The sequence below is a fragment of the Paraburkholderia sejongensis genome (assembly GCF_020880815.1).
Lineage (GTDB): Bacteria > Pseudomonadota > Gammaproteobacteria > Burkholderiales > Burkholderiaceae > Paraburkholderia > Paraburkholderia sejongensis.
In genome coordinates this window covers 115,344-171,796 of record NZ_JAJITD010000014.1, presented here as the reverse complement: position 1 = coordinate 171,796, position 56,453 = coordinate 115,344, and the positions used below count along the sequence as shown (strand labels likewise).

General features: G+C 64.3%; 54 protein-coding genes and 1 pseudogene (2 of these 55 cut by a window edge). 26 read left to right on the top strand and 29 right to left on the bottom strand.

Features of this window, described 5'->3' with window-relative positions; all coding sequences use genetic code 11:
* The 6 genes from aroE to LJ656_RS25385 all read right to left on the bottom strand — a co-directional run.
* Positions 1-8, bottom strand: partial view of a shikimate dehydrogenase gene (gene aroE, locus LJ656_RS25410; protein WP_230512278.1) — the 5' portion only. 826 nt of this gene lie to the left of the window's left edge; the window shows 8 of its 834 coding nt (coding positions 1-8); its start codon is at positions 6-8; the stop codon falls past the left edge of the window.
* The gene (locus LJ656_RS25405) at positions 8-1,228 is read right to left on the bottom strand and encodes a CaiB/BaiF CoA transferase family protein (protein ID WP_230512277.1); all 1,221 of its coding nucleotides are present in this window, start codon (positions 1,226-1,228) and stop codon (positions 8-10) included. The genes aroE and LJ656_RS25405 overlap by 1 nt, the downstream gene beginning before the upstream one ends.
* The gene (locus LJ656_RS25400; protein WP_230512276.1) at positions 1,228-1,689 is read right to left on the bottom strand and encodes a MaoC family dehydratase; all 462 of its coding nucleotides are present in this window, start codon (positions 1,687-1,689) and stop codon (positions 1,228-1,230) included. The genes LJ656_RS25405 and LJ656_RS25400 overlap by 1 nt, the downstream gene beginning before the upstream one ends.
* Before the next feature lie 2 nt (positions 1,690-1,691).
* On the bottom strand, positions 1,692-2,084 hold the full coding sequence (locus tag LJ656_RS25395) for a VOC family protein (protein WP_230512275.1): 393 nt from the start codon (positions 2,082-2,084) through the stop codon (positions 1,692-1,694).
* Entirely contained in the window at positions 2,081-3,031 is a 951-nt protein-coding gene (locus LJ656_RS25390; RefSeq protein ID WP_230512274.1) for a ketopantoate reductase family protein, read from the bottom strand. Before LJ656_RS25390 ends, LJ656_RS25395 begins: the two co-directional genes overlap by 4 nt.
* Positions 3,032-3,173: 142 nt before the next feature.
* Positions 3,174-4,079, bottom strand: coding sequence for a LysR family transcriptional regulator (locus tag LJ656_RS25385; RefSeq protein ID WP_230512273.1), 906 nt, complete (start codon positions 4,077-4,079; stop codon positions 3,174-3,176).
* Positions 4,080-4,403: 324 nt separating this feature from the next.
* On the opposite strand from LJ656_RS25385, the gene trpS reads away from it, so the two are divergent.
* Entirely contained in the window at positions 4,404-5,420 is a 1,017-nt protein-coding gene (gene trpS / locus LJ656_RS25380) for a tryptophan--tRNA ligase (protein ID WP_230512272.1), read from the top strand.
* A gap of 78 nt (positions 5,421-5,498) precedes the next feature.
* On the opposite strand, the gene LJ656_RS25375 is transcribed toward trpS, so the two are convergent.
* The 3 genes from LJ656_RS25375 to LJ656_RS25365 form a co-directional block, all read right to left on the bottom strand.
* Positions 5,499-7,472, bottom strand: a complete 1,974-nt coding sequence (locus LJ656_RS25375; RefSeq protein ID WP_230512271.1) for a phosphatase PAP2 family protein — start codon at positions 7,470-7,472, stop codon at positions 5,499-5,501.
* A 410-nt stretch (positions 7,473-7,882) separates the two neighbouring features.
* Complete coding sequence (locus tag LJ656_RS25370) at positions 7,883-9,010, bottom strand: porin (RefSeq protein ID WP_230512292.1); 1,128 nt, start codon at positions 9,008-9,010, stop codon at positions 7,883-7,885.
* Positions 9,011-9,285: 275 nt separating this feature from the next.
* Positions 9,286-10,071 carry a COG4705 family protein gene (locus LJ656_RS25365; protein ID WP_230512270.1) on the bottom strand — a complete coding sequence of 262 codons (786 nt, stop codon included), beginning with the start codon at positions 10,069-10,071 and terminating at the stop codon, positions 9,286-9,288.
* A 271-nt stretch (positions 10,072-10,342) separates the two neighbouring features.
* Between LJ656_RS25365 and LJ656_RS25360 the strand changes: the two genes are divergently transcribed.
* Together LJ656_RS25360 and LJ656_RS25355 are read left to right on the top strand one after the other, a co-directional pair.
* Positions 10,343-10,846: a flavin reductase family protein gene (locus LJ656_RS25360; protein WP_230512269.1), complete on the top strand. Its 504-nt coding sequence runs from the start codon at positions 10,343-10,345 to the stop codon at positions 10,844-10,846.
* A 356-nt stretch (positions 10,847-11,202) separates the two neighbouring features.
* Entirely contained in the window at positions 11,203-11,571 is a 369-nt protein-coding gene (locus LJ656_RS25355; protein WP_230512268.1) for a hypothetical protein, read from the top strand.
* A gap of 111 nt (positions 11,572-11,682) precedes the next feature.
* Here the strand turns inward: LJ656_RS25355 and LJ656_RS25350 are convergent, their stop codons facing one another.
* Entirely contained in the window at positions 11,683-12,669 is a 987-nt protein-coding gene (locus LJ656_RS25350) for a zinc-dependent alcohol dehydrogenase family protein (protein WP_230512267.1), read from the bottom strand.
* 201 nt (positions 12,670-12,870) lie between these two features.
* Here LJ656_RS25350 and LJ656_RS25345 point away from each other — a divergent pair, with 201 nt between their 5' ends.
* Entirely contained in the window at positions 12,871-13,245 is a 375-nt protein-coding gene (locus LJ656_RS25345) for a DUF3564 domain-containing protein (RefSeq protein ID WP_230512266.1), read from the top strand.
* A 20-nt stretch (positions 13,246-13,265) separates the two neighbouring features.
* Here the strand turns inward: LJ656_RS25345 and LJ656_RS25340 are convergent, their stop codons facing one another.
* The 6 genes from LJ656_RS25340 to LJ656_RS25315 all read right to left on the bottom strand — a co-directional run bounded on the left by LJ656_RS25340 (position 13,266) and on the right by LJ656_RS25315 (position 21,157).
* Positions 13,266-14,684 (bottom strand): FAD-binding oxidoreductase, encoded by a 1,419-nt coding sequence (locus LJ656_RS25340; RefSeq protein ID WP_230512265.1) that lies wholly within the window; start codon positions 14,682-14,684, stop codon positions 13,266-13,268.
* A gap of 17 nt (positions 14,685-14,701) precedes the next feature.
* Positions 14,702-15,943, bottom strand: coding sequence for an alpha-hydroxy acid oxidase (locus tag LJ656_RS25335; protein ID WP_230512264.1), 1,242 nt, complete (start codon positions 15,941-15,943; stop codon positions 14,702-14,704).
* A 71-nt stretch (positions 15,944-16,014) separates the two neighbouring features.
* Positions 16,015-17,562: a UxaA family hydrolase gene (locus LJ656_RS25330; RefSeq protein ID WP_230512263.1), complete on the bottom strand. Its 1,548-nt coding sequence runs from the start codon at positions 17,560-17,562 to the stop codon at positions 16,015-16,017.
* Between the two features lie 63 nt (positions 17,563-17,625).
* Positions 17,626-18,912 carry an MFS transporter gene (locus LJ656_RS25325; protein ID WP_230512262.1) on the bottom strand — a complete coding sequence of 429 codons (1,287 nt, stop codon included), beginning with the start codon at positions 18,910-18,912 and terminating at the stop codon, positions 17,626-17,628.
* Between the two features lie 71 nt (positions 18,913-18,983).
* Entirely contained in the window at positions 18,984-20,117 is a 1,134-nt protein-coding gene (locus tag LJ656_RS25320; RefSeq protein ID WP_230512261.1) for a mannitol dehydrogenase family protein, read from the bottom strand.
* Between the two features lie 17 nt (positions 20,118-20,134).
* Positions 20,135-21,157, bottom strand: coding sequence for a zinc-binding alcohol dehydrogenase family protein (locus LJ656_RS25315; RefSeq protein ID WP_230512260.1), 1,023 nt, complete (start codon positions 21,155-21,157; stop codon positions 20,135-20,137).
* 290 nt (positions 21,158-21,447) lie between these two features.
* Here LJ656_RS25315 and LJ656_RS25310 point away from each other — a divergent pair, with 290 nt between their 5' ends.
* Positions 21,448-22,155: a FadR/GntR family transcriptional regulator gene (locus LJ656_RS25310; RefSeq protein WP_230512259.1), complete on the top strand. Its 708-nt coding sequence runs from the start codon at positions 21,448-21,450 to the stop codon at positions 22,153-22,155.
* 33 nt (positions 22,156-22,188) lie between these two features.
* On the opposite strand, the gene LJ656_RS25305 is transcribed toward LJ656_RS25310, so the two are convergent.
* Both LJ656_RS25305 and LJ656_RS25295 read right to left on the bottom strand, forming a co-directional pair.
* Positions 22,189-22,653, bottom strand: coding sequence for a hypothetical protein (locus tag LJ656_RS25305; protein ID WP_230512258.1), 465 nt, complete (start codon positions 22,651-22,653; stop codon positions 22,189-22,191).
* A 335-nt stretch (positions 22,654-22,988) separates the two neighbouring features.
* Positions 22,989-24,014 carry an AraC family transcriptional regulator gene (locus LJ656_RS25295; protein ID WP_230512257.1) on the bottom strand — a complete coding sequence of 342 codons (1,026 nt, stop codon included), beginning with the start codon at positions 24,012-24,014 and terminating at the stop codon, positions 22,989-22,991.
* 197 nt (positions 24,015-24,211) lie between these two features.
* Here LJ656_RS25295 and kce point away from each other — a divergent pair, with 197 nt between their 5' ends.
* The 6 genes and pseudogenes from kce to LJ656_RS25265 all read left to right on the top strand — a co-directional run bounded on the left by kce (position 24,212) and on the right by LJ656_RS25265 (position 30,936).
* Positions 24,212-25,144, top strand: a complete 933-nt coding sequence (kce, locus tag LJ656_RS25290) for a 3,5-dioxohexanoate:acetyl-CoA acetone transferase (RefSeq protein ID WP_268998777.1) — start codon at positions 24,212-24,214, stop codon at positions 25,142-25,144.
* 66 nt (positions 25,145-25,210) lie between these two features.
* Positions 25,211-26,557: an MFS transporter gene (locus tag LJ656_RS25285; RefSeq protein WP_230512256.1), complete on the top strand. Its 1,347-nt coding sequence runs from the start codon at positions 25,211-25,213 to the stop codon at positions 26,555-26,557.
* Between the two features lie 8 nt (positions 26,558-26,565).
* A pseudogene (locus tag LJ656_RS25280) lies at positions 26,566-27,356 on the top strand (SDR family oxidoreductase).
* A gap of 352 nt (positions 27,357-27,708) precedes the next feature.
* A complete protein-coding gene (locus tag LJ656_RS25275) occupies positions 27,709-29,331 on the top strand; it encodes a hypothetical protein (RefSeq protein WP_230512255.1) in 1,623 nt (540 codons plus the stop codon).
* A gap of 115 nt (positions 29,332-29,446) precedes the next feature.
* On the top strand, positions 29,447-30,526 hold the full coding sequence (locus LJ656_RS25270; RefSeq protein ID WP_230512290.1) for a M4 family metallopeptidase: 1,080 nt from the start codon (positions 29,447-29,449) through the stop codon (positions 30,524-30,526).
* A gap of 104 nt (positions 30,527-30,630) precedes the next feature.
* Complete coding sequence (locus tag LJ656_RS25265) at positions 30,631-30,936, top strand: protealysin inhibitor emfourin (protein ID WP_230512254.1); 306 nt, start codon at positions 30,631-30,633, stop codon at positions 30,934-30,936.
* 88 nt (positions 30,937-31,024) lie between these two features.
* On the opposite strand, the gene LJ656_RS25260 is transcribed toward LJ656_RS25265, so the two are convergent.
* Both LJ656_RS25260 and LJ656_RS25255 read right to left on the bottom strand, forming a co-directional pair.
* Positions 31,025-31,324 carry a hypothetical protein gene (locus LJ656_RS25260; protein WP_230512253.1) on the bottom strand — a complete coding sequence of 100 codons (300 nt, stop codon included), beginning with the start codon at positions 31,322-31,324 and terminating at the stop codon, positions 31,025-31,027.
* The gene (locus LJ656_RS25255) at positions 31,321-31,707 is read right to left on the bottom strand and encodes a DUF2778 domain-containing protein (protein ID WP_329958899.1); all 387 of its coding nucleotides are present in this window, start codon (positions 31,705-31,707) and stop codon (positions 31,321-31,323) included. Before LJ656_RS25255 ends, LJ656_RS25260 begins: the two co-directional genes overlap by 4 nt.
* Positions 31,708-32,170: 463 nt before the next feature.
* Here LJ656_RS25255 and LJ656_RS25250 point away from each other — a divergent pair, with 463 nt between their 5' ends.
* The 4 genes from LJ656_RS25250 to LJ656_RS25235 are packed head-to-tail and all read left to right on the top strand — an operon-like array spanning position 32,171 to position 35,938.
* Positions 32,171-32,842 (top strand): TetR/AcrR family transcriptional regulator, encoded by a 672-nt coding sequence (locus LJ656_RS25250; protein ID WP_230512289.1) that lies wholly within the window; start codon positions 32,171-32,173, stop codon positions 32,840-32,842.
* Entirely contained in the window at positions 32,839-33,804 is a 966-nt protein-coding gene (locus LJ656_RS25245) for an HlyD family secretion protein (RefSeq protein ID WP_230512252.1), read from the top strand. The genes LJ656_RS25250 and LJ656_RS25245 overlap by 4 nt, the downstream gene beginning before the upstream one ends.
* Entirely contained in the window at positions 33,801-34,790 is a 990-nt protein-coding gene (locus LJ656_RS25240; protein ID WP_230512251.1) for an ABC transporter ATP-binding protein, read from the top strand. Before LJ656_RS25245 ends, LJ656_RS25240 begins: the two co-directional genes overlap by 4 nt.
* Positions 34,787-35,938, top strand: coding sequence for an ABC transporter permease (locus LJ656_RS25235; RefSeq protein ID WP_230512250.1), 1,152 nt, complete (start codon positions 34,787-34,789; stop codon positions 35,936-35,938). Before LJ656_RS25240 ends, LJ656_RS25235 begins: the two co-directional genes overlap by 4 nt.
* Before the next feature lie 30 nt (positions 35,939-35,968).
* Here the strand turns inward: LJ656_RS25235 and LJ656_RS25230 are convergent, their stop codons facing one another.
* Positions 35,969-37,168, bottom strand: coding sequence for a benzoate/H(+) symporter BenE family transporter (locus LJ656_RS25230; RefSeq protein ID WP_230512249.1), 1,200 nt, complete (start codon positions 37,166-37,168; stop codon positions 35,969-35,971).
* A 569-nt stretch (positions 37,169-37,737) separates the two neighbouring features.
* Here LJ656_RS25230 and LJ656_RS25225 point away from each other — a divergent pair.
* The 9 genes from LJ656_RS25225 to LJ656_RS25185 all read left to right on the top strand — a co-directional run bounded on the left by LJ656_RS25225 (position 37,738) and on the right by LJ656_RS25185 (position 46,291).
* Positions 37,738-38,496, top strand: coding sequence for an ABC transporter substrate-binding protein (locus LJ656_RS25225; RefSeq protein WP_230512248.1), 759 nt, complete (start codon positions 37,738-37,740; stop codon positions 38,494-38,496).
* 61 nt (positions 38,497-38,557) lie between these two features.
* On the top strand, positions 38,558-39,247 hold the full coding sequence (locus LJ656_RS25220; protein WP_230512247.1) for an ABC transporter permease: 690 nt from the start codon (positions 38,558-38,560) through the stop codon (positions 39,245-39,247).
* Positions 39,244-39,957 carry an ABC transporter permease gene (locus LJ656_RS25215; protein ID WP_230512246.1) on the top strand — a complete coding sequence of 238 codons (714 nt, stop codon included), beginning with the start codon at positions 39,244-39,246 and terminating at the stop codon, positions 39,955-39,957. The genes LJ656_RS25220 and LJ656_RS25215 overlap by 4 nt, the downstream gene beginning before the upstream one ends.
* Before the next feature lie 33 nt (positions 39,958-39,990).
* Positions 39,991-40,758 (top strand): ABC transporter ATP-binding protein, encoded by a 768-nt coding sequence (locus LJ656_RS25210; protein WP_230512245.1) that lies wholly within the window; start codon positions 39,991-39,993, stop codon positions 40,756-40,758.
* 316 nt (positions 40,759-41,074) lie between these two features.
* Positions 41,075-42,169: an ABC transporter substrate-binding protein gene (locus LJ656_RS25205; protein ID WP_230512244.1), complete on the top strand. Its 1,095-nt coding sequence runs from the start codon at positions 41,075-41,077 to the stop codon at positions 42,167-42,169.
* 13 nt (positions 42,170-42,182) lie between these two features.
* A complete protein-coding gene (locus tag LJ656_RS25200) occupies positions 42,183-43,103 on the top strand; it encodes an ABC transporter permease (RefSeq protein WP_230512243.1) in 921 nt (306 codons plus the stop codon).
* Positions 43,104-43,128: 25 nt separating this feature from the next.
* Positions 43,129-44,028, top strand: a complete 900-nt coding sequence (locus LJ656_RS25195) for an ABC transporter permease (RefSeq protein ID WP_230512242.1) — start codon at positions 43,129-43,131, stop codon at positions 44,026-44,028.
* Positions 44,029-44,071: 43 nt separating this feature from the next.
* The gene (locus LJ656_RS25190) at positions 44,072-44,857 is read left to right on the top strand and encodes an ABC transporter ATP-binding protein (protein ID WP_230512241.1); all 786 of its coding nucleotides are present in this window, start codon (positions 44,072-44,074) and stop codon (positions 44,855-44,857) included.
* An 81-nt stretch (positions 44,858-44,938) separates the two neighbouring features.
* Positions 44,939-46,291, top strand: coding sequence for an LLM class flavin-dependent oxidoreductase (locus tag LJ656_RS25185; RefSeq protein WP_230512288.1), 1,353 nt, complete (start codon positions 44,939-44,941; stop codon positions 46,289-46,291).
* Between the two features lie 99 nt (positions 46,292-46,390).
* Here the strand turns inward: LJ656_RS25185 and LJ656_RS25180 are convergent, their stop codons facing one another.
* From LJ656_RS25180 to LJ656_RS25165, 4 genes are all read right to left on the bottom strand, one after another.
* Complete coding sequence (locus tag LJ656_RS25180; RefSeq protein ID WP_425606002.1) at positions 46,391-47,014, bottom strand: c-type cytochrome; 624 nt, start codon at positions 47,012-47,014, stop codon at positions 46,391-46,393.
* Entirely contained in the window at positions 47,007-48,227 is a 1,221-nt protein-coding gene (gene soxC, locus LJ656_RS25175) for a sulfite dehydrogenase (RefSeq protein WP_230512239.1), read from the bottom strand. Before soxC ends, LJ656_RS25180 begins: the two co-directional genes overlap by 8 nt.
* Positions 48,228-48,485: 258 nt before the next feature.
* Positions 48,486-48,704 (bottom strand): hypothetical protein, encoded by a 219-nt coding sequence (locus tag LJ656_RS25170; RefSeq protein WP_230512238.1) that lies wholly within the window; start codon positions 48,702-48,704, stop codon positions 48,486-48,488.
* A gap of 144 nt (positions 48,705-48,848) precedes the next feature.
* The gene (locus tag LJ656_RS25165) at positions 48,849-49,796 is read right to left on the bottom strand and encodes a TauD/TfdA dioxygenase family protein (protein WP_230512237.1); all 948 of its coding nucleotides are present in this window, start codon (positions 49,794-49,796) and stop codon (positions 48,849-48,851) included.
* A 243-nt stretch (positions 49,797-50,039) separates the two neighbouring features.
* On the opposite strand from LJ656_RS25165, the gene LJ656_RS25160 reads away from it, so the two are divergent.
* Both LJ656_RS25160 and groL read left to right on the top strand, forming a co-directional pair.
* Positions 50,040-50,327: a co-chaperone GroES gene (locus LJ656_RS25160; RefSeq protein WP_230512236.1), complete on the top strand. Its 288-nt coding sequence runs from the start codon at positions 50,040-50,042 to the stop codon at positions 50,325-50,327.
* A 19-nt stretch (positions 50,328-50,346) separates the two neighbouring features.
* The gene (gene groL, locus LJ656_RS25155; protein ID WP_230512235.1) at positions 50,347-51,987 is read left to right on the top strand and encodes a chaperonin GroEL; all 1,641 of its coding nucleotides are present in this window, start codon (positions 50,347-50,349) and stop codon (positions 51,985-51,987) included.
* 96 nt (positions 51,988-52,083) lie between these two features.
* Here the strand turns inward: groL and LJ656_RS25150 are convergent, their stop codons facing one another.
* The 4 genes in view from LJ656_RS25150 to LJ656_RS25135 are tightly spaced (at most 45 nt apart) and all read right to left on the bottom strand, a layout consistent with a single transcriptional unit that may run on beyond the window.
* Entirely contained in the window at positions 52,084-53,439 is a 1,356-nt protein-coding gene (locus tag LJ656_RS25150) for an LLM class flavin-dependent oxidoreductase (protein WP_230512234.1), read from the bottom strand.
* A 45-nt stretch (positions 53,440-53,484) separates the two neighbouring features.
* Positions 53,485-54,834, bottom strand: coding sequence for an LLM class flavin-dependent oxidoreductase (locus tag LJ656_RS25145; protein ID WP_230512233.1), 1,350 nt, complete (start codon positions 54,832-54,834; stop codon positions 53,485-53,487).
* Positions 54,835-54,854: 20 nt separating this feature from the next.
* Positions 54,855-55,199, bottom strand: a complete 345-nt coding sequence (locus LJ656_RS25140; protein WP_230512232.1) for a DUF3088 domain-containing protein — start codon at positions 55,197-55,199, stop codon at positions 54,855-54,857.
* Positions 55,200-55,225: 26 nt separating this feature from the next.
* Positions 55,226-56,453 carry the 3' portion of an ABC transporter substrate-binding protein gene (locus LJ656_RS25135; RefSeq protein WP_230512231.1) on the bottom strand. Its footprint extends 362 nt past the window's final position, so 1,228 of the gene's 1,590 nt are visible here — the last part of the coding sequence; its start codon lies beyond the right edge, outside the window; its stop codon occupies positions 55,226-55,228.

Sequence of the window (56,453 nt, the reverse complement as noted above, 5' to 3'; positions counted from 1 at the left end):
TCTGTCATCACTGCCCCGCTTTCGAAAACAGCACACCTTCGGCCTGCATCGCATCGATCTCGGCCGCACTGAAGCCGAGCGACCGCGCGACTTCCTCGTTGTGCTGGCCGAGATCCGGACCGACGTCGCGAATCGACGTGTCGCAATCGGAGAAGCGGAACGGCAGATTCGGCAGGCGCAGTTTCCCCAGCCGCGGATGCTCCTGTTCGATCACCATGCCGCGCGCGACGATCTGCGGATCGTTGACCACTTCGTCGATGCGCTGCACTTTCGCGCTCGGCACGTCGACGCTATCGAGCAGCGCCAGCACGTCGGCGACCGCGCGCCCGGCAACCCACGGCTTGACCACCGCGAGGATTTCTTCGCGATGGGCGTTGCGCCCGTTCAGATCGTGGAACCGGGTGTCGGTGCCGAAGCCCGCCGGGCCGCCGTGTTGCTCGACCAGCGCGGCAAAGCGTTTCCACGAATCGTCGACCTGCGCGGCGATCACCAGATCGCCGTCCGCCGCGCGAAACACCCCGTACAGCGTCGAGGTCGGCATGTCGTGGCCGGTCTGCTCGGGCAGCACGCCCTGCATCGTGTAGCACTGCACCGCGTATTCGTGCATCGACACCAGCGTGTCGTACAGCGCCATATCGATATGCTGGCCGCGCCCGCTCTTGACCCGGCCGAGCAGCGCGGCGTTGATCGCCGCGACCGCATGGATGCCGGTGTACATGTCGCCGAGCGAGATGCGCATCAGCGGCGGCGGTTCGCCGGGATTGCCGATCATCTGCATGATCCCGCTCTTCGCCTCGGCGATCAGGCCGAAGCCCGCGCGATGCGCGTCCGGTCCGGTATGACCGTAGGCGGAAATCGAGCAGTACACGAGGCCCGGATTGCGCCTGGACAGCTCCGCATAGCCGAGCCCGAGTTTCTCCAGCGCGCCGGGCCGGTAGTTCTCGATGAACACATCCGCCGAATCGCACAGGCGCTGCATGAATGCCTTGCCGCGCGGATCTTTCATGTTGACGCTGACGCCGCGCTTGCCCATGTTCAACTGCAGGAAGTACGCGCTGGTCTGGTCGTCGAGAATCGTTGCGTGCTGACGGCCGGCGTCGCCGCTGCCGGGACGCTCGACCTTGATCACTTCGGCGCCGAGCGCCGCGAGACAGCGGCCCACATACGGACCGGCCAGAAAATGGCTGTAGTCGACGACGCGAATACCTTCGAGGGGACGGGCTTGCATCAATTCGCTCCCGGACGGCGCGGAATCATCAGCCGGTGTTCGCCGCGCTGGACTACCTGGCCATCCTGATTGATCAGTTCGGACGGCAATACGACGATGCCCCAGCCGGGACGGCTATTGCTCGGGCGCATGCTGCCGACGCGAAACTTTACATGCAGCACGTCGTTGACCTTGATCGGCAGCAGAAAGTCCCACGTCCAGCCGAGCGACATCCCCGGCAGAAAACGATAGTCGCTCTGCGTTTTCAGGCCATCGGCAATCGACAATCCGAACAACCCATGCGCGACGATCGAACCGAAGTGGCTCGCGTTCGCGTACGCCTCGTCGACGTGCACCGGCGTGTGATCGCCGGTCAGATCGGCGTACGCGAGGATGCGCTCTTTGGTGACGGTGTAGGTCGGGCTCACGCACTCGTCGCCTTCCTTTGCGTCGTCCCAGTACTTTTCGATGATGGTGCTCATGCTCACGCCTCCGCGCGTGGGTTGATCGACAGCGCCTGTGCGACACACGCGGCGGGTTTGGCCTGAATCAGTTCGACCGCGAGTCCGTCCGGCAGACGCAGCCAGTTGCGGCCCTGCGGCATCTCGCTGACGCCGAACGCCTGCGCGGCGGCGAGCGCCGCTTCGAGGTCCTCGCACATCACGCCGAGATGACCGAGACGCCCTTCCGGCCCTTCGAAACGCGGCTCGCTGATGAACTGCAGGCCGCCGAGCGTCCAGTACTGGCGCGGCTCGTCGGGAGTGCCGTCGACCTCGCGCATCGTCATGCCGAGCACTTGTTCGAAGAAGCGGATATGCCAGTGAATGTCCTTCACCCAGATCGCCACGTGCTCCAGGTACGCTTTCGTGCCGCTCATGCCGCCACTCCCTGTTTCTGACGGTCGCTCATCGCCCGTTCGACTCCCTTGATGCAGGCGACCAGCGTTGCATTGACGGGCGTCGGCACGCCGAGCCGCTCGCCCCAGCGGACCACCGCGCCGTTGATGAAATCAATTTCGGTAACCGAACCTTTTTCGAGGCTTTGCAGCATCGAGGTTTTGAACGCGGGCGACAGCCCTTCGGCCGCCATCGTCCACGCGTCCTCGGCCTTCTTGATGGAGAGCGTGACGCCCGCGGCCGTGGCGGCGGCCATCGCTTCTTCGATCGCCGCCAGCGAGGTGGCCTTCAGGACCGGTTCTTCGTAGAGTTGGCCGTACGTCAGACCGGTAATGCCGGTGATCGCGCCGGTGGCGACGTTGATGAGCAGCTTGTCCCACATCGTGCCGAGGATGTTGTCGCTGACCGACGTGAGCAGGCCCGCGCTGTTGAACGCTTCGGCGATCGCGCGCACCCGCTCGGTCACCTGACCGTCGAGTTCGCCGATGATCGTCAGTTTGCCGCTCACGCCCGACTGGATATTCCCCGGCGCCTTCAGCACGCCGCCGACGTAGGTCTTGCCCGCCAGCACGCGCTCGCGGCCTACCACGTCGCTCAGTACGTCTTCGTGCCCGAGGCCGTTTTGCAGCGACATCACGACGGTTTTCGGACCGACCAGCGCGAGCGCGCCGCGCATCGCCGCTTCGGTGTGGAAGGATTTGACCAGCACGATCACGAGATCGACTACGCCGACGTCGGCGGGATTAGTCGTCGCGCGAACCTTGACCTGGCGCGAGCCGTTCGTGTCGTCGACTTTCAGGCCGTCGCGGCGCATCGCATCGACGTGCGCTTCGAAGCGGTCGACCAGCCAGGTTTCGTGGCCGCCTTCGGTGAGAGCGGAACCGATCGCGCAGCCGAGCGCGCCAGCCCCTAGAAAAGCGATTTTCATGGTGTCTCCGTGAATATGACGACCACGATACGAGCCACCGCTCATTTCGGCAATGCAATGGATTTAATAGCGTCATTGCACAGTGCAATGAGCAAAACGAAGTTTGTGCGATGCAGCGGCGCTGCCAGCTCAGTCGAACCGCTTACCGGCCGCTACAGAACAGATCCGCGACGACGCCGCGCAGCCAGCGATTGCCCGCTTCGTGATGATATTTCGCGTGCCAGTGCTGCCGCACCGCAAAACCGTCGACTGCCACCGGGCACGCGTGAACCGCGACATCGTGCGCTTGCGCGAGGGTTTCGCCGATATTGCGCGGCAGCGTGGCGATCAGATCGGTCGTCTTGATGATTGCGCCGAGCCCGAGAAACGCGGGCAGTTCGAGCACGACGTCACGCTCGATGTTCGCGCGCAGCAACGCCTGATCCAGTAATTGCGCGCCGGTGCCCGCGGTAATCACGACATGCCCCTCCGCGCAGTACTGCTTCAGACTCAGTTTCGCACGGATGCGCGGGTGATGGCGATTGGCCAGACAGACCCAATCCTGCAGGTACAACTGCTGCTGATACATGCCGCCGCCGAGCCACGGCACATGCCCGATCGCCAGATCTGCCTCGCCCGACTCCAGCGCGCGCTCGGTGTTGCCGTCGATCCGCACCGCCTCCAGACGAATGCCCGGCGCCTGCGCCCGCACATGCGCGAGCAGCCGCGGCAGCAACGTGACGTGGCTCGCGTCGGTCATGCAGATGCGAAAACGCCGTTTCGCGGTGGTCGGATCGAACGCGATCTCCCACGCCGCGAAGCGTCGCAGCGATTCGAGAATCTCGCGGCATGGGCCGATTAGCGCGTCGGCCTGCGGCGTCGGCGTCATCCCGCCGGGCGTGCGCACGAACAGCGGATCCTGCAGATGCTCGCGCAGGCGCCCCAACCAGATGCTGACCGTGGGTTGGCTCTGCCCCAACTGTTCGGCGACGCGCGTGACGCTGCGCACGTCGTACAGGAGGTCGAAAAGCTGCAGCAGTTTCAGATCGGGGAGTTCGGCGGGGTTCATGGTGGGATCGCGGGTTATTGCTTTGTATTGCAGCACGCAATGCCTCCAGTATAACCATTGCGATTTTCGCCAGGCCGCCGGCGTCGTTGTTCGTGATGTCTTTATCGATCGCCCACCGCTTGCGCCGCCCCCGGTGCACTGCGCTATACTCCCCGCCATGAACACGAAACCGGCCCTGCTGAACACCCATCGTTGGTGGCGCGCCTAACCCAGGCGGCCCGTTTCTTTACGCATTTTCAACAAACGTGATGCCGCCAGTCAGGGCGGCATTTTCGTTTCTGCGCGCTCGCGGCTGGTGGTGTCGAACCTGCGGAACCTCGACCCATGACGCTCGCGAATCGACCGACCATCCTCACCGGCGACCGGACCACCGGCCCGCTGCATCTGGGCCACTACATCGGCTCGTTGCGCACCCGCGTGCAAATGCAGCACGAAGCCACGCAGTTTCTGCTGCTCGCGGATACCCAGGCGCTGACCGACAACGTCGGCCGCCACCAGAAAGTCACCGAAAACGTGCTCGAAGTCGCGCTCGACTACCTCGCGGTCGGCATCGATCCGGCGCTGACGACGATCCTGATCCAGTCGCAGGTGCCGGAGCTGGCCGAGCTGTCGCAATACCTGCTGAACCTCGTGACCGTCGCGCGTCTCGAACGCAATCCGACCATCAAGGAAGAGATCCGCCTGCGCGGTTTCGAGCGCGACATCCCAGCCGGCTTTCTGACCTATCCGGTCAGCCAGGCGGCCGACATCACCGCGTTCAAGGCCACGCACGTGCCGGTCGGCGACGACCAGTTGCCGATGATCGAGCAAACCAACGAACTGGTGCGCAAGTTCAACAACACCGTCGAACGCGAGGTGCTGGTCGAATGCGAAGCGGTGCTGTCGTCGGTTACGCGGCTGCCGGGCATCGACGGCAAGGCAAAGATGAGCAAGTCGCTCGGCAACGCGATCACGCTCGGCGCGACGCCCGACGAGATCACCCGCGCGGTCAACAACATGTACACCGATCCGCAGCATCTGCGCGTCAGCGATCCGGGCCGCGTCGAGGGCAATGTGGTGTTCGCGTTTCTCGATGCATTCGAGCCGGATGTCGCGAAGGTCGACGAGCTGAAAGCTCACTATCGGCGCGGCGGACTCGGCGACAGCGTCGTCAAACGCGTGCTGAACGAGCGGCTGCAAACGCTGATCGAGCCGATCCGCGCGCGCCGAAGCGAGTACGAGGCGGACCGCGCCGAGGTCCTCGCGATCCTCAAGCGCGGCACCGAGCATGCGCGCGAAGTGGCGGCCGCCACGTTGGCCGACGTGAAGGGCGCGCTGGGTCTGAGTTACTTCGCGCAGTAACGACGAACATGCGACGAACACGCGCACGCCCGGCCGCAACGCCGGGCGCCGCGCACGTCAACCCCGCACGTCAACCCATCACGAAGCCGACAGCTTCACCGACACGCCGGTGGCCGAATACACCGGCGTCGCCTTGAAGCCATCGACAAGCACCGTCGAGAACTTCGCCGCCCCCGCCGCGCCGTCAATCAGCGCGATGACGTCGCCGGCCTTCGGCGCGTAGCCGTTGACGAACTTCACATGCAGCGTGCCGCCGACCACGGTGAACTGGCCGCCGACGCGCAGACGTCCGCCGCCGTTGCCGTCGATGTCCAGTTCGAGCGTGGTGTCGGCGAGTTCGGTGTACTTGCCGTTGATCGTCACCGGCGCGGGGGCGGCGATCTTCACGCCGCCGCCGGCGCCGACATACACGTCGCCGCCGCCGAACGCCGCGGCCGAACCGGCCGCGAGCACGCCGCCGCTCACCTGGGTGCCGCCGCTGTAGCTGTTGTTGCCCGCCAGCGTCAGCGTGCCGCTGCCTTGCAGCGTCAGCTTGCCGGTGCCGGAGATGTCGTTGCGCCACGTGTCGGCCGCATTGAAGCCGCCGCGCGATGCATCCATCGATACGGTCACGCCGCCGTTGAACGCGCCGTAGCCGTCGGCGGCGGCGAACATATTCAGGCGTCCCCAGCCTTCCGCATCGTCCATCACCGGATAGCCGGACACGATTTCGGTCGTTTTCAGCACGACCCGGCGCTGGTCGGCGCTCAGATACGGGAAGCGGGTTTGCAGCAGGATTTCGGCGCCCTTGGGCACGACCGGCGGCGCGTCGGTCGATTCGATCTGGCTGAAACCGAACGTCATGCGGCGCGTGAACTCGGCCTTGTTGGTCGCATGGTCCGCGAAGCGATCGGTGCTCGCGGTGCCCGAATGGGCGAGCGCGGCGAAGCTCGCGTCGGTGGTGCCCGTGAGTTGTTGCAACGTCTGATGCGCCTGCGTATAGGCGGTTTGCGCATCGGCGCTGTAGGCGGTGAGATTGGCCGCGCTGACCGCGAGCGCGAACATGCGCCCGCCGATCACGTCGAGCGGTGCGTGCATGCCGGCCAGAATCCGGTTCTCGCCGAGTTCGAGCCCCCGGCTGAGCATCTCCTGGTAGCGTTCCGGCACGAGCCACGCCATCGTCATCGCGTCGCGCACCGCTTCGGCCGTGTGGCCGCTGATGAAGCCGCCGTCGGTCGCCGGCGTCGCGCTTTCCGCGGGCACCAGCGTCGGGTCGACGACCACGCTCGAGCTCCAGCGATACGGACGCGCGTATTTGTAGAAGCGCTTGGCCGGCTCGGTCGATGCGTTGTTGCCCATCTCCGACAGCAGATCGACGACCGCGCCGAAACCCGAGTTGCCGGCCGCGCTGCCGACCCCGACGTTGTTGCCGCCGTCGTTATAGACGACCGTGGTCGCGTCGGCCGGGATGCTGGTGATCGTGGTGGTCTGCTGGGCCGCGCTGCGCCAGGCGTCGGTGAGCGGGCCCATGCCGTCGGTCACGCTATAGCCTTTGTTGCGGCGGTCGTCGTAGTAAGCGGCGTCGGCTTGCGCCTGGGTGCGGCCAGTGGTGGCGTTGATCACGTACTGCACGTTGGCCGACAGCACGGTGCTGTTCAGGATCGTGCCGCAGGCCACGCCGCTCGCCGGCAAGCCCGAGCAGGTCGACGCGGTGACCGCCGGAAACGCGCCGTTCGCGGTCGCGCTCGCGCCCGCGTCGACCAGCAGCGTGGCCGGCTGCCACAGATCGAGAAAGCGCTGGACCACGCGGACCCCGGCGTTGGTGTCGAGCGTCGCGTAGCGGGCGTCGCCGCGCTGGTTGGTGGCGATCGTATCGACGAAGGCCGGGACGGCCGGCACCGGCGCGCTGTCGACATAACCCGGATCTGCCGGCGCGGCCGGGATCGCAACGTTGGCCGCACTGCTGGCGGTGGTGGCGGAATCGGTCTTGTTGCCGCCCCCGCATGCGGTCAGAACGGCGATGCTCGACAGCAGCGCGATGTGCAACGGCAAGCGGCGATGTGATGCGGACATCCGGAACTCCCCTCAGGTGGTTTTGTGGCCCCAGATTCTGCGCGACGAAGATGACCTTTCAATTGCAAGCTAGCGATTAGTGAGTTCGCAGCGTGCCGAGCGCGCCGCCGCCGGTTGGGCCGCGGCGCTTCGGGTGAACGTCGGGCGAAGGTCGGGTGAACCGCGCGCCCAAAAAAAATGCCGCCCCTTGGAGAAAGGGCGGCGAAGTTCCCGAGAGTAATACCTGAACGACAATTGAGGAAATCGAACTCCTCAGAGACCGATATTACCGGCGCACCACTGAGATTGATTTAATCTAAATCAATGAACTGCGATTTATTTCTTATTGAGACAAAATTAAAAACGACGCGCCATCTCGAATAGCGCGTCATGAGCCCTGTTGCCGATTAATTCAGTAATTACGCATCGACTCAGAAGCGGTGGCGCAATCCAATCGTCGCGGCCACCTGGTTTTGCGTCGACGATTCGCCCAGCAGACCGGCGATATTCGGCGCATTGCCCACCACGAACGAACCGTTGTTGTAGATGTCGCCCGACGCATGCTGGTACGCGCCGGCGAGGTACACATCGGTGCGCTTGCTGAACGAGTAGTCCACCGCCAGCGTGGCCGAGTGCCACTTCGGCGACGAACCGTCGGTGCCGCCGCCGGTGGTCTTGCCGTACGTGTACGTGTAGTTGCCGACCAGCGCGAGCGACGGCGTCAGGCTATACGTGCCGTTCACTTCGATATTGTCGAAGCGCGCATTCAGCCCTTCGAAACCGAACGTCGAACCCTGCACCCGCGTCCGCGTCCACAGCAGGCCGGCGGTCGCCGGGCCGAACCCATAGTTCGCGCCGACACCGAACGTGCGCTTCAGGTCGCCGCCGAACGGCACAGTCGCCGCAGCATTGCCGTTGAACGAGTTCCTGTCGGTGTTGGTCTGGTCATAGGCGGCGGCGACCTTCAGCGGACCGTTCGCATAGCCGGCGCCGACGCTCCACGCGCGGCCGTTCGCGAACTGACCGGCCGCGTTACTGAAGCCGTACAGGCCGCCGAAATGGAAGCCCGCGTAATCGGCGCTCTCGTACTTGACCGCGTTGTTGATCGCGTACTGCGCGCCGATGTTGTCGTTATTCAGCGGGTGCGCGGCCAGATTGACCGTGCCCGCCTGGCCTGCCAGCGACAGCGGCGACAGGTAGTCGACCACCGAGTCGAACTGCCGGCCGAGCGTCAACGTGCCGAAGTCGCGGCTCGCGAGACCGACGTAAGCCTGACGGTTGAACATGCCGTTGTCGCTGAAGCCGCCGTTCGACAGATTGAAGCCCGACTCGATCTTGAAGATCGCCTTCAGGCCGCCGCCGAGGTCTTCCGCGCCGCGCAGGCCGAAGGTGCTGTAAGACAGCAGATTGCTCGACTGCAGCCACGCGCTGTTGCCGCCGATGTTGTTCACATATGCGAGCCCCGCGTCGAGCGAACCGTACAGGGTCACGCTGCTTTGCGCGTGCGCGGCAACGCTGAATGCGCCGAGCGCGGCGAAGGCGATCAAAGTCTTGCTGATGCTTTTTCTTTTCACGATAACTCCTTTTCCGGGATACGTATTCAATCGCTAAAACGAATGAATAAGGCACGGCTGCCTCTTTCCGGGACTGGAAATATAGCGCCGCTCCCGAGGATATACCGTTGCAAAGCCGCAACTCTTCCGGTTTATCGTAAGTTGGATTGAGAAAGCGCAAATAATCTGCAATCTATTCGCTTATCTCATTATTAAGAATTGCAAAACAGCGTTATATCAATAATGCGGAATCGACCCGGAGCGATCGATTCCGCCGCGCGTCACTGCGCGGGCTCACCGGCCGCGCGCTGCGGCACCACCGCGACCCACACGACGATAAACGCAAGCAGGATCAGCGACGCATACAGGCGGCTCATCTCGAGGCCGCCGTCTGCGACCGGCTTGTCGAAAAAGTCGCCGAGCGTCGCGCCGAGCGGCCGCGTCAGCACGAACGCGGCCCAGAACACGAGCGTGCGCGACACGCGCGGCCAGAAATACAGGCCGCCGACGATCACGAGTCCGGCGCCGAACAGCATCGCGCCATCGCCGTAGCCGAGCCCGAGGCCCCCGCGGTCCTCGCCGGCGACCCAATCGCCCAGCGCGGTACCGAGCGTTTGCGAAAACAGCACGGTAATCCAGTAGAACCATTCGGCGCGCGCGGTCGTGATGCTCTGCACCGACACCGTGCCCTCGCTCCTGTACCAGATCAGCAGACTGAGCAGCAGCAGCGCGAGGATGATCGCGACGCCGCCGGGGTAACCAACGCCGACCGAGCGATCGAAAAAATCCGCCAGCGTCGTGCCGAGCGTCGTCGTCGCGACGATCGTGGCCCAGAACAGCGCCGGCTGAAAGCGCCGCGCGTTGATCTGACCAGCGACGAGCGCAATGAAGAACACCGCGAAGATCGCCGAGCCGATCAGATAGCCGAGCTTCAACGACATCGTGACCCAGTCGCCGCCGGTTTCGCCGAGCGTGGTCGCGACGATCTTGACGATCCAGAAACCCAAGGTGATCTGCGGGACCTTGCTGAGCGAAGGTTCAATCGTCCTACTTATGGTGGTATCCATATTCTTCCTTTGTCGAATGCGATTGTGCGAGGGCGACAGGATCGGCGATCGGGCATTAAGAGGCCCTTAAGCGTTCACCGGAAATTCGTAGCGCGCGCCACGCAACGATGCGCGGCGGCGCCGCGCGATGTGCCGGGCGCAACTTTTGCGAGCCCTGTTTTCGGCGCGGCGGTTCCGGCACCGTGCCCGAAATCCGCGCCATATGCCACACGGCAGCGCGCGCCAATCTGCGCCAGCTCGCGCCAAGCCGCGTTAACCGATAGGAGCCGCCATGAGTGACGACATCGCGATGCTGTTCAGACGCCTGACTTCCGGGGTGTACGTGATCGGCGTCGCGGACGGCGAGCGGCGCAACGCATTTACCGCCAGTTCGGTGATGCAGGTGTCGTTTGCGCCGTTGCTGGTCGCGCTCACCATCGGTCCCGAGCACAAATCGTACGAGCTGCTGCGGCGCGGCGCGGTGTTCGGGATCAGCGTGTTGCGCGCGGAGCAGCAGCCGCTTGCCGCGCATTTCGGCACGCAGTCCGGCCGCAGCGTCGACAAGCTCGCGTCGATCCGCTGGCGCGCGGGCATCACCGGCGCGCCGCTGTTGGTCGACGCGCTCGCCCATTTCGACTGCCGGGTGGTCGACGACGTGGCGGCAGGCGATCATCGGCTGGTGATCGGCCGGGTCGTCGATGGCGCGCTGGTGGCCCCCGACGGGCCACCGCTGATTTATGCGCAGACCGGCAATCTCGACAACAGCGCGGAGCTCTTTCCCGATTCGTTCGATTGAACGCACAGTGCGCGGCGAGGATTGGCGATCACGGCACGGAGCACCCCGGAATGGAGGAATTTTCAGGTCAGAGTTGCCGCCATGTCGATACGTTGACAGCAGACCTGGTAGAAATGCCCTGCTTCGAGCGCGTTTTCACAGCGCAGGCGCTCGGGCACGGCACTTGCACAAACCGGTTGTCCGATCGACCTCCCGGAGGCTCATCATGGAAACGCATAATCTCAGCGCCGCAGTGCATTCGTTGTTTCAACGCCCAATGTCCTCAGCAACGCGCGCAGTCGTCCCAAGCGAGCGCGCAACCCACGTCGATCCCGCGCAACAGATCTGAACCGCGCCCACGGAACGGCTTTTCGCGCATGCCACGCGACACGACCATAATCCGACGCGCACTCTTCAGACGAAAGAACCTATCGTTCGTCGCCTGGGTGGCCATCGGCACCGGCTCGGTGTTTCTCGCGGTGTCGCTGCCGTTGCCGGCGTTCGGCGCATTTGCCGTCGGCGCATGCTGCGCCTATGCGGGACGCTACGCACGACGGCGCGACATGCAGCCGCCGCTGCTCGGCCATGATCCGCAAGTCGCGTCGGCGGTCGACGCGACCAATGAGGAGCTGCCTTCGGTCGATACGGCCGCGCCAAGTGCTGCGGCCACGGCTCCCGCTCCGGCTGAAACACCGCAGCAGCCAGAAAACACCGAGCAAACGAAGAACGGGACGCCGGTGCGCTGACACGGGGCATGCAGCACGTGCGCGAATCGCGCCGTACATCGGCGGCCCGCATGATCAGCGCGATGGTGAATCAACAGCGGCGCGACACCAAGCCCACAACCCGGCCGAATCTCACCCCATCGTCAACACCGCAGCGCCCGTCAACCTGCCGCTTCGCAAATCGTCGAGCGCGCGATTCGCATCGCTTAACGCGTAGCTTGTCGTCTCGATCGACAACCGTGTCGCGTCGGCGATCCGCATAAACGCAACGCCATCGTCGCGCGTCAGATTCGCGACCGACACGACGCGCCGTTCGCCCCACAAAAATGCGTACGGGAACGCCGGAATATCGCTCATATGAATTCCGCCGCAGACCACCACCCCGCCCTTCGCGACCGCTCGCAATGCCCGCGGCACCAACGCACCGACCGGCGCGAACAGCAGCGCCGCGTCGAGTTCGACGGGCGGCGGCTCGTCGCTGCCGCCGGCCCATGCCGCGCCCAGCCGCAGCGCGAGCTGTTGCGCCGCGTGATCGCCGGCACGCGTGAACGCATAGACCTCGCGCTGCTGATGGCGCGCGACCTGAGCGACGATATGCGCGGCCGCGCCGAAGCCATAGAGGCCGATGCGCTTCGCGTCGCCCGCCATCGCGAGCGTGCGATAGCCGATCAGCCCCGCGCACAGCAGCGGCGCGGCCTCGATATCGGTGTAGTGAAACGGCAGATGGAAACAGTAGCGGCTATCGGCGACGGTGCGCTCCGCATAGCCGCCGTCGATCGTGTAGCCGGTAAAGCCCGCGTCGTCGCAGAGGTTTTCGCGCGCGGACCGGCAGTAGCGGCACTGCCCGCAAGTGCGCCCGAGCCACGGCACGCCGACCCGTTCGCCCAGCGCGAAGCCCGTCACCCCCGCGCCGAGTTCGGCCACCACGCCGACGATTTCGTGCCCCGGAATCACCGGCCGCTTCGGCTCCGTCAATTCGCGATCGACCAGATGAAGATCGGTGCGGCACACGCCGCACGCATGAACGTCGAGCAGAATCTGCCCGGGACCGGGCCGCGGGTCGGGCAAATCGCGCTCGTAGAGCGTCGCCGAACTGCCGTCGAATAGCATCGCTCGCATCGCGTCCTCCTTGCCGGGCGTGGACGGCTACCGTGCGTCGCGACGACGGCCGCGGCGGCCGCTTTTTTTGAGATAGAGCGACATCCAACCGCACCCGCGGCCGCACGCCGGCTCCTACACTGATCTTATGCCGGCCGCGACAAGCGCGCGCCGCGCCGGACACCCCGCCCCACCCGCCTTCTCAAATCCCGGAGACCCAGCATGCGCCTCACCGTTCATCTCGACACGTTCGACCGTGTCAATCCGATGGCTTTCGCCATTCTCTGGCTCGACAAAGACACGCTGCGCTGGTCGCGCGAAGGCCATTTCGGGCTCGATCTGCCTAGTTGGGGCGTGTTGAATCAGGACGGCGCGAATGTGCTCGTGTGCGGCCACGATGGCGCGGCGCCGGTCTGCGTGCTGGACGGATTCGATCTGAACAATCCGTGCGGACCATTCGAAGGCGAGACCGGCTGCGTGCACTGGTGCGCGGAACGCGGCCGCGAGTTGCTGAGCGGCCACTGGCGCGTCCAATGCGTGGATACCGAAACGAGCGAGCCGGAACACGGGGTGTTCGCCGTCGGCGCCGCCGCGTAAAGCGATTCGTGATCGCGCCGCTACATCGCGATCACCTTGCCCGGATTCAGAATATTGCGCGGATCGAGCGCCAGCTTGATCGCCTTCATCGCCGCAAGCTCGGCCGGCGAGCGCGACAGCCCGAGCACCTTCAACTTCTCCTCGCCGATCCCATGCTCGGCCGACACCGACCCGCCCAGCTCGCCGGTCACTTCATAAACCACCTCCTTGACCGCGTCGATCGCGTCGTCGCGCCAGCCGGGTTCCTGCACCACCACATGCAGATTGCCGTCGCCCAGATGGCCGTATACGAGGATCGTCGCGCGCGGCCAGCGCGCGCGCAGCCGTTCGTCGCAACGCCGCGCCGCCTCGCCCGCCTGCGCGACCGCAAAACTGATGTCGAACGACACGCGTCCCGGAATCAGGCGCGGATACTCGGCCGGCGCGTCGCGAATCGCCCAGAACGCGGCGGCGTCCGCTTCCGACTGCGCAAGCGCCGCGTCGGCGATCACGCCGTCGTCGAGCATGTCGGCGAGAAAATCCTCGAACGCCGCCGACTGCCGTTCCGGGTCCGCGCCGCACGTCTCCAGTAGTACGTAGTAAGCATGCTCGCTGCCGAGCGGCACGCGCAGCTCGGGCAGCCGCTCGCGGATGAAGTCGCAATAGCTCGGCCACATCACCTCGAACGCGGACACGCCGGCCGGCAGGCACGCCTGCGCGCGGCCGAGCAGCGCGGTGACCGCGTCGTAATTCGGCATGGCGCACCATGCGGTCGAGACCGCCGTCGGCTTCGCGCGCAAACGCAGCACCGCGCTGGTGATGACCGCCAACGTGCCTTCGCTGCCCGCCAGCAGATTGCGCAGATCGTAGCCGGTGTTGTTCTTGATCATCTTGCGCCGGCCGCCGATTACGCTGCCGTCCGCGAGCACTGCTTCGACGTCGAGCAACTGGTCGCGCATCATCCCGTAGCGGATCACGCGATTGCCGCCCGCATTGGTTGCGATGTTGCCGCCGATTGTGCAACTGCCGCGCGCGCCGAGATCGAGCGCGAACATGAAGCCGGCCTGCTCGGCCGCTTCCTGGACGACCTGCAGCGGCGTGCCGGCCAGCACGGTCAGCGTCGCGCTGACCGGGTCGATTTCGAGCACGCCGCTCATCCGCTCGACGCTCAGCGCGACCTCGCCGCCAAGCACGCAGGCGCCGCCCGCGTGGCCGGTCATGCCGCCTTGCGTGACGACCGGCTGGTTGTGCCGATGGCAAATCCGCAACGCGGTCGCGACTTCCTCGGTCGTGCGCGGGCGGATCAAGGCAAGCGGCGTGGTGCTCGGCGTGCCGCTCCAGTCCGCGAACTGCCTGCCGTCGAACTCGGCCGGCAGGCTCACAACGTCGGCGCCGAGCGTCGCGCGCAATTCGGCTAGCGCGTCGCTGCTGTTAGCCGCCGTGGTCTTTGGGTCCTGCATCGGATGTCTCCTGTTCGTCACGCGAGCAGCGCCTCATCGTGGGCGTGCCGCGCCTGGGTTCTTGTCTGTGGGAGCGGGGACGCGTGGCGCAGATAGCGCAGATAACCGGAATCGAGCCCCGCGATATTGGGGCAACCCAACAAGCCCAGCGTTCGATCGATCTCCGTCTGCAAGATTTCGATTGCGCGTTCGGCGCCCGCCTGGCCGCCCGCGCTCAGACCGTAGGTGGTCGCGCGACCGAGCAGCACCGCGTCCGCGCCCAGCGCGATCGCCTTGAGAATCTCCGAGCCGCGCCGGAAACCGCCGTCGAGCATCACGCTGAGTTTGCCGCCGACCTGCTCGACGACCTCCGGCAAGACGTCCATCGGCGACACCGCGCTGTCGAGCTGGCGGCCGCCGTGATTCGACAGCACGATCCCATCCACACCGGCTTGCACCGCTCGCAACGCATCCGGCGCGCCGAGCACGCCTTTTATGATCAGCCGGTTCGGCCACAGATCGCGCAGCCAGCGGATCTCGTCCCACGATAGCGACGGGTCCAGTTGCTGACCGAGCGTGATCGTCGCGCCCTTCACGCTGTTCTGTCCCGGCGGCAACAGGTCACCGAGATTCGCGAAGCGCGGCATTCCGTGCGGCCACAGCACGTTGGCGGCCCAGCGCGGATGGCGCAGCACGTCGAACTTGTTGCGCCAGTCGAGCTTGAGCGGCGCGATGTAATTGCGCAGATCCCATTCGCGTTTGCCGAATACCGCGCTGTCGGTCGTCACGACCAGCGCCTCGATGCCGGCCGCCTGCGCGCGCCGCGCGAGCTTCGCGAGAAATTCGCGCGTCCGGTACATATAGACCTGCATCCACACGCGTCCGCCCGCGCGCCGCACGACCTCTTCGAGCGCGACGGTCGACACGTTGCTCAACACGAACGGAATTCCGGCCGCCGCCGCGGCGCTCGCGAGCTTGACGTCGCCCTCGCGAAACATCAGGCCGCTATAGCCGGTCGGTCCGATCATGAACGGCGATGCGCTGCGCGCGCCGAACAGCGTCACGCTCTGGTTGCGTTTCTCGACGTTCACGAGCGTGCGCGGCAGAAACGCGATTTCGCCGAATACGTCGCGATTGCGGCGCAGCGTTGCCTCGTCTTCGGCGCCGCCCTCCACATACTCGAAACAGAAATTCGGCAAGCGCCGGCGCGCCATCGCGCGCAGATCGTCGATGCTGTGCGCCCGCTTCACGTCGCGGCCCGAATAAAGGCGGCGTTCCAATTCGCTCCTCCTGTGTGCGCAGTCTTTTATGCGGTTTTATTGGTCTTGCAGGTCTTGTGAATAGCGGTGACTCACGTCACCACGCCGACCTGCCACGGCACAAATTCGCTCTGCCCGTAGCCGTGCAATTCGCTTTTCGTGCGGACTCCGGACGCGCAATCGAGCATCATCCGGAAGATCGCTTCGCCGAGTTCGTCGATGCTCGCGCTGCCGTCGATCACGCCGCCGCAATTGAGGTCGATGTCGTCTTCCTGGCGCTCCCACAGCGCGCTGTTGGTCGCGAGCTTCAGCGACGGCGACGGCGCGCAGCCATACGCCGAGCCGCGTCCGGTCGTAAAGCAGATCAGGTTCGCGCCCGCCGCGACCTGGCCGGTCGCCGACACCGGGTCGTAGCCCGGCGAATCCATGAACACGAAGCCCTTCGCGGCGATCGGCTGCGCGTATTCGTAGACGTCGACCAGATTGGTCGTGCCGCCCTTCGCCACCGCGCCCAGCGATTTTTCGAGGATCGTCGTCAGCCCGCCGGCCTTGTTGCCTGCCGACGGATTGTTGTCCATCGCGCCGCCGTTGCGCGCGCAATAGTCCTGCCACCAGGCGATCCGCGCGAGCAGCTTGGCGCCGACCTCGGCGCTGACCGCGCGGCGCGTCAGCAGATGCTCGGCGCCGTAAATCTCCGGCGTCTCCGACAGGATCGCGGTGCCGCCATGCCGCACCAGCCGGTCGACCGCCGCGCCAAGCGCGGGGTTCGCGGAGATCCCGGAATAGCCGTCCGAGCCGCCGCACTGCAAGCCGACGCACAAGTGCGCGGCCGACACCGGCACGCGCTCCACGCGGTTCGCGTCGGCGAGCATCTCGCGCACCATCGCGACGCCGCGTTCGATCGTCTTGCGCGTGCCGCCGCTGTCCTGGATCGTGAAGCTGCGCAGCTTCAGATCACTGTTCGCGAGGCCGCCCGCTTCGAGCACGCCGTCGATCTGATTGGTCTCGCAGCCGAGCCCGACGAACAGCACCGACGCGAAGTTCGGATGCACTGCGTAGCCGGCGAGCGTGCGGCGCAAAATGCCGATTCCCTCGCCCTGCATGTCGATCCCGCAGCCCAGGCCATGTGTCAACGCGATCACGCCGTCGACATTCGGATAGTCGGCGAGCGCTTCGGGACGCACGTCGGGCCGGAAATAATCGGCGATCGCGCGCGCGACCGTCGCCGAGCAGTTCACACTGGTCAGGATGCCGATGTAATTGCGCGTCGCGATGCGGCCGTCCGCGCGGCGAATCCCCATGAATTGCGCGGGTTCGTCGACATAGGCGGTCGGCTGCGCATCGATGCCGAAGCGATGCTCGCGCTCGAACTCGGACATTCCAAGGTTGTGGACATGCACGTGCTGGCCGCGCGCAATCGCTTCACGCGCGACGCCGATGACCTGGTTGTAGCGCTTGACCGGCTCGCCCTTCGCGATATCACGCGTGGCGATCTTGTGGCCGGGCGGAATCAGTCCGGTCACCACCAGTTGTTCCGCGTCGATGCGGGTGCCGGGCAATAGCTGGCGGGTGGCGATGATGACGTCGTCGGCCGGATGCAGGCGGATGACCGCGGACGCGACGCTGGCTTGAGTCGACATGAAAAGCCTCGAAAGCGAAATGAGTCGGATACGTAATGGGCCGATACGTGAAAGTGCAACGCGTCAGATCGCCGAGCGCGCGCCTTCGGGTTCGGCGCGCCGGGCCGGCTCGAGCGACAGCGGTTCGATGCGGCCTACGATCACAAGATAGCTGAACGCGCCGAGAAAACAAAAACCGCCCGCGACGACCAGCGGAATCGTGAACGAGCCCTTGGTCATCGCGACCATCACGCCGGTAAAGGTCGTGATCACGATCCCGGCCAGGTTCGACGCGAAGTTCTGGATTCCGCCGATCGATGCGACGTGACGCGGTGTCGGCGCGACATCGCACGGCAGCGACCAGATGCTCGCGGCGGCGAACGCGAGGCTGCCGTACGCGATGCCGAAGAACGCGAGCATCAGATAGGTGTTCTCGGTAAATGCCGACAGCGTGATCACCGACGACAACAGCATCCCGCCGACCATGCAGGTCTTGCGCGCGGCGGTCAGGCTCCAGCCGCGCCGGAACAGCGTGTCCGACACATAGCCGCCGAGCCAACCGCCGGGAATGGCGATCAGCGCCGGAATCATCCCGAGCGTGCCGAGCGATTTCAGCGAAAAGCCGCGGGTCTGCACGAGGTAGCTCGGAAACCACGTGATGAAGAAATAGATCACGAAGTTCAGGCAGAAGAAGCCGAGCATCATCCCCCACAGCGTGCGGTGACGAAACAGCGACGCCCACGTGACCTGTTCCTGATCGACGCCGGCGGACTGCGCGGGTGTGGCGTCCGGCGCGGCGCCGAGCGCGTCATGTGTAGGATTGCGATAGATCACGAACCAGCCGACGATCCACACCGCGCCCAGCGCGCCGGTCAGAATGAAGGCCGCTTTCCAGCCGAGCGTGCCGATGATCAGCGCGACGACCGGGATCGACAGCGCGGAGCCGACCCGCGAGCCGCTATCGAAGATACTGGTCGCGATCGCACGCTCGCGCGGCTGGAACCACTGGCTGACGAGCTTGGTGCACGACGGATACGCGCCCGCCTCGCCGACGCCGAGCAGCAGCCGGCAGCCGAACATCCCGGCCACACTGGTGGTCACCGCGGTGGCCGCCGTGAACACCGACCACCAGCCGACCGCGAGCGGCAGCGCGATGCGCGCGCCGACCCGATCGACGAACCAGCCGAACGGCATCTGCATCAACGCATAGGTCCAGAAAAAGCCGCTCAAAATAAAGCCCATTTCGGCGGGACCGATGCCGAGCGCTTTTTCGATCTCGGGCGCGGCAACCGCGAGATTCGCACGGTCGATGTAGTTCACCGCGATGGCCAGAAAGCACAGAAAAATCACGACCCAACGCATTTTTTTCATCAAACTGTCTCCTCCTGGCTCGGGGCCGGGTTGGGGTTTTCAGGTATGTCGGAATGCGGCGCGGTGCGGCGTCAGCTGCTGGCGGGCGACGCCCCCAGCGCCGCGCGCAGGCGCGGCTGCTCGACTCGCACGCCGAGCTCGCGCGCAAGTTCGATCACCGGTCCGAAGCGGCGCAGTTTCTTCTGTTCGTGATTACGCGCGATGTCGGCGAGACGGTGGTCGAGGAACGGGTTTTCGAAGCGCTCGCGCACCTCGTCGAGATAGGCACGCGCGTCGCTGCCTTGGCCGAGCGCGTCGAATATCGGCAATACCTCATCGCGCCACAGAGATTCAAGATCGGCTCGCAACGCCGGATCGCGCATCGCATGCAGCGTGTTTTCGTGCGGATCGCGCGCGTCGACCTGCCAGCGCTCGGCGAGCCACGTGTGGCCGAGATTGAGCAACAGCAGCTTCAGGCGTTCGTAATGCGGCAGGTCGTCGGTGACGATGATCGCCGCGTGCTCGCACGGCAGCACCATCTCCGCGCGTCGCTCGATCGCCCACAGTGCGTACGGTTCAGCCACCGCGCCGACCGGCACGATCGGCTCCGACACGATCCGGTCGACCAGCGAATTGACCCACACGCAACCGTGCTCGATATAGCGGATCAATTCGGGCTCCGCGCCCCACGCGCGTGCGAGGTCCGCGACGAGGCCGCGCAACGTATCGCCGTTATGCGACACCAGTTCGCACGGCAGCAGCGTCAGCGGCGCGGCGCCCGCATGGAAGCGCGCGTGCAGCAGCACCACCAGCTTCGCGACGAACCCGCGCGGCACGCTCGACGCGTTGCGCAGCAGTTCGGCGGTGTCTTCAGCGAAACCTTCGTAGCCGCGATCGCCGGTGTTCGAGATCACCACACGTGCATCGTTGGCGAAGCGCTCGACTACCGCCGGCCAGTCCGTGTTCGCGTTCAATGCTTCATTGATCGCGTGGCAACGGGTCGTCGTGTCGATCACAGCCCCATGACGCACGCCACGAATCCGCACGTCGTACTCGCGCCGCGCGCGCAACGCGTCGATCCGCGCGAGACTGTCCGGATTCGCGGTGGTTTGCACGACTGTGACGTGGCCGAGGGCGCGGCCCTCATCGAGCGCCTCCGACACGAACAGATCCGCGTGCGCCTGCAAAAAACGGCTCGTGCCGAATTGAAGGATCGGATTACTCATCGTTTTGGGCCTTGGGCTCAACACGCGACCAGCGCCTTGATCACGCCGGCCTCCGGTTTCAACAGGCGCGGGAATTGGTCCGGCAGATCGGCGAGTTCGACGACATGCGTATTGAGCGCGGCGGTCGGAATCTGCTTCGCGCGCATCGCGGCGAGCACCGTTTCGAAGTCGGCGACGGTCGCGTTGCGGCTCGCGAGCAGCGTCGTCTCGCGCTTGTGAAACTCGGGATCGGCAAACGAAATCCGCTCGCTGACGATCGACACCAGCACATACTTGCCGCCGTGCGCGACGAACTGCAAGCCACGCTCCATCGCCTTGATGTTGCCGGTCGCGTCGAACACCGCGTCGAAGAATTCGTTGTCGGTCAGCGCGGCGAGCGCGGCGACATCGGTCGCGGCCTCGCTGGTGTCGAGCTGCACCGTGTGATCGGCGCGCAACGCGTCCGCGCACACCGCCAGACGGTCCGCGCGGCCATCGAGCACGCTGACCTCGGCGCCCCGCAGCTTCGCGAAGATCGTCACCGCCATCCCGATCGGCCCGGCGCCGACCACCAGCACACGCTGCCCCGCCTGCACGTCCGCGCGCGCAACCGCATGGGCGCCGATCGCGAGAAATTCGAGCATCGCGGCTTCGTCGAGCGTGACGCCGTCGGCTTTGAACACGAAGGCCTGCGGCACCGCGAGGTACTCGGTCATGCCGCCGTCGGCATGCACGCCGAGCACGCGGATGTTCACGCAGCAATTGCCCTTGCCCGCGCGGCACGCGACGCAGTGCCCGCACGACAGATATGGCATCACGTACACCTGATCGCCGCGTTCGACGCGCGCGCCGGCCGGCGCCGCTTCGACGATGCCGGCCAGTTCGTGACCCATCACGCGCGGGTACGACAGATACGGCTGCTTGCCGGTGAAGATATGAAAGTCGGTGCCGCAGATGCCGACCCGGCGGATCCGTATCAGAACGTCGTCGGGGCCGGCTTGCGGCACCGGTTGTTCGGTCAGCGCAAGCTGGCCTGGCTGTTCGCAAATGACTGTCTTCATCGGGATGATCGTATTGGCCTTACCAGTTTGCAAAAATAACGTTGCATGCGATACTGGTCAAGCCAATTTATCCGAACCCGGGGAAACCCCGAGACGCGCGCACGGCGCCGGTTTGCGCGGCGGGCGCTTCGATCTACAATCGGCGCTCGCCTTCGGGCTCGTCTGACTAAGCTCGTCAATCGGGCTCGTGTGATGAGGCCGTCTGATCGGCCTGTTGGCCGCCTGTTGACGGCCGGTCGAATTGGCCCGCTCAACGGGCTTGCTCAAGCCCCTGCGCCAGGAAACATTTCGTGACCGTCAAACCTGCCGACACTCGTCGTCTTTACCTTCAGATCGCCGACAAACTGCGCGAGCTGATCGCGCAGCCGGAGTTCGCGCCGCACGGCCGCCTACCGCCCGAGCGCGCGCTCGCGGAAACGCTCGGCGTATCGCGGCCGTCGGTGCGCGAGGCCTTGGTCGCGCTCGAACTGGAAGGGCTGGTCGAAATCCGCATGGGTTCCGGCGTCTATCTGTGCGCGACGCCGCCCGCGCAAAACGGCGCGACGGCGCGAGCCGAACTCGGCGACAGCCTGCTCGACATCATGGGCGCGCGCTGCGTGATCGAAGGCGCGATCGTTGCGAACGTCGCGCCGCTGTGCAAACCGAAGGACCTGAAAACGCTGCGCGCGATCTTTCAGGAGATGGAGCGCGAAGTGGCGGCCGGCAGAATTCCGGTTTCGGCCGACCGCGCGTTCCATCTCGCGATCGCGCAGATGTCGGGCAACGAAGTACTGGTGAGAACCGTCAGCTCGTTATTCGATGCGCGCCATAGCCCGCTGTCGGAAAAGCTGCGCGGCCACTTCGAGAACGAAACGACGTGGGGGGCGGTGCCCGACGAGCATCGCGTGATTCTGGAAGCGCTCGAAGCGCACGATCCGATTCAGGCGCAGGCGGCGATGCTGCGTCATCTGAAGCTGTCGCTGGAACGGGTGATTGCCGGTAGTCAGCGGACTGCTTAGGGATTCGTATCGAGCGGTATTTCGAGCCGGTTGTTAGGGGATTTGACGGTCGCCGCCGGAGACCGGAATAGTCGCGCCGCTCGGCTTGCGTGATGCAAAGCGCCGGATTGCGGAAACGGCGATGAAGGTGTAAATAGCCAGAAAAATACCGAAATGCAGGTTATTGGCATGGTCGAGGCCGAGCCAACTCGCCACCACCGACCAGACGAACACCCCGACGAGGGTCTGGAAGATCAATACAACGATGAAATACCAGTCGTCCGGGTCACGCAACCGCAATCGACGCGTTAGATAGGACCAGACAAGAAGCGAAATAACCAGATCGAGCGTAGCGAAAACCAATGCATACAACTCCTCTGGGTCAGAGTCGAGCCGGAGCGCAAGCTCCCACAATATTTCAGGCATCTCCAACGGGTAGGCATGCACATACCGTCCGGCAAGATAAAACAGGCCGAGAAACAGGAATGCCTTGAATTGCTTACGGGCACGTGTTGCCATGCGCTATCACCTCTATCGTTCCGTATGCGTTCATTCCCGTACAACGAATTGGAATAGTGCTGGTATGCAGAAGTGAATGCCGGAGTTTGATGAAGTCGCGCGGAACTGGCCGCGCTTTACATGATTGACCCAGGTGTAATCAAACGTCAGCGGCGCTAATGGCTCGTTGTTGACTATGAACTTTCCGTGCAAAGACATCTGTCATCCTCCGGTTATGGTCAGGGCATCGACCATAACCGGCAGGGATCGCTCTGTCTTTCAGCCAGGTCCCAAATTCACCGAATCGAATTCGGACTTGCGCGCCACCGAAGGGACTTTGCGCGTCAAACGCTTCGTCACCCCCGCAACTCGTTCGGCCCCTTCCCGGTCCACCGCTTCAACGCGCGCCGGAAATTCGCGCCATCGCTAAAGCCGAGCAGCATCGCGATGTCGTCGGTACTCATGCGGGTCGTCTTCAGGTACTCGGTTGCGAGCGAACAGCGCACGTCGTCGACGATCGCGACGAACGACGTGCCCTCCGCTTCGAGCCGCCGCCGCAGCGTGCGGCTCGTCATCTTCAGCATCGCCGCGGCGGACTCCATATCGGGAAACTCGCCCGGCGTGCGCATCATCAGCTGATACACCTCGCCTGACACGCCGACCGATGTCTTCGCCTGACCGATCAGCCGGTCGCACGTCTCCTGCAACAGCGTCGCAGTGAGCCGGTGCGCGAGTTGCGGCCGCTGTTCGAGTATGCCGCTGTCGTAGTGCAGCTCGCACTGCGGCTGCTCGAAATAGCACGGGCAACCGAGGTATTGCGGATAAAGCTCCGCATGCTCGGGCGCCGGATACGAAAAACACGCCTTGGTCGGCGGACAGCTTCTGCCGGCGACGTCCTGAAGATGAGTGACGTGCTGCGTGAATTGCTGTTCGATCAGAAACTCATTCAATTCTTTCGAAGTACTCGACGTGAACGCATCGGGAAACGTCCAGATCCCTTCGTCCGCATATTCGGTCCATTCGATCGTCAGCGTCGGCGTGGCGAGCCGGTGGTATTTGACGCCGAGCCGGAAATAGTCGCGCAGCGACAGGCACGACATCAGCGCATAACCGTACATCCCATACGCGGACAGATGCAGCCGCGAGCCGACGATAAACGGCGTTGCCGGACTGCACGACAGCGAAATCGCATTACGACACACAGCCGCGTACTGCCGGACCGACGTCAGCGCGGATGCATCGTAAATACTGTCGACCTCCACACCGCTGCCCTTCAGGATGTCCTCCGGCGCGATGCCTTGCTCGCCGAGCACTTCGACCAGCGCGGCGATCTTGTACGGCGCGTAAATGCGCTCGTTCTGCAACGGCAATTTCGACGACACCGCCTCCTCCCAGAATGTCCCGCAACAACATCGCGCTGTCCGGAAATGACCTTTCCGGCGCAATCGTATCTGACTAGTATCGCTAGCACAACAGACGAGTCCGTTGGCCAAACCGTCATCGCCAATCACCTCGCCATCAACTTGCACGAGCCCGGAACGAGTACCTCGGTACTCGCTTCGATTGACAGGAGACAAGCTTGCTCAACCGTAAAGTCATCATTTCGTGCGCCGTCACCGGCGCGACGCACACGCCGTCGATGTCCGAACATCTGCCGCTCACGCCCGCGCAGATCGCCGCGCAATCGATCGAAGCGGCCGAAGCCGGCGCCGCGATCCTGCATCTGCACGCGCGCGACCCGGCCGACGGCCGGCCCACGCCGTCGCCGGGAGTGTTCCGGCAATTCGTCCCGCAGATCGTCGCCGCCACCGACGCGGTGATCAACATCACGACCGGCGGCAGCACCCGGATGACGCTCGCCGAGCGCCTCGCGTATCCGCGCATTGCGAAGCCGGAAATGTGTTCGCTCAATATGGGCTCGATGAACTTCTCGATCCATCCGATCGCGCAGCGCATTTCGTCGTGGCGCTACGACTGGGAGAAGGACTATCTGGAAGGAATGGAAGACACGATCTTTCGCAATACCTTCCGCGACATCAAACACATCCTGCTGGAACTCGGCGAATACGGCACGCGTTTCGAATTCGAATGCTACGACGTCGGCCACCTTTACAATCTCGCGCATTTCGTCGACGCAGGATTGATCAAGCCGCCGTTCTTCATTCAGTCGGTATTCGGCATTCTCGGCGGACTCGGCGCGGAGCCCGAGAACATGTCCGTGATGCGCGCGACCGCCGACCGCCTGTTCGGCCGCGAGAACTATCACTTCTCGATTCTCGGCGCCGGCCGTCATCAAATGGCGTTCGTGACGATGGGCGCGATCATGGGCGGCAACGTGCGCGTCGGTCTCGAAGACAGCGTGTATCTCGCGAAAGGCGTGAAAGCCGAAACCAATGCGCAGCAGGTGCGCAAGATCCGCCGCATTCTCGAAGAGCTTTCGTTCGAGATCGCGACGCCGGCCGAAGCGCGGCAAATGCTCGGCCTGAAAGGGGCGGCCAAGGTCAACTTCTAGGCGCAACACAACGTCACGCAAGCGCGATTCGACAACAAAAAACGCGCAAACTTTGGTGGAGACAACATGGCAAACCAGCTGACCGGCGACAGCAATCTGCTGCATCGCCTCGCGACGCACAAGGCAATGTGGCGGATCATCCCGCTGATGTGCGCAATCTATTTCATGTCGTATCTCGATCGCACCAACGTGTCGCTCGCGAAGGCGCGGCTCGCGACCGACCTCGGCATCAGCGCGGCGGCTTACGGGCTCGGCGCGGGCATTTTCTTTATCGGCTACGCGCTTCTCGAAGTGCCGAGCAACCTGATTGCGCACCGCGTCGGGCCGCGGCGCTGGATCGCGCGTATCGCGCTTACGTGGGGCGCGCTGTCGGCGGCGATGATGTTCGTGCAGGGCGAAGCGTCGTTCTACACGATTCGCGTACTGCTCGGCATCGCCGAAGCGGGCCTGTTTCCGGCGCTGATGTATATGGTCACGCTGTGGTTCGCGCCGAAGGACCGTTCGCTGGTGATCGGCTGGATCTATACCGCGCCCGCGCTGGCCTTGATCATCGGCAATCCGATCGGCGGCCTGCTGATGCAGATGGACGGCATCGGCGGTTTGCACGGTTGGCAGTGGCTGTTCCTGCTCGAAGGATTGCCAACCATCGTGGTCGGCGCGGTTTTGTGGTTCAAGTTGCCGGAAAAGCCGTCCGACGCGCGCTGGCTCTCGCGAGAAGAAGCGCAACTGCTCGAAGCGCGCGCGGTGCCCGAAGCCGCGCATAAGGGACTCTTCTCGCCGGACTGGGTCGCCGCGTTGAAGCGCCCCGCAACCGTGCTGATCGGCCTGATTTATTTCCTCAACCAGGTCGCGCTGGTCGGACTCGTGTTCTTCACGCCCGCGATGATCCAGCAGATGCACGTCGATTCGCCGCTGATGATCGGGCTGCTGTCGACCAGCGTCGGCATCGGCTTTCTGCTCGGCGTGCTGGTGGTGCCGCGGATTCATCGACACCTGACCAACGATTGCCGCTATCTCGGCGTGCTGACCGCCGGCCTCGTGGTCAGCGCAATGCTGTTCACATGGTCGAACTGGCTGCCGGCACAGTTGCTGCTGTTCGTCGCGACCGCGTTCTTCGCGGGCGGCGTGTTGCCGCTGTACTGGGCGATCTCGATGAAGTGGCTGCACGGCATTCAGGCTGCTGCCGGGCTCGCGTTCATCAATACGATCGGGCTGATCGGCGGCTTCGTCGGCCCTTATCTGTTCGGTCTCGCCGAGAGCGCGACGGGCAAGAGCTCGGCGGGTTTCTCGGTGGTGATCGGCGCATCGATTCTCGGCCTGCTGCTGGTGCCCCTTCTCGCCAAAGCGATTCAAGCGCAGAACGTCGGCGCTGACGCAACGAGCGACGCCATTTACCCGTCACAAGCTTCCTGAACACCGATATGAAAACCATCGAACTTCTGAAACCCACCCCGGTTTGCGCGTGCTGATCTCAGGCGCCGCGGCCGGCATCGGCGCGGCGATCGCGCAAGCATTTCTCGACGTCGACGCGAATGTGTATGTGTGCGACGTCGATCCGGCCGCTATCGACAAAGCGAAAAGCGCGAATCCACGGTTGCATGTCGGCGTTGCCGACGTGTCGGATCGCGAGCAGGTCGACCGCGTGATCGACGACGCGCGCAACAAGCTCGGCGGACTCGATGTCCTGATCAACAACGCGGGCATTGCCGGGCCGACCGGCGGCGTCGACGAAATCGATCCGCAGCAGTGGGAACGCACGATTGCGACCAACCTGAACAGCCAGTACTACTTCCTGCATCGCGCGGTGCCGCTGCTGAAAGAGACCTCGACGCAGCCGTGCATCATCTCGATGGCGTCGGTTGCGGGACGCCTGGGCTACGCGTTTCGCACGCCGTATGCGGCGAGCAAGTGGGCGATCGTCGGCATGGTCAAGTCGCTCGCGGTCGAACTCGGGCCGAGCAATATCCGCGTCAATGCGATTTTGCCGGGGGTTGTCGAAGGCGAGCGGATGGATCGCGTGATTTCCGCGCGCGCCGACACGCTCGGGATCAGTTTCGAGCAGATGAAGAGCGAGTACCTCGAGAAGATCTCGCTGCGCCGCATGGTTACTGTCGACGATGTCGCGGCGATGGCGCTGTTTCTCGCCTCGCCGGCCGGGCGCAATGTATCGGGGCAGGCGATCAGCGTGGATGGTAACGTCGAATATCTGTAACGCGTCGTAGGCAAATTGGCCGCCGGCGAAATAGCATCCGGCCGCCGGCACGATTTCAACGCTTCTTCGTATCCCGCGCGCACTGTGCCGACAAAGCCTAGCGAGAAAGCGACAAGACAGCGCATAAGCGGTTATATTTCACACCTTTGCCGATTACTCGGTGGACAGTTCGAAAAATCGAACTACTCTTCCGAGTGAATCATCATTGACCCGCTGATAAAACCCGGATTCCATAATAACGACGACGAGTAGAAATCCGCCATTTTCAGCGCGGCGTTAATCCCAACACAAGCCGTATTATCTCGAAGGGCGCTCAGGGAGGTTCGAGTCACGAATCCTCGTGGAGTTTTCTATGAGTGTTGCGTCTTCAGCAAATGGAATTGGCGACGAATCGCTGCAGGACAAACTCAGACAGGACATCGGGTATTGCGAAATGTGCATTTCGCAGGCCGCGCGGGCAGGCGTGGCTATTCCCGAACTGAGGATCCGCGCGGTCAAACTGGCACGTGCGCAACTGCATGCAGGCGCCGTCGATCCGGAAACGGAAGCCGCGTTCTACACCGCGATGGCGCACATCGTCGCGCACGCGCCTTATCCGAATGCGAAAGTCGCGGCGGACCTGAGATGTTGCGCAGAGGTTGTGTCGCATGCGGGGATCACCGGCAAAGCACTCGCAACTTCCGATCTCAGCGCGCTCGCCGCGGCACGCAATGCGCAAAAGGAATTCGACTGGTCGCCCGCGGTCGAGGTGCCGTTCTACGATGCGATGACCCGCATGACCGAATCGATCGCGCCGGTTTCCGGCGATACGGTCGGTGCGGAAGCACGCAAGGGTGCGCGCAAGGCTATTCGAAAGTACTCGATCCTGGCTGCGCTCCTCACACTTCTGGTGCTGGTGTTGTCGTGCCTGCTCTTTGCCATCAAGCAGATATCCGAAGACGTTGAGCAGCGCATCAAGGAGAGCGATCCGATGGCGCTGACAATGCACAACGAGTTGCAGGCCTACTCCTCCGCTTTGTCGAAGGCGAACGACGAGGTGAATCAGCGTCGCTCCGAGGAAGTGCTCGAACAGGTGCAGAACTCGCCCGAAGCGGTGGTGATCAAGGAAACACTGCAAAAGTTCGCGGCCAACAATCGCCAGCTGTATTCGGACATCGAGCGCACGAGAACGATAAGCAGGCTATTTTTCTGGTTGCCGAATGAGGTTGGCCAACACCTGTATGCGTTGTTCGGTAAGCCGTGGGGCGAATACTGGGGCATCGTGAGCAGCCGGTATACGCAAAACTGCAAGTTGGTGGAAATCACGAGCGTGCCAGAGCCGAACTTCGCGTTCTCCAACGGCATGACTTACGGATTCCGCCTAGTCTGGCCAACACAGCCACTAGGCGCGGATTGGGAATGCTCGAGCAACTCCCTGCGCCATGCACTGGAAATAGATCTGCCGCTCTTCGATATCGGCACGGCGTCGGATCAGAAAATCCACCAGATTCCGAAAGACACGGTGAATCAGGGCTTCCAGAAAATCGCCCTCTATCAGCAGATTCGCGCAACGGCGAACTACGCCCGTGACAATATCCTCACGTTCGTCGGGATGACAACCGGCTTCGTCCTGCCGATTCTTTACGCATGGTTGGGCGCGACGGCCGCGATCCTTCGCAAGCTACGCGACGACACCGCCGCGTGTCTTTTTCACCCCGAATATTCGAAGGTCGCCAATCGTGCGCACGTGACAACAGCGGTGATCGTAGGCATTTCGATCGGGCTTTTCAGCGATCTGCTCCAGGAGGGCAAGAGCATATCGCCGCTGGCAGTCGCGTTCGTCGCAGGTTATGCGTCCGATCGATTCTTCCAGTTCATCGACCGGCTCGTGCACGCCTTGTTCCCATCGAACCGCGAGCTGCCCGAGCCGCCGCCCGAGCCGAAGCGCGAGCGTCCGGCCTCGGCCGGCGAGACCCCGTTGCCCGCGCAGACCTGAGCACGCGTTACGTGACGGATGTTCTTCGCGCCACGGTATCGCGTCGAGCTTGCGCCGGACCTGTTGTTCTCACCAGCCGTCATTCCCGTCGCCTGGTGCTTTCATGGGGGAAATCATGTGCAATCACGTCGGACATCGGCGAGCTCCTTCGATCTATTGCATTCTGCCGCCGCACATGCTCAAGGAAATAGCAAAGAACGGCACGCCTGCGCAGCGCTCGGTCGCCATCGACACGTTGGCGACCGATCACTCGTTCCGCCAGATCAGGTCGGTTCAGTCGGTGCTGCTCGCACCGAAACGCGGGAGCGCCGTGGCGCCGGTTCCAGCCGTGCCGTCCGCGCACCGAACCATTTACACGGCGAATCAGACCGAGACGCTGCCCGGTACGTTGGTGAGATCAGAAGGCAATCCGAAGTCGAGCGATATAAGCGTAGACGAAGCGTACGACGGCCTCGGTTCGACATTCGAGTTCTATCTGGAGATCTTCCACCGCAATTCGATCGACGATGCGGGCATGCCGCTGATTGGCTCTGTGCACTACGGGCAACAGTACGACAATGCGTTCTGGAATTCACAGCAGATGGTATTCGGCGATGGCGACGGCACGTTGTTCAACCGTTTCACGATCGCACTCGAGGTGATCGGCCATGAATTGACGCACGGGGTCACCGAGCATGCGGCAGGCCTGCTCTACTCCGGTCAGCCCGGAGCGCTCAACGAATCCGTGTCGGATGTGTTCGGCTCGCTGATCAAACAGTACACGCTGAAGCAGACAGCGGATAAGGCCGACTGGCTGATCGGAGCGGGACTGCTCGCGAGCGGCGTCAAAGGCGTCGCGCTGCGCTCGATGAAGGAGCCTGGAACCGCTTACGACGATCCGGTGCTCGGCAAAGACCCGCAGCCGGCCGAGATGAGTCAGTATGTGAACACCGCGCAGGACAACCACGGCGTCCACATCAACTCGGGTATTCCGAACCGTGCGTTCTGCCTGGCTGCGCTCGATATCGGCGGGCATGCGTGGGACAAGGCCGGACGCGTGTGGTATGAAACTCTCAACGACTCGCATCTGAAGCCAAACACCAACTTTAAGAGCTTCGCTACACTCACTGTGTCCAACGCCAATCGGCTATATGGCTCAGGCAGCGCCGAAGCAAAAGCAGTCGGCACAGCGTGGAAGACGGTTGGTGTACTGTGAGTCGACCGACGAGCAGGCGGGGCCGCCTGCCGGTCGGGCCCGTCTGCCTCTGTCTGATATTGGCAGGCTGTATGGCCAATGGCGCCGCTCAAAAGGAGTTGCCGATGCAAGCGGAATTGTTCATCGACGGAGGCGTTGGCTTCTTTCCCGGCCTCGCGCGGCCGATCGTGCTCGATGAAAACACGCTTTCGGCCCCGGAGCGCGAAGAGCTTGCGCAGCTCGTATCGGCCGCGCGCGGGGCGCCTGCCGGCACGACGGCGGCGGCGCGCAAAGCCGTGCCGGACGGGCGGGCCTATCGCATCCGCCTTACCGCTGGAGACGCAACGACGGAGTTCAGTTGCGCCGACCCGTCCGTTCCCCCTTCCTTTGCGGCGTTAATGTCGTTCATCAAAGCGCACGGAAGCCGTTGAACGCGGCGCTGCGGACTAGTTAATGAGGAGCAGGTATTGAGTCGCGCGCGATCAGCCGGTCCTCAGGAAGAAATCGCTACTTGTGACATCAACGCGCGAGGCGCTTGCCCAGATAACCTCTTACCAGACGAAGAGCACTTGCCAGAACAACCGCGACAACGATGCAATAAGTGACGAATAGCAGAACAAGACCAATCGTCTCGATGTCCTCCGGATCGAGCGGGTCAGGTTCGCCTGCCATGTGCATAGCCGCCCGAATCGCGACATCCAGCCAATAGGGCATGGCAAATGAAAACGACGACAAAATCTCGCCAAGCCACCAGCCCCCAACTAGCGACGCGACAACGAACGCTAGTCCACATGCACCACGTTGAATGATTCGTTTCATCGCACTTCTACCGTACCGTAAGCTAGCAACGGGCTGCACGGGACCGGCAATTCAGGCTTCTTCGAGCGGATGAATTTGCGTAGTCGTTCAAACTGAGCCTGATTAACAACGGTAATGCAGCCTTCACTAATACGCATTTGCCCCTCGGGATGAAGGCGGAAATTCCCACGCCTGATGCCGTCAATCATCGTGGTGTCGCACGTTCTCGGATTCCATAGCGCAAACCATTTCGTGTGATCGGTTGAGCCGAATCCGTATTCGCCCCACAGATCACGCAACCAACCGGGCCTCCCGCCCGATTGCCGGTCTACGATATAGTAGACGCCCTTTGGTATCGGCCGACATCCGCCACGGCTGTCGCGTCCGGGTTGTCGCGGCCCCACTTTTGCCCCGAATAGGCTGTAAGCAAACCGAAACTCGGGCAATTCAATGTGGATGTCGCTCTGTTGTTCAATGTAAATGTGCAGCGTAGCGGCATAGTCTCTCCCAGTGGTTCAAGTTCTTCAGACATCGTCTCGACTACCACGGCGCAATGACCCGGCGTGAGTATCCGACGAATGGACCTTATAACAGCGCGGACCACCCTACCATTTACGAATCATCAAACTATCTCGTCTATTGGCCAACGCATTGCGCACACGAACCGAATCTCAAAAAGAGACCTGCTATCGAGATGCGCTCATCGTGAAAAGCAGATCCAAATACCCGAACCGCCCTAACCAACTCGCCCCCCGCCAGGGTTTCCCCTCCTGCAACCCGCCAGAAAACCTCCTAGTCTCAATAACGAGAAACTAACTAACTCATCAATTAGTTGACCGGAACATGGCTCTGCCTGCCCGCTCCCGCATGGGTCGCCGTCCGCATGCGCAGGACTTCGACGCGCGCGAACATCTGCTCGATGTCGCGGTGGGGCTGTTCGCCGAGCGCGGCATCGCCAACACGACGGTTGCGCAGATCGCGGCCGCCAGCGGCGTGACGTCGGCAATGGTCCACTACTGGTTCCAGACCCGCGAAAAACTGCTCGACGCGCTGTTCGAAGAAAAGCTGCTGGTCGCGTTCGATTCGGTCTGGCAGCCGGCCGATCCCGCGCACGACGATCCGCTCGCGCTCACTCAGGGAATCGTCGCCCGCCTGTTCGACGTCACCACGCGGATGCCTTGGTTGCCTTCGCTATGGCTGCGCGAAGTGATCAACGAAGGCGGCCTGCTGCGCGAGCGCGCGCTCGCGCATCTGCCCGCGCACAAGCTCGCCGGCTTCGCGCAGAACATCGCGCGCGGCTGCGCGTCGGGCCAACTGAACGCGCAGCTCGAACCGCTGCTGCTGTTCAATTCGGTACTCGGTCTGGTGATGCTGCCGCAGGCCACCGCGAAAATCTGGCAACGACTCGATCCGCACGCGTCGTTCGAACGCGCGACACTCGAACGTCATGTGGTCGCGCTGCTCACGCATGGAATCAGCGGCGGCCCGGCGCCGACGCCGCCGGCCGCATCTCGCCGCGCTAAAAGGCCCGCGCGATGAAGCGCATCGCGCTCCGCTCCCCACTCGCGGCCGTGCTCGCGCTTTGCATCGTCTGCGCGGGTTGCTCGCGCGAACCGACCAATAGCTGGCAAGGCTACGTGGAAGGCGAGTTCCTGTACCTCGCGTCGTCGCAGGCAGGACAACTGACGGAACTGTCGGTATCGCGCGGCCAGACGGTCGCGAACGACACCCCGCTGTTCGCGCTCGAAGCGCGCAACGAGACCGAGGCCGTCGCCCAGGCGAACCAGCAATTGCAGGCGGCGCGCGCGCAACTGGCCGATCTGACGACCGGCAAACGTCCGCCCGAAGTCGACGTGACCCGTGCGCAGCTGGTCCAGGCCGAGGCAGACGCGGCCCGCGCCGCCACCCAGTACCGGCGCGACGAACAACAGTTGCGGGTCGGCGGCATCGCGCAAAGCCAGCTCGACGAGTCGCGCGCGAACGCGTTGTCGAGCGCCGCGCGGGTGCGCGAGCTGCAAAGCCAGGTTGTGGTCGCGCATCTGCCGGGCCGCAGCGAACAGATCCGCGCGCAACGCGCCCAGGTCGACGCGGCGCTGGCCCAGCTCGGCCAGGCCCAATGGAAACTCGACCAGAAAAGCGTGCGCGCGCCGCACGGCGGCCTCGTGTTCGACACGATGTATCGCAGCGGCGAATGGGTGCCGGCCGGCAGTCCGGTGATCCGGCTGCTGCCGCCGGAAAACGTCAAGGTGCGCTTCTTCGTGCCCGAAGCGGTGGTCGGTTCGCTCGCGCCGGGCCGCCGCGTGACGATCCGTTGCGACGGCTGCGCGGCCGACGTGCCGGCCGTGCTCAGCTTCATTTCGAACGAGGCGGAGTACACGCCGCCGGTGATCTTCAGCAACGAAAGCCGCTCGAAGCTCGTGTTCATGGTCGAAGCGAAACCGCAAACCGCCGACGCGCCGAAGCTGCGCCCCGGCCAACCCGTCACGGTGACACTGCAATGAGCCCATCCGCCACCGCCGACAACACAGCCGAGGCCGCCCCCGCCTACGCGATCGACGTACACGGGCTGAACAAACATTTCGGCAGCAAGCACGTCGTCAACGACGTATCGCTGCGCGTGCAACGCGGCGAAATCTTCGGCTTTCTCGGTCCGAACGGCAGCGGCAAGACCACCTGCATCCGCATGATGTGCGGGCTGCTCACGCCGGACTCCGGCAGCGGCACCTGTCTCGGCTACGACATCGTGCAGGACAGCGCGCAGATCAAGCGGCGCACCGGCTATATGACGCAACGCTTCTCCTATTGGGAGGACCTGACGATTCGCGAGAATCTCGACTTCGTCGCGCGCATCTACGAGATGAACAATCGCCGCGATGCCGTGGATCGCGCGCTCGAACAGCTCGGACTCGCAAGCCGTGCGAAACAACTGGCGGGTGCATTATCGGGCGGTTGGAAACAGCGTCTCGCGCTGGCCGCGTGCATGCTGCACGAGCCGGAACTGCTGCTGCTCGACGAACCGACCGCCGGGGTCGACCCAAGCGCGCGACGCGACTTCTGGGAAGAGCTGCACCGGCTCGCCGCGCGCGGCATCTCGGTGCTGGTCAGCACGCACTACATGGACGAAGCGGAGCGTTGCCACAAGCTCGCGTATATCGCGTACGGCAAGCTGCTCGCGCAAGGCACCTCAAACCAGGTGATCGCTTCGCAAGGACTCGTCACGTGGGCCGTGTATGGCGAGAATCTGGTCGAACTCGGCGACCGGCTGCGGCGCTCGCCCGGCGTCGAACAGACCGTCGCGTTCGGTTCGTCGCTGCACGTGAGCGGTCCGGACACGCCCGAGCTGCACGCGACGATCGAACAGCTCGCGCACACCAATCCCGCGCTACGCATTGAACCTCAGGAAACGGGCCTCGAAGACGTGTTCATCTTCATGATGAACCGCTCGACCGACAATTACGCGCCGCCTGCCGCGGAGCACGCAGCGTGAGCACCGGCCGCCGCCTGCCGCGCTTTTCGCTGACACGCTGGTGGAGCATCGTGTGCAAGGAGTTCCTGCAACTGAAGCGCGACCGCATCACGTTCGCGATGATGATCGGACTGCCGATCATGCAGATGGCGCTGTTCGGCTTCGCGATCAACACCGACCCGAAGCATCTGCCGACCGCGATCATCGCCGCCGATCATAGCGAGTTCACTCGCAGTTTCGTGGTCGCGATGCGCAACTCCGACTACTTCGACATCGTCGCAACATTGCCCGACGAAGAATCGGGCCGTCGCGCGCTCGCGCAAGGCAAGGTGCTGTTCGTGCTGAACATCCCCGTCGGTTTCACGCGCGACCTCGCCAAAGGCGCGCGTCCGTCGCTGCTGATGGAGGCCGACGCGACCGATCCGACCGCGGTCGGCACCGCGCTCGGCGCGCTGCCGTCGATCACGCAATCGGTATTGCGCAAGGATTTGACCGGTCCGCTCGCGGCGCTCGCGGTCGGCCCCACCGCGTTCGACGTGCAATTGCACCGCCTCTACAACCCCGAAAGCGTGACCCAGTACAACGTGGTGCCGGGCCTGATGGGCGTCATCCTGACGATGACGATGGTGATGATGACCGGCCTTGCGATCACCCGCGAACGCGAGCGCGGCACGATGGAAAACCTGCTCGCGACGCCGGTACTGCCGCTCGAAGTCATGACTGGCAAGATCGTCCCGTACGTGGCGATCGGGCTGATTCAGGTGAGCATCATTCTGGCGGCCGCGCGCTTCGTGTTCGACGTGCCGTTCGAAGGCAGCCTGATCGCGCTGTATCTGTCGGCGCTGCTGTTCGTCGCGGCTAATCTGACGATCGGCATCACGCTGTCCTCGCTCGCGCAGAACCAGTTGCAGGCGATGCAGCTGACGATGTTTTATTTCCTGCCCAACATCCTGCTGTCGGGCTTCATGTTTCCGTTCGCCGGCATGCCGAAGTGGGCGCAGGTGATCGGCAATCTGCTGCCGCTCACCTATTTCAACCGGCTGGTGCGCGGCATTCTGCTCAAGGGTGTCGGCTGGGCCGATATGTGGCCGCACGTGTGGCCGCTGCTGATCTTTCTGTGCGTCGTGATGGGCATCGCGGTGAAGTTCTACCGGCGCACGCTCGATTGAGAATCGAGCCCGCGCCGTTGCACGCACCGCTTAACGCCGCACCTTGTTCAACACGAGATACGCGAACGAGCCGATCACGATCCCCCAGAACGCGGAGCCGAGGCCGAGGAAGGTCATCCCCGACGCGGTCGCAAGAAACGTAATGACCGATGCCTCGCGATGGTCCTCGTCCTGGATCGCGCCCATCACGTTGGCGGTGATCGCGCCGATCAGCGCGAGGCCCGCGAGAATCGCGACGAACTCTTTCGGCAGCATCGTGAACAACGCGACGATCGCGCCGGCGAAAGTACCGCCGATCAGATAGAACACCCCGTTCGCAATCCCGGCGATATAGCGCTTGTCCGGATCGTCGTGCGCGTCCTTGCCGGTGCACAGCGCCGCGGTGATCGCGGCGATCACGATCGTGATGCCGCCGAAAAACGCGACGCCGATCGACGCGACGCTGGTCGCGGTAATGATCGGCCGCGCCGGCGTCTGATAACCGGACACGCGCAGAATCGCCATCCCCGGCAGAAACTGTCCGGTCAGACTGACGACGACGAGCGGCAACGCCAGACTCAGCGTCGAACTCACCGTCCACTCGGGCTGGATGAATATCGGCCGCGTGACGTGCAGCGGCAATGCGGTCAGATGCGCATCGCCGAGCACGATCGCGAGCAGCGTGCCGGTCAGCAGCACCAGCACGATGCAGTAGCGCGGCAGGCAGCGTTTGAACACGATATACGCGGCGATCATCCCGAACGCGAGCGCCGGCATCGATGCGGCGGCGCCGAATGCATGCGTGCCGAACTGCAGCAAAATGCCGGCCATCATCCCGCACGCGATGCCTTTCGGAATACTGCGCACCATCCGGTCGAAATAGCCGGACACGCCGATCAACAGAATGATCACCGCCGCGGTGAGGTATGCGCCGACCGCCTGGTTCAGCGTCAACGCCGGAAACAGCGTGACCAGCAGCGCGGTGCCCGGCGCGGACCACGCGGTCACGACCGGCACTTTCAGCTTCCAGCTCGCATAGATGCCGGACACCGCCGCGCCGATCGAAATCCCCCATACCCACGACGCGACCATTTCGTTGGGCATATGCGCGGCTTGCGCCGCCTGAAAGAAGATCACGAGCGGGCCGGCGTACGAAATCAGCACGGCCAGAAAGCCCGCGACAATCGCGGAAACGGACCAGTCGGCGGCAAGTGCGCGCGGCGCCGGCGCCTGAGTATTGGAGGGATTCATTGTCGATGTGGGTCGAGGCGGTGCGCGCTGCCTGCCGCGCGGCGCGAGGAATGGCGAAGAGGAGCGAAGCGCGAACGCGGGAAAGCGGTCACGGAATCGATTTCAGCATGTCTCATTGCTGCTTGTATGGTTCTGATCGGTACGGCTTCTCGGGGACAGTCGCCGGACCCTGAAGAATAGTGGTACGCCGTTCGCATGGTCCAACACCTATTTAGTATCGCGTCGATACTCAAAAGGTATTTCGGTCGAATCGCTGCGGTCGCGGCGGGTCTGAACTCCTTCTTTTTTTGATCTGTGTCGTATCTAAGTTGTATGGACAAGCTAGCATACAGAAATCCATCGTCGCCCCAGCGGAACAACTGCGCCTTCGCCCCACCTTACAATTTCGTATAAACCCCCGCAAATACAGGCCTTTTGCGAAACGGACCGTTCCTTTCAGATAGCCCATCAGCACTAACCCCGATTGTTAGCATCAGCTTATGGGCGCTAAATTGTCTAGACAACATCGGATGGCCGCGCAGGCCACCGTTGCCCGGCATCCACGTCAGAAGACTCATCCCGGAGACTGTATGAAGAAACTCGTCCTGTCCGTCGCCGTCGCGCTTGCCGCCAGCGGCGCATGCGCCAAAGAGTGGTCGACGATCCGTTTCGGTGTCGATGCGAGCTATGCGCCGTTCGAATCGAAGGCGGCCGACGGCAAGCTGGTCGGCTTCGACGTCGATCTCGGCAATGAAATCTGCCGCCGCCTGAACGCGAAGTGCGTGTGGGTCGAGCAGGACTTCGACGGGATGATCCCGGGCCTGAAGGCAAGAAAATTCGACGGCGTGCTGTCGGCGATGACGGTCACTCCGCAGCGTGAAGCGCAGATCATGTTCTCGTCGCGGCTCTTCAAAACGCCGACGCGCCTGATCGCGAAGAGCGGCTCGCCGCTGCAGCCGACGGCCGAATCGCTGAAGGGCAAGACGATCGGCGTCGAACAGGGCACGACCCAGGAGAGCTATGCGAAGGAGAACTGGGCGTCGAAGGGCGTGAACGTGGTGCCCTATCAGAATCAGGATCAGGTCTACGCCGATCTGCAGTCCGGCCGCCTCGACGCCGCGTTGCAGGACGCGGTGCAGGCCGACCTCGGCTTTCTGAAAACGCCGCGCGGCAAGGGCTTCGGCTTCGCCGGCCCGGAAATCCCGAGCAGCGGCGCGGCGATCGGCATGCGCAAGGACGACGTCGAACTGAAGGGCAAGATCGACAAGGCGATCGCCGACATGATCCAGGACGGCACCTATAAGAAGATCGAGTCGAAGTATTTCTCGTTCGACGTGTACGGCGGATAAACCCACGGCCGCGCTCGCGCGCGGCTCGCTCCTTTTACCAGCACACCCGACGGACACTCCCATGCTCTTCCAAGGTTTCGGCCCGATCCTTCTCGCCGGCACGTGGGTCACCATCAAGCTCGCGGTGCTGTCGCTCGCGGCGTCGTTCGCGCTGGGTCTGCTCGGCGCGGCGGCGAAGCTGTCGAGCAATCGCGTGCTCTCGCGCATCGGCACCGCGTACACGACTCTGATCCGCGCGGTGCCCGATCTCGTGCTGATGCTGCTGCTGTTCTACAGCATCCAGATCTGGCTCAACGATCTGACCGACGTATTCAACGTCGAGCAGATCGACATCGATCCGTTTCTCGCCGGCGTGATCACGCTCGGCTTCATTTACGGCGCGTACTTCACCGAGACTTTCCGCGGCGCGTTCCTCGCGGTGCCGCGCGGCCAGATCGAAGCGGGCTTCGCATACGGAATGAGCGCGCGGCGCGTATTCACCCGCATCCTGTTTCCGCAGATGATGCGGTTCGCGCTGCCCGGCATCGGCAATAACTGGCAGGTGCTGGTGAAGGCGACCGCGCTGGTGTCGATCATCGGACTTGCGGACGTGGTCAAGGCCTCGCAGGACGCCGGCAAAAGCACTCAGTCGTTTTTCTTCTTCACGCTGATGACCGGCGCGATCTATCTGGCCATCACCACCATTTCGAATCTGATTCTGAATCGCCTCGAGAAGCGCTATTCGACGGGCGTGCGGAGGGCCGTGCTGTGATCGATCTGATTCGCCAATACTGGCAGAACTACCTGTTCACGGACGGCTTCAATACCACCGGGCTCGCGATCACGCTGTGGCTGCTGGTCGCGTCGATCGGCTTCGGCTTCGTGATGGCGGTGCCGCTCGCGATCGCGCGCGCGTCGCGCAATCGATATATTTCCGGGCCGGTCTGGCTGTACACCTATATCTTTCGCGGCACGCCGCTATACGTGCAATTGCTGCTGATCTACACCGGGCTCTACAGTCTGCATTTCGTGCATTCGCACGAGTTGCTCGACAGCTTCTTTCGCAACGCGATGAATTGCACACTGCTCGCGTTCGCGTTGAACGAATGCGCGTACGCCACCGAAATCTTCGCCGGCGCGATTCGCGAGACCTCGCACGGCGAAATCGAGGCGGCGCAGGCGTATGGGATGTCGAAGTACAAGCTGTACATGCGCATCATCCTGCCGTCGGCGCTGCGCCGCTCGCTGCCGTCGTACAGCAATGAAGTGATCCTGATGCTGCACGCGACCACGCTCGCATTCACCGCGACCGTCCCCGACATTCTGAAGATCGCGCGCGACGTGAACTCCGCGACCTACGCGACGTTCCAGGCTTACACGGTCGCGGCCGTGCTGTATGCGGCAATCGTATTCGCGCTGATCTGGGGCTTCCGCAAAATGGAACTGCGTTTGCTGGCTTATCTGAAACCTCAAGGGCATTAAACGCGCACTCGCGCGACGATGGAGCATACGAGCATGTACAAGCTGACGGTCGACGACCTGCACAAGAATTTCGGCGATAACGAAGTACTGAAAGGCGTCTCGCTCAACGCGAAGGCGGGCGACGTGATCAGCCTGATCGGCTCGAGCGGTTCCGGCAAAAGCACCTTCCTGCGGTGCATCAATTTTCTCGAATCGCCGTGCTCCGGACGCATCACGCTGAACGGCGAGGCGATCAATACGAGCGTCGATCGCAACGGCTCGCTGCGCGTCAGCAATCCGAAGCAATTGCAGACGATGCGCACCCGGCTCGCGATGGTATTCCAGCATTTCAATCTATGGGCGCATATGACGGTGCTCGAGAACATCGTCGAGGCGCCGATCAGCGTATTGGGCCTGAGCCGCGCGCAAGCCGAGGAACGCGCGCGCAAGTATCTGACCAAGGTCGGCTTGCCGGCCAATACCGAGCAGAAGTACCCGTCGCATCTGTCGGGCGGCCAGCAGCAGCGCGTCGCGATTGCCCGCGCGCTGGCAATGGAGCCCGAAGTGATGCTGTTCGACGAACCGACCTCCGCGCTCGATCCGGAACTCGTCGGCGAAGTACTGCGCGTGATGCAGGCGCTCGCCGAGGAAGGCCGCACGATGATCGTCGTCACGCACGAGATGGGTTTCGCGCGCAACGTGTCGAATCACGTGGTGTTTCTGCACAAGGGGAAGATCGAGGAACAGGGGCATCCGCGTGACGTGCTGACCAATCCGCGCAGCGAGCGCTTGCAGCAGTTTCTGGCGGGCCGGTTGAAGTAGTTGGCGCACGCCAGCGCGTGGCGGCCGCGCGGCAAGCGAGGCGCCGCCGCTGCGCACACTCACTATAGAGAGCAGCACCGAAGCACTCCCTTCACACCGTCCGCGGCAACGAAGATCCATACAATCGAGCGTCGAGCAGCCCCGCTGCCGCCTCGATCCGTCCACCGCGTCGAACCGGGCCGCCGCAACGGTCGATTTGCGCGCGCCCGAAAGCACCCCCACGCATATCCATAGCTGCAATGCTTTCTTGTCCTGACGAAAACCGTCGACAAGAATGGCCATTCGTCCACCACGCCGCGCTGCCGCGTCCCGATCCATGGCCAATCGATCTGCCGGAAACTTTTTTCGCTCGTTGCGCGCGCTGAAATCCGCGTTGCTCGCCACCACGCTGGCGTTCACGGTGCTCCACGCGCATGCCGACAAACCCGCGGTGATCCGCATCGGCGTCGCGCAGCAAGGCGCAGGCGATCCGCCCACGTTCGGCGGCTCCCCGGCCGCGACCGTGCAACAGCAACAACTGGTCGAAAAGGAATTCGCCGCCGACGGCATCAAGGTCGAATGGCTGTTTTTCAAGGGCGCCGGCCCCGCGGTCAATGAAGCGATCGCCGACAAGTCGCTCGACTTCGCGTTTCAGGGCGATCTGCCTTCGGTACTCGGTCGGGCCAACGGCCTGAAGACCCGCATCCTGCTCGAATCGGGCGTGCGTGTCGGCGTCAAATTCGCGGTGCCGCCCGACTCGCCGATTCAGAGCGTGAAAGATCTGAAAGGCAAACGGGTGTCAATTTTCCGCGGCACCAATCTGCAACTGGTCGCCGACAACGTGCTCGCGGCCAATCAGCTCGACGAGCGCGATCTGCGCGTGATCAATCTCGATGCGGCAAGCTCGCTGGCGGCGCTCTCGTCCAAAGGAATCGACGCATCGGTCAACGACTATCACGTGTACAAGCTGCGCGATCAGGGGCTCGCGAAGATCGTGTTCGAATCGCAGACGGCCGGCCCGCAGTTCACGCGCCAATCGCATCTGCTGGTGCTCGACGATTTCGATCGCGCGCATCCGGACATCGTGCAACGGGTCGTCAATGCTTTCGTCAAGGGCGCGCAATGGTCGTCCGATGAAGCGAACCGCGATGCGCTGTTCAAGCTGTGGGCAAACAGCGGCGTCGGCTACGCGTCATGGCAAGCGGAGTTCGCGAACCAGCCGCTGAAGTCGCGCAACTCGCCGCTGATCGATCCGTTCATCGTCGCGCGCTACAAGGCGGTGGCCGACGACGCGCTCAGACTCAAGCTGATCCGGCAACCCGTGCAGGTCGACGGCTGGTTCGAGCCGCGCTATCTCGACAACGCGTTGCACAGTCAGTCGCTCGAACATTACTGGACCCGCTACGACCCGCAGGGCAAACCGCTCGGCTAACCGGAGATCGACGATGAGCAAGGCGATTGGCGAATGGTCGCCCGGCGCGGCGCACGCCGCCGCGCGTGGCACAAGCACGGCCACTCTGCGCGGCGCGCCGGCCGCGGCGCATGGCGCGAACCCGGCCGACACGCCCCCGCCTCGCACCGCGCAGCTACGCCGCCGCGCCCGCACCGTCGGCTGGCATCTCGCGCCGTGGCTGCTGCCGGCCGCGCTGTTTGCGCTGTGGAGCATCGGCTGCGAACGCGGCTGGATCGCGCAGCAAATCCTGCCGCCGCCGCGGCTGGTGTTCGACACGTTGTACGAACTCGCGCGCAGCGGCGACCTCGCGCACCACACGCTGATCAGCCTGCAGCGGGTGCTGCTCGGTTTTGCGGCCGGCACGCTGGCCGGTGTGCTGATCGGCGCGGCGCTCGGTCTGTCGCGAAGTTTCGAAGCGTACGTGCTGCCCGGTTTCAACGCGCTCGTGCAGATCCCGGTGCTCGGCTGGCTGCCGTTCCTGTTGCTGCTGGTCGGCGTCGGCGAACCGCTGAAGTACCTGCTGATCGCTCACGCGGCGCTGGTGCCGGTCACGCTCGGCACGATGCAAGGCTTTCGTCAGACGCCCGCCGCGCTCGATGAAGTCGCGCGCGGCTTCGGCTATAGCCGCTGGCAACGCATCGCGTACGTGGTGCTGCCGGCCGCGGTGCCGACGCTCGCGACCGGCGTGCGGCTCGCGTTCACCAAGTCGTGGCTCGCGCTGGTGGTGGTCGAACTGGTCGCGTCGTCGGAAGGGCTCGGCTATCTGATCGTCTACGGACGCCAGCTGTTTCAGCTCGATCTGGTGATGGCGGCCGTCGTGATCGTCGGTGCGATCGGCTTTGCGATCAACCGTCTGCTCGATGCGCTCGAAGCGCGCCTGCGGCGCGGGCAACCTTCGGCGTTTCGCGCGTAGGCGCTCACAAGAAGAGGAATCCGCGATGCCCCTGCTCTCATCGACCTCGACGCCGCGCCGCCTGTTTCAGACGCGTCGCGGCGAGCCGCCGCGCTGCTCCTGCGAAGCCCCCGTCACACCGGCGCGAACCTCGGCGTTGGCGCAACGCGTGCGCGCGCTCAACTGGCGCGGCCTCGTGCTGCCGCTTGCGCTGTTCGCGCTGTGGTGGCTCGTGGCGGCGCTGCATCTGGTCAAGAGCGGCCTGCTGGTGAGCCCCGCCGACGTCGCCCATACCGCGTGGCAGCAACTCACCAGCGGCGCGTTGCTGCGCGCGCTGTCGGCTTCGCTCGCGCGCGAAGCGAGCGGCTTCATCATCGGCGCCGCGGGCGGACTGCTGCTCGGCTGCGCGCTCGGCCTCTCGCCGCTCGCGACCCGGCTGATCGGGCCGTCGTTCGACACCTTCAAACAGATCTCGCTGTTCGCATGGATCCCGCTGATCTCCGTGTGGTTCGGCCTCGGCGATGTCGCGAAAGTGGTGTTCCTGTCGCTGGCCGCGCTGCTGCCGGTCGCCGCGCACACCGGCGACGGCATCCACGCGGTGCCGCGCCGCTATATCGAGGTCGCGCGCGCGTTGCGCTATTCGCGCGTTCAGCTGATCCGCTACGTGATCCTGCCCGCCGCATTGCCGACGATTTTCACCGGCCTCTATCTCGGGCTGATCTATTCGTGGCTCGCGACGCTCGGCGCCGAGTACCTGCTGGTGGCCGGCAGCGGCATCGGCAACACGCTGATCGACGGCAGCGAGCAGTTCAGGATGGACCTCGTGCTGTTCGGCATCATCGTCGTCGGACTGACGGGCTGGGCGCTCAATGCGCTGGCCCGCGCGGTCGAGCGGCGCGTGATCGCGCGGCGCAGCGGCGCGCCGCGCGAACGCGCGCTCACCTGAAATCCTTCATTCGTACCGCCAGCCATCGACAGGAAGCACACCCATGACCCATCCGGTTTCCGAAGGCATCCGCATTCGCCGCGTCACCAAGCGCTATCCGAAGCAAGCCGGCAACGACGACGGCCTGCTCGTGCTCGACGACGTCTCGCTCGACATCGCCCCCGGCGAATTCGTCAGCGTGCTCGGCGCGAGCGGCTGCGGCAAGTCCACGCTGCTGCGGCTGGTGGCCGGGCTCGACACCGACTACCGCGGCGAAATCAGCGTGAACGGCGAGCGCGTGCGCGATACGTCGCTGGAACGCGGGATCGTGTTTCAGGATCACCGGCTGTTCCCGTGGCTGACCGCGGCCCAGAACATCGAGGCGGCGCTGCGCAACGCGCCGCTTTCGCTCCAGCAGAAGCGCGCGGCTGTTGCGCAGCACGTCGCGCTGGTCGGCCTGCAAGGCTTCGAGCGCGCGTACCCGCATGAGCTGTCGGGCGGGATGGCGCAGCGCGTGGCGATTGCACGCGGACTCGTGAACCGGCCGCGCGTGCTGTTGCTCGACGAACCGTTCGGCGCACTCGACGCGCTCACCCGCGCGCGCCTGCAAACCGAGCTGCAACGGATCTGGGAACAGGAGCGGATCACGATGATTCTGGTCACGCACGATGTCGACGAAGCGATCCAGCTCGGCGACCGGGTCGTGACGATGGCGCCGCGCCCCGGCCGCATCAAGCGGATTACCGAGGTCGGCTTGCCGCGGCCGCGCGAGCGCGGCGATCCGCGCTTCGTGCAATTGCGCGAGCAGATCCTCGCCGATTTCGCCGAACCCGCGCATCACGCCGCCTAGCGCGTTCGCGCAAGTGCGTCTTTCGTCAACGTCAATCGCAAGGAGCCAGCAGTGAGTGCAGCAGCACACAAGCAACGGCAGATGAGTCTCGGTGCGTTCCTGATGGAAACCGGCCACCACATCGCCGCATGGCGTCACCCGGACACGCACGCGGCCGGCGGTCTGGACTTCGCGCACTACGCGGAACTCGCGCGCATCGCCGAGCGCGCCAAGTTCGACACGATTTTCTTCGCGGACAGCGTCAGCGTGCGCGACACCAACCTGCCGTCGCTGTCGCGTACCGCGCGGGCCGATCACTTCGAGCCGTTGACGCTGCTGTCCGCGCTGTCGGTCGTGACCGAGCGCATCGGCCTGATCGCGACCGTATCGACCAGCTTCAACGAGCCGTACAACGTCGCGCGCAAGTTCGCGTCGCTCGATCATCTGAGCGGCGGCCGTTCCGGCTGGAATCTGGTGACCTCGAGCACCGAGACCGAAGCGCACAACTTCAGCCGCGACAGGCACCTCGATCACGCGGTGCGCTACGAGCGCGCCAAAGAGTTTTACGACGTGGTCGCGGGCCTGTGGGATAGTTGGGAGGACGATGCATTCGTGCGCGACAAGGCGAGCGGCATCTATTTCGACGCCGACAAGCTGCACGTGCTCGGCTATCGCGGCAAGCACTTCAGCGTGCGCGGACCGCTGAACGTCGCGCGCTCGCCGCAGGGCTGGCCGGTCGTCGTGCAGGCCGGCGCATCGGAAGCCGGCCGGGAGCTGGCCGCGCAAACGGCCGAGGTGATTTTCGTCGCGCATCAGACGCTGGGCGAAGCGCAGCAGTTCTATCGCGACGTCAAAGGCCGGCTCGCGCGCTACGGCCGCAAGCCTGAGCATCTGAAGATCATGCCCGGCATCTTTCCGGTGATCGGCAGGACCCAGCAGGAAGCGCAGGACAAGTTCGACGCGTTGCAGCAGCTGATCGATCCGGTGGTCGGCCTCGCGTTGCTGTCGAACATGTCGGGCGGTGTCGATCTGTCGTCCTACCCGCTCGACGGCCCGGTGCCCGAGCTGCCCGAAACCAACGGCGGCAAGAGCCGGCAACGGCTGCTGCTCGATCTCGCGCGGCGCGACAACCTGACGATCCGCGAGCTGTATCTGCGCATCGCGGGCGCGCGCGGACATCAGCAGGTGATCGGTACGCCGCAGAGCATCGCGGACCAGTTGCAGCAATGGTTCGAAGAGGAAGGCGCGGACGGCTTCAACATCATGTCGCCGTGGCTGCCGGGCGGTCTCAGTGAATTCGCCGAGACCGTCGTGCCGGAATTGCAGCGCCGCAGGCTGTTTCGCACCGAGTATGCGGGGCGCACGTTGCGCGAGCATCTCGGCTTGCCGCGTCCGGTCAATCGCTACACGCAAAACGCGCGCGAGCGCGGCGAACTGGCTGCGGCCGCTTCGTGAAGTCCGGCGAGCTGGTGCCGTGAACTGCCTGCGCAGGCCGGCCGGCATCGCGCAACGCGGGTCGGCGCCGGCCACGGCCGGCCCGCCGCAACACGCGGATCACAACCGCCCGGGCCGCGGATCCGGCACGAAGCCGGCATGGTTCGGCATCCTGATCGCGGCCAGCGCGGCCGCGTCGATGCGCGCATCGTCGGGCACGATGCCGTTACGGTTCAGAATCCACGCGCTCACCGCATACACTTCGTCCGCGCTCAGCGACTGCGGCGCGTTATACGGCATCGCGCGGCGAATATAGTCGAACAGCGTGGTCGCGTACGGCCAGTAGCTGCCGACCGTGCGCTTCGGATTCGCGCTCGCGAGCGTGCCCGCGCCGCCGATCAACTGATCGCCGATCAATCCCTCTCCTTTCGCGCCGTGGCAAGCAGCGCATTTGGCCGCGAAAATGCGGCCGCCCGTCGCGACATCGCCGGTGCCGGCCGGCAAACCGCGGCCGTCCGGCGCGACATCGATATTCCACGCACTGAGCGCGGCCTCGCCGACCGGTGTGCCAATCGCATCGACGGACTGGCGCCACTGCGCATTCGTGGCGGCGGACTGCGCCCCGTGGGTCGAATCCAACGAAGAGGCGCAACCGGCAAGCAGGCCGCCAACCACCAGCGCCGCTAACAGCCCCGGCATGCTTCGCGACGGCGTCGGCACAAGGAACCGCACACGCTCACGCATTTTTCACGCTCCCATCGGCTTCGATGCGCCACTGCTGAATGCCGTTGTAGTGATAGTTCGAATTCAGTCCGCGCGCGGCGACGAGCGCCTCGCGGGTCGGTTGCACGTAGCCGGTCGAGTCCGTTGCGCGCGACAGGATCGCGGTCGGCGCGCCGTTCCACACGAAGCCCGCCTCGAAGCGCGTCAACGCGCGATCGCGCGCCGGCTCGTCGAGCCGCGCCGCCTGCCACGTCGCGCCGCCGTCGCTCGACACTTCGACCTTGCGAATCGCGCCGCGTCCGGACCACGCGATGCCGACGACCGGATAAAAGCCGTGCACGCTAAGGCGCTGCCCCGCCGACGGCCGCGTGATCACCGACTTCGCGTCCATTTCGAACACGAACTGACGAGCCCGGCCATCGGGCAACAAGCTCGTGTATTTCGACGTCTCTTCGCGCGTCTGCAACGGCGCGGCGACGATCTTCAGCCGACGCAGCCACTTCACGTTGGTATTGCCCTCGAAGCCCGGCACCAGCAAACGCAGCGGGTAGCCGTTCTCCGGCCGCAGCCGTTCGCCGTTCTGCGCATAGACGACGAGCGCGCTTTCGAGAATCCGCTGGAGCGGCAAACTGCGCGTCATCGCCGCGGCGTCCGCGCCTTCGGCGAGCAGCCATTGCGGCGCGGCGCCGTTACCGTTCGCGGTGACACCGCCGACCGCTTCGAGCAGCGTCGATAACCGGACACCGGTCCATTCGCAGCACGACAGCAGTCCGTGCGTGATTTGCACCGGCAAACCGCTGGGCCCTTTCCATTCGCTCGCGGTATTGCCCGAGCATTCGAGAAAATGAATCCGCGACTCCGACGGCAGCCGCAGCAAATCGTCCATCGTGAAGAGTTTCGGTTCGCGCACCAGACCGTGGATTGCGAGCCGGTGCGCTTGCGGATCGATGCCGGGCACGCCGGCGTGATGGCGCTCGTAGACGAGGCCATTCGGCGTGATCGAACCGTGCAGATCCGCAAGCGGCGTCAGCGACGACGCGGCGCCCGGCATCGGCCACGCGCGGGCCGCGCGCCGCACCACCTGCGCTTCGTGCGCGGACGGCAAGCCATACGGATGTTCGAGAATCGGCGCGCCGGGCGTTTGCGTCCACGGATCGACGGCGATGGGCTGCAACAGCGTCGCGGCCTTCACATTGGGGGCAGCCAGCGCGCTCAATGCAAGCGCGCCGAGCATGCGCCGGCGCGGCGAAGCGGGTTCATTCGATTGGTTACTTGAGGACGCGCCACTCGGCGCGCGTTGTGGGTCCTGACTGACAGGCGATTGCGGTGATTGTCGCGACATGCTGGGGCCGCCGGGCGGCGGATCGATGACCAGCGTCCGAGTATAGGCAGTGTCCGCGCGCGCTTCAAAGCCGATTCGGACTAACGATATGACGGCCGGCGATATCCGGCGAACCGCTCAGCGCTTTTCGCCCCGCTCAATTGCACCCCGTTATTCCGGCGCGATTTCGCCGCTCAGACAGAATGAATCGAGCGTGTAGCCCATGTTGAAATAGCCGGCGCGCGCGTAGACCGCGATTCGTTCGAGGCGCTCGGGTTCGGTCGCGAGAGCCCCGGCGTGATCTTCGAACCGTTGATGAAACCGCTGCCGCGCCGCTGCGAACGGAGCGAACACGGTGCGCCGATAGATCGCTGCAAGATTGACTGACATCATGCACTCCTGCTGGTGGCATTAAACGAATCTAGTCACCGGCGCGCGCGGGCGCAAACAAGCATTTGTGCAATGCTTTGCGACTTCGCTGCAATGTCCCGCGCGGCCCGCGCCTTTGCGCTTTTGCGCTTTTCCTCTCGCAATCTAATTGAGCGCAACCGCGGCCGCCGCGCCGACCGGCGAACCCTGCAGCGACACCGACGCACGCCCGTCGGGCCCGACCGGCACGTCGCCGACCAGAGTCGTGCGATACAGCTGCCGGTCGAAATCCAGATCGAAAATATCGGTCGGCGCGAGATGCGCGGTCGTGCGGTTGTCCCAGAACGCGATGCTGCCCGGCTCCCATTTGAAGCGCACCGTGAACTCCGGCCGCGTCACGTGCTCCCACAGCAATTCGAGCAGTAGCTGGCTTTCGCGCGGCGTCACGCCGGAAATCTGCTTCAGGAATCCCGGGCTCACATACAGCGCGCGCTCGCCGGTTTCCGGATGCACGCGCACCAGCGGATGCTCGCTGACGAGCGTGTGCTGGTCGACCGCCGAGACAAACGAAGCGGTACCCTGCGCTCCCTGCGGCGGCGCAAAGCGATGCACGCCGCGCAGTTGGTCGACGAATCCGCGCAGCGGCTCCGACAACTTTTCGTAGGCGACCACGAGATTGGTCCATTGGGTGTCGCCGCCATACGGCGGAATCGTCACGCCGCGCAGGATCGATGCGAACGGTGGATTGACGGCAGCCGTCACGTCGGTATGCCAGCCGGTCCACGGCCGTAACAGCGGTTGGCCCTCGAAGCGGGTCGCCTGGCGAAACTTCGCAATCGAATAGACCTGCGGGTGCCCGTCGACATGACCGAACACCGGATGCCCGACCGTCAGTTCACCGAACTGCGCGGAAAAGGCCACGTGCTGTTCGTGGCTCAAAAACTGTTCGCGGAAAAACACCACCCGCCACTTGAGCAACGCGGCGCGGATCGCCGCGATCTGCTTCGGGTCCAGCGGCCGGGTCAGATCCACGCCGCTGATCTGCGCGCCGATATGCGCGGACAGCGGGCTGATCTGAAGCTCTGCTTCGTCGTATACGGGGATTGCACTCATCGTTGATCTCCTTGGTCGCGGCTGCCGGCTAGTCAGTATAGGAACGCGCCGCGACGACGCTAACCACCGATTTGCGCTTTGATTATTCGCGCGAATGCTATCGGCACGTGATATCCGTGACAGCCGCGCGCTGCTTTCGATATGCACAGAGATTGGTTGGCTTTGCGCGAGCGTCGAATTAACGTGCTGACTCCGGAGCTCGTTAGCGCGCCGCCGATCCACCTATCGACAAGGAAAAAATCAATGAGCCTGCGCCCTTTACATGACCGTGTGATCGTCAAGCGTCTCGATCAGGAAACCCGCACCGCGTCGGGCATCGTGATCCCCGACAGCGCCGCGGAAAAGCCGGACCAGGGCGAAATCCTCGCGGTCGGCCCGGGCCGCCGTGGCGACGACGGCAAGCGCGTCGAACCGGATCTGCAGATCGGCGATCGCGTGCTGTTCGGCAAATACGCGGGCCAGGCGGTGAAGGTCGACGGCAACGAACTGCTGGTCCTGCGTGAAGAAGATATCGTCGCGGTCGTTCAATAACTTTGAGGAGCATAAAAACATGGCAGCCAAAGAAGTCGCATTCAGCGACAACGCACGGTCGAAACTGGTTGAAGGCGTCAACCTGCTCGCCAACGCGGTCAAGGTGACGCTCGGGCCGAAGGGCCGCAACGTCGTGCTCGAACGCAGTTTCGGCAGCCCGGTCGTGACCAAGGACGGGGTATCCGTCGCGAAGGAAATCGAACTGGCCGACAAGGTGCAGAACATTGGCGCGCAACTGGTCAAGGAAGTCGCGTCGAAGACCAGCGACGCGGCCGGCGACGGCACCACGACCGCCACCGTGCTCGCCCAGGCGATCGTGCGGGAAGGCCAGAAATACGTCGCCGCCGGGCTGAACCCCGCCGATCTGAAACGCGGGATCGACAAGGCCGTGATCGCGGCCGTCGAGGAACTGAAAAAGATCAGCAAGCCGACCACCACCAGCAAGGAAATCGCGCAGGTCGCGACGATCTCGGCCAACGGCGAGGAATCGATCGGCCAACGGATCGCCGAGGCGATCGACCGGGTCGGCAAGGAAGGGGTGATCACCGTCGAAGACGGCAAGTCGCTCGCGGACGAACTCGACGTGGTCGAAGGCCTGCAGTTCGACCGCGGCTACCTGTCGCCGTACTTCATCAATAATCAGGATCGCCAACTGGCGGTGCTCGAACAACCGTTCGTGCTGCTGCACGACAAGAAGATTTCTAACATCCGCGATCTGCTGCCGGTGCTCGAACAGGTCGCGAAAGCCGGCCGGCCGCTGCTCATCATCGCGGAGGACGTCGAAGGCGAAGCGCTCGCAACGCTCGTCGTGAACAATATTCGCGGCATTCTCAAAACGGTCGCGGTGAAGGCGCCCGGCTTCGGCGATCGTCGCAAGGCGCTGCTCGAAGATATCGCGATTCTGACCGGTGGCCAGGTGATTGCCGAGGAAACCGGGCTGACGCTGGAGAAAGCGACGCTCGCCGAGCTGGGCCAGGCCACGCGGATCGAGGTCGGCAAGGAAAACACCACGGTCATCGACGGCGCCGGCGAAAAAGCCAACATCGAAGCGCGCGTGAAGCAGATCCGCGCGCAGATCGCCGAAGCCACGTCCGACTACGACCGCGAAAAACTGCAGGAACGCGTCGCGAAACTCGCGGGCGGCGTGGCCGTGATCAAGGTCGGCGGTGCGACGGAAATCGAGGTCAAGGAGAAGAAGGACCGCGTCGACGACGCGCTGCACGCGACCCGCGCGGCGGTCGAGGAAGGCATCGTGCCGGGCGGCGGCGTCGCGCTGATTCGCGTGAAGCAGGCGATCGCCGCACTGCAGGGCGCCAATGCGGATCAGAACGCCGGCATCAACATCGTGCGCCGCGCGCTCGAAGAACCACTGCGCCAGATCGTCGCCAACGCGGGCGAAGAAGCGAGCGTGATCGTCGCGAAGGTGGCCGAAGGCAGCGGCAACTACGGGTACAACGCGGCCACCGGCGAATACGGCGACCTGGTCGAGACCGGCGTCGTCGATCCGACCAAGGTCACGCGCACCGCGCTGCAGAATGCGGCTTCCGTCGCGAGCCTGCTGCTGACCACCGACGCCACCGTGTACGAAGCGCCGAAAGACGCGGCAGCGGCCGCTGCGCCGGCGGGTCCGGGCGCCGGCGGTCCGGGCTTCGACTTCTGATTAACGGTGGATGAATTGCTGACGCCTTCGGGCGTCAGCGGGCGTCAGTGCTACGCAGCGCCGCGCATCGCTATTCACGATACGCGGCGCTTGCGCTCACGCGCTCAACGCGTCGCGCTGATAACGCGACACCGGCTGCCGCAAGCCGAGATTTTCCCGCAACGTGCTGCCTTCGTACTCGTCGCGAAACAGGCCCCTGCGCCGCAATTCCGGCAGCACCAGTTCGATGAAGTCGTCGAGACTATTGGGCAGCAATGCCGGCATCACGTTGTAGCCGTCGGCGCCGTAGTTGACGAAGCGCTCCTCGAGCGCATCGGCGATCTGCTTCGGGGTCCCGACCAGTTGCCAATGTCCGCGCGCGCCGGCCACCCGCAGATACAGTTCGCGGATCGTCAGGTTCTCGCGCCGCGCGAGCTCCAGCGTCAACGACTGGCGGCTCTTGCTCGCATTGGTTTCCGGCAGTTCCGGAATCGGTCCGTCGAGCGGATAGCCGGACAGATCGAAGCCGCCGGTCAGCCCGGACACCAGCGACAGCCCCACTGCCGGGTCGATCAGCGCCTGTAGCGCGGCGAATTTCTCGCGCGCTTCGCTCTCGCTCGTGCCGACGATCGGCATCACGCCCGGCATGATCTTCAGATCGTCCGCGTCGCGGCCGTACTGCGCGAGCCGGCCCTTCACGTCCGCGTAAAACGCGACCGCGTCTTCGAGCGTCTGCTGCGCGGTGAAGATCACCTCCGCGGTGCGCGCGGCCAGCGCCTTACCGGCTTCCGACGAACCCGCCTGCACCAGCACCGGCCGGCCCTGCGGCGAGCGTTCGACGTTCAACGGTCCGCGCACGTTGAAGAATTCGCCGCGATGGTCGAGCACGTGGCGGTTGGCCGGATCGAAATAGCGGCCGGCCGCCTTGTCGCGCACGAACGCGTGTTCGTCCCAGCTGTCCCACAGCCCCTCGACCACCTCCGCGAATTCGGTCGCGCGCTCGTAGCGGCGCGCGTGCGCGAGATGTTCGTCGAAGCCGAAGTTCTTCGCCTCGTGCGCGCTCGACGACGTGACCAGATTCCAGCCCGCGCGTCCGCCGCTGATGTGATCGAGCGACGCGAACTTGCGCGCGATGTGATACGGCTCGTTGAACGTCGTGGAGGCGGTGCCGACGAGACCGATCCGTTCGGTCACCGCGGCCAGCGCCGACAGCAGCGTGAGCGGTTCGAACTGCGCGACGTAGCTATGCGCGGTGCGGCTCAGAAAGTCGACGTTGTCGCCGCGCGTGCCCGAGCCGTCGGCGAGAAAGACCAGATCGAACTTCGCCGCTTCGGCCGCCTGGGCAAGCCGCACGTAGTGACGAAAGTCGCGGCCCGCCGCCGGATGCGCATCCGGATGACGCCACGCGGCGATGTGATGGCCGGTCGGGTAGAGAAAGGCGCCGAGGCGCAGATGTCCTTTACGTTGGCTCATGGTGTGTGCGAAAGGTGGGGCGGCGCGACGCGGGCGCCGTGGGTGTCAGGCGCTCGCGCGCCAGCGTTGCGGATTGACGGGTCGCGCGAGGCCGAGGTGCTCGCGCAAGGTGGTGCCGTCGTATTCGGTGCGGAAAATGCCGCGCTGCTGCAGGATCGGCACGACGCCATCGACGAAATCGCGCAGTCCGCCGGGCAGCGCGTCGGGCATCAGGTTGAAACCATCGGCCGCTTCGCCGTCGAACCAGTGCTGGATGTCGTCGGTGATCTGTTCAGGGGTCCCGACGATCACCCGGTGGCCGGTGCCGCCCGCCAGCGCGCGGATCAGTTCGCGCACCGTATGGCCGTGCCGGCGCGCTTCGGCCAGCGTCGCATGAAAGAACGTGTGGTTGCCGTTGCCGCCGCCGGGCAGCGGCAGATCGTCGGGCAGGCGCGCGTCGAGCTTCAGGCGCGCGACGTCGATCCCCAGCGTGCCGGCGAGCCGGTTCAGGCTGTAGTTCCACGGAATCTGTTCGACCAGCTCGTCGCGGCGGCGCTGCGCGTCCCGCTCGGTCGCGCCGATGATGGTCGTCAGCCCCGCCAGCACCTTGACGTTGGCGCGGCCATACGCGGCCGCGCGCTGATTCAGATCGCGCCGGTAAGCGGCCGACTCCTCGAACGACTGCGACGCGGAAAACACCGCCTCGGCATGGCGCGCGGCCAGCTCGCGGCCATGCGCCGACGCACCGGCCTGCACCAGCACCGGATGTCCTTGCGGCGGGCGCGGCAGGTTCAGCGCGCCTTGCACGTCGAAATGGCGGCCGCGATGCGCGACCGGATGCACTTTGGCGACGTCGACGAAACGGCCGTCGGCCTTGTTGCCGACGAACGCGTCGTCCTCCCAGCTGTCCCACAGCGCCTTGACCACTTCGGTGAATTCGGCCGCGCGCTCGTAGCGCTGCGCATGCTCCGGCACCGCGGCGCTGCCGAAGTTGCGCGCGGACGGCAGATCGGCGGTGGTCACCACGTTCCAGCCCGCCCGGCCATTGCTGACGTGATCGAGCGTCGCAAAACGCCGCGCGATGTTGTACGGCTCGTTGTAACTCGTCGACGCGGTGCCGATCACACCGATATGCGTGGTCGCCGCCGCGATGCTGGCGAGCAGCACGGTCGGCTCGAGCGCGGTAATCGGGCGAAAGTCGATCTGATCGACGATCGCCGCGTTGTCGGCGAGAAACACCGCGTCGAGCTTGCCGGCCTCGGCCAGCCGCGCGACCCGCACATAGTGATCGACATCGACGAACGCACGCGGATCGGCTTCTTCGAGCCGCCACGCGGACGGCACGAAACCCGAGTGCAGGATGTTGACATTCAGGTGCAGACGACGCGGCGCAGCGCGTGACGGCAAGCGACTCATCTGTGCTTCCCCCACCCTGTTCAATGCACTTTCGGAAAGCCGTGCCGCTCGGCGAGCAGATCGAGAATACGGCGCGGGTCGGTGACGAAGCGCCGCTCGCCGAGCGTCCCGGCGTCGGCGGGCGCCGGCTGTTCGTCGCCGAACACGAGCGCCGGCAACCCCTGATGCGCTTCGTCGAGCACTTCGATCACCGCCTTGCGGGGCCGCTCGAAAGGCACGCGCAACACGTCGAGCGCGGCCGCGCGTGCCGGGTCGCTCGCGAGCAGTCCCTCGATCGGCGCGCCATGCGGGCAGATGAAGCGCTCGCCGGGATGGTTGGGATCGGTGAATCCGGGTTCCAGCAGAATCAGAAGATCTCGGCTCATTGGGCAGGTTTCCTTGGTAGTTAGCTTTAGCGTTCGATGTACAGGTCGGCGAAGTTGCCGCGAATGCCCTCGCCGCCCGGCGCGTAGTTCTTCACGTTCTTCGCCGAAATCGTGATGTTCGGGTTCGCGCCGAATTCGATCGACGCAATATCGTCGTGCACGATCTGCTGGAATTGCAGGAACAACTGGCGACGCTGCGCATCGTCGGTGGCGACGGAGGCCGCCTCCAGCAGACGGTCCACTTCCGGGTTCGAGTAATGCGCGGCATTCGAGAACGGCAGGCCGATCTTGAAGTTCTTCGACCAGAACACCCGCTGCACGCCGACGGTCGGATCGAAAGTGTTCGACAGCGCTTCGAGCGTGATGTCGAACGCGCGATCGGTATAGGCCTTCTTCACGTAGGTCGCGAAGTCATAGCTTTCGATCTCGCCGTCGATTCCGATGCGCGCGAGCGACTGGCGCACGAAGTCCGCCGCGCGCGGATCCTGGAACGGGTTGTACAGCAGCCGCAATTTGAAGCGCTTGCCGTCCGCGCCGCGTTTGTAGCCGGCCGCATCGAGCGCGGCATTGGCCTGCGCGACGTCGTACGGGAAGTAGTGCACATCGGCGTTGTGATACTTCGTGTTCGCGGTGCCGATCGCGGCCGCCGACACCTGGCCATAGCCGTACCAGACCACGCGGTTCAGCGCGTTGACGTCGAGCGCCTGCGAAATCGCCTTGCGCACCGCCTTATCCTTCAGAACCGGGGTATCCAGATTGAAGATCAGTTGCTGATGGTTGCTGTTGTATGCCCAGTTGGTCGTATCGACATTGAACTTCGGCAGCGCGGTGAAGCGCTTCACGTCGGCCAGCGGAATCGCCTGATCGCCGAGGTTCGCGGCGCCGGATTCGAGCGCCGCGGCGCGCGCCGCGCCATCGGGCAGGAAACGCACGACGATTTTGTCGATATAGGGCTTGGGTTTGTCCCAGTAGTCCGGATTGCGTTCGAGCACGATGTCGCTGCCGTGCGCGAACGACTTGAACACGAACGGTCCGGTGCCGACCGGCGCGCTGTTGTACGGATTCGTCGCGATGTCGGTGCCTTCGTACAGGTGCCTCGGAATGATCGGCGACTCGGTGCCCGCGAGCGCGGTGAGCAGGAACGGTGCCGGCTTCGACAACTCGACGATCGCGGTGTACGGGTCCGGCGTTTTCACGTCGGTCACGTTCGCAAAGGTACTGCGCCCGCGCGGGTGCACCTGCTTGAGCGTCAGA

Excerpts from the sequence above, each read along its gene's own strand:
- LJ656_RS25225 (WP_230512248.1), top strand. The coding sequence starts at position 37,738 with ATGAAGAAACTCGTCCTGTCCGTCGCCGTCGCGCTTGCCGCCAGCGGC.
- LJ656_RS25140 (WP_230512232.1), bottom strand. The coding sequence starts at position 55,199 with ATGAGCCGAGATCTTCTGATTCTGCTGGAACCCGGATTCACCGATCCC.
- LJ656_RS25330 (WP_230512263.1), bottom strand. The coding sequence starts at position 17,562 with ATGTCGACTCAAGCCAGCGTCGCGTCCGCGGTCATCCGCCTGCATCCG.
- LJ656_RS25275 (WP_230512255.1), top strand. The coding sequence starts at position 27,709 with ATGAGTGTTGCGTCTTCAGCAAATGGAATTGGCGACGAATCGCTGCAG.
- LJ656_RS25205 (WP_230512244.1), top strand. The coding sequence starts at position 41,075 with ATGGCCAATCGATCTGCCGGAAACTTTTTTCGCTCGTTGCGCGCGCTG.
- LJ656_RS25390 (WP_230512274.1), bottom strand. The coding sequence starts at position 3,031 with ATGAAAATCGCTTTTCTAGGGGCTGGCGCGCTCGGCTGCGCGATCGGT.
- trpS (WP_230512272.1), top strand. The coding sequence starts at position 4,404 with ATGACGCTCGCGAATCGACCGACCATCCTCACCGGCGACCGGACCACC.
- LJ656_RS25320 (WP_230512261.1), bottom strand. The coding sequence starts at position 20,117 with ATGAGTAATCCGATCCTTCAATTCGGCACGAGCCGTTTTTTGCAGGCG.
- LJ656_RS25160 (WP_230512236.1), top strand. The coding sequence starts at position 50,040 with ATGAGCCTGCGCCCTTTACATGACCGTGTGATCGTCAAGCGTCTCGAT.
- soxC (WP_230512239.1), bottom strand. The coding sequence starts at position 48,227 with ATGCTCGGCGCGCTTGCATTGAGCGCGCTGGCTGCCCCCAATGTGAAG.
- LJ656_RS25200 (WP_230512243.1), top strand. The coding sequence starts at position 42,183 with ATGAGCAAGGCGATTGGCGAATGGTCGCCCGGCGCGGCGCACGCCGCC.
- LJ656_RS25265 (WP_230512254.1), top strand. The coding sequence starts at position 30,631 with ATGCAAGCGGAATTGTTCATCGACGGAGGCGTTGGCTTCTTTCCCGGC.
- LJ656_RS25365 (WP_230512270.1), bottom strand. The coding sequence starts at position 10,071 with ATGGATACCACCATAAGTAGGACGATTGAACCTTCGCTCAGCAAGGTC.
- LJ656_RS25285 (WP_230512256.1), top strand. The coding sequence starts at position 25,211 with ATGGCAAACCAGCTGACCGGCGACAGCAATCTGCTGCATCGCCTCGCG.
- LJ656_RS25185 (WP_230512288.1), top strand. The coding sequence starts at position 44,939 with ATGAGTCTCGGTGCGTTCCTGATGGAAACCGGCCACCACATCGCCGCA.
- LJ656_RS25145 (WP_230512233.1), bottom strand. The coding sequence starts at position 54,834 with ATGAGTCGCTTGCCGTCACGCGCTGCGCCGCGTCGTCTGCACCTGAAT.
- LJ656_RS25340 (WP_230512265.1), bottom strand. The coding sequence starts at position 14,684 with ATGCAGGACCCAAAGACCACGGCGGCTAACAGCAGCGACGCGCTAGCC.
- LJ656_RS25385 (WP_230512273.1), bottom strand. The coding sequence starts at position 4,079 with ATGAACCCCGCCGAACTCCCCGATCTGAAACTGCTGCAGCTTTTCGAC.
- LJ656_RS25405 (WP_230512277.1), bottom strand. The coding sequence starts at position 1,228 with ATGCAAGCCCGTCCCCTCGAAGGTATTCGCGTCGTCGACTACAGCCAT.
- LJ656_RS25305 (WP_230512258.1), bottom strand. The coding sequence starts at position 22,653 with ATGGCAACACGTGCCCGTAAGCAATTCAAGGCATTCCTGTTTCTCGGC.
- LJ656_RS25220 (WP_230512247.1), top strand. The coding sequence starts at position 38,558 with ATGCTCTTCCAAGGTTTCGGCCCGATCCTTCTCGCCGGCACGTGGGTC.
- LJ656_RS25345 (WP_230512266.1), top strand. The coding sequence starts at position 12,871 with ATGCGCCTCACCGTTCATCTCGACACGTTCGACCGTGTCAATCCGATG.
- LJ656_RS25210 (WP_230512245.1), top strand. The coding sequence starts at position 39,991 with ATGTACAAGCTGACGGTCGACGACCTGCACAAGAATTTCGGCGATAAC.
- LJ656_RS25360 (WP_230512269.1), top strand. The coding sequence starts at position 10,343 with ATGAGTGACGACATCGCGATGCTGTTCAGACGCCTGACTTCCGGGGTG.
- LJ656_RS25395 (WP_230512275.1), bottom strand. The coding sequence starts at position 2,084 with ATGAGCGGCACGAAAGCGTACCTGGAGCACGTGGCGATCTGGGTGAAG.
- LJ656_RS25260 (WP_230512253.1), bottom strand. The coding sequence starts at position 31,324 with ATGAAACGAATCATTCAACGTGGTGCATGTGGACTAGCGTTCGTTGTC.
- LJ656_RS25315 (WP_230512260.1), bottom strand. The coding sequence starts at position 21,157 with ATGAAGACAGTCATTTGCGAACAGCCAGGCCAGCTTGCGCTGACCGAA.
- LJ656_RS25165 (WP_230512237.1), bottom strand. The coding sequence starts at position 49,796 with ATGAGTGCAATCCCCGTATACGACGAAGCAGAGCTTCAGATCAGCCCG.
- groL (WP_230512235.1), top strand. The coding sequence starts at position 50,347 with ATGGCAGCCAAAGAAGTCGCATTCAGCGACAACGCACGGTCGAAACTG.
- LJ656_RS25325 (WP_230512262.1), bottom strand. The coding sequence starts at position 18,912 with ATGAAAAAAATGCGTTGGGTCGTGATTTTTCTGTGCTTTCTGGCCATC.
- LJ656_RS25350 (WP_230512267.1), bottom strand. The coding sequence starts at position 12,669 with ATGCGAGCGATGCTATTCGACGGCAGTTCGGCGACGCTCTACGAGCGC.
- LJ656_RS25270 (WP_230512290.1), top strand. The coding sequence starts at position 29,447 with ATGTGCAATCACGTCGGACATCGGCGAGCTCCTTCGATCTATTGCATT.
- LJ656_RS25400 (WP_230512276.1), bottom strand. The coding sequence starts at position 1,689 with ATGAGCACCATCATCGAAAAGTACTGGGACGACGCAAAGGAAGGCGAC.
- LJ656_RS25190 (WP_230512241.1), top strand. The coding sequence starts at position 44,072 with ATGACCCATCCGGTTTCCGAAGGCATCCGCATTCGCCGCGTCACCAAG.
- LJ656_RS25170 (WP_230512238.1), bottom strand. The coding sequence starts at position 48,704 with ATGTCAGTCAATCTTGCAGCGATCTATCGGCGCACCGTGTTCGCTCCG.
- LJ656_RS25150 (WP_230512234.1), bottom strand. The coding sequence starts at position 53,439 with ATGAGCCAACGTAAAGGACATCTGCGCCTCGGCGCCTTTCTCTACCCG.
- LJ656_RS25375 (WP_230512271.1), bottom strand. The coding sequence starts at position 7,472 with ATGTCCGCATCACATCGCCGCTTGCCGTTGCACATCGCGCTGCTGTCG.
- LJ656_RS25195 (WP_230512242.1), top strand. The coding sequence starts at position 43,129 with ATGCCCCTGCTCTCATCGACCTCGACGCCGCGCCGCCTGTTTCAGACG.
- LJ656_RS25355 (WP_230512268.1), top strand. The coding sequence starts at position 11,203 with ATGCCACGCGACACGACCATAATCCGACGCGCACTCTTCAGACGAAAG.
- LJ656_RS25180 (WP_425606002.1), bottom strand. The coding sequence starts at position 47,014 with ATGCGTGAGCGTGTGCGGTTCCTTGTGCCGACGCCGTCGCGAAGCATG.
- LJ656_RS25230 (WP_230512249.1), bottom strand. The coding sequence starts at position 37,168 with ATGAATCCCTCCAATACTCAGGCGCCGGCGCCGCGCGCACTTGCCGCC.
- LJ656_RS25240 (WP_230512251.1), top strand. The coding sequence starts at position 33,801 with ATGAGCCCATCCGCCACCGCCGACAACACAGCCGAGGCCGCCCCCGCC.
- LJ656_RS25245 (WP_230512252.1), top strand. The coding sequence starts at position 32,839 with ATGAAGCGCATCGCGCTCCGCTCCCCACTCGCGGCCGTGCTCGCGCTT.
- LJ656_RS25250 (WP_230512289.1), top strand. The coding sequence starts at position 32,171 with ATGGGTCGCCGTCCGCATGCGCAGGACTTCGACGCGCGCGAACATCTG.